Source organism: Pseudothioclava arenosa, assembly GCF_002358085.1.
In the GTDB taxonomy this organism is placed as follows: Bacteria; Pseudomonadota; Alphaproteobacteria; order Rhodobacterales; family Rhodobacteraceae; genus Pseudothioclava; species Pseudothioclava arenosa.
This window is the reverse complement of the sequence record NZ_NTJD01000002.1, coordinates 166350-222364: the sequence shown is the minus strand read 5'-3', so window position 1 is coordinate 222364 and position 56015 is coordinate 166350. Positions and strand designations below refer to the sequence as shown.

At 65.7% G+C, this 56015-nt stretch carries 55 protein-coding genes (2 of these 55 cut by a window edge); 27 read left to right on the top strand and 28 right to left on the bottom strand.

Features of this window, described 5'->3' with window-relative positions; all coding sequences use genetic code 11:
• The 5 genes from CLN94_RS03390 to CLN94_RS03370 all read right to left on the bottom strand — a co-directional run.
• Window positions 1–162 carry the start of a peptidoglycan D,D-transpeptidase FtsI family protein gene (locus CLN94_RS03390; RefSeq protein ID WP_096431130.1) on the bottom strand. 1620 nt of this gene lie to the left of the window's left edge, so only the first 162 of its 1782 coding nucleotides appear in the window; it begins with the start codon at window positions 160–162; its stop codon lies beyond the left edge, outside the window.
• Entirely contained in the window at window positions 159–512 is a 354-nt protein-coding gene (gene ftsL / locus CLN94_RS03385) for a cell division protein FtsL (protein WP_096431128.1), read from the bottom strand. The genes CLN94_RS03390 and ftsL overlap by 4 nt, the downstream gene beginning before the upstream one ends.
• Entirely contained in the window at window positions 509–1513 is a 1005-nt protein-coding gene (gene rsmH / locus CLN94_RS03380) for a 16S rRNA (cytosine(1402)-N(4))-methyltransferase RsmH (RefSeq protein ID WP_096431126.1), read from the bottom strand. Before rsmH ends, ftsL begins: the two co-directional genes overlap by 4 nt.
• Complete coding sequence (mraZ, locus tag CLN94_RS03375; protein ID WP_096431124.1) at window positions 1510–2016, bottom strand: division/cell wall cluster transcriptional repressor MraZ; 507 nt, start codon at window positions 2014–2016, stop codon at window positions 1510–1512. The genes rsmH and mraZ overlap by 4 nt, the downstream gene beginning before the upstream one ends.
• A gap of 671 nt (window positions 2017–2687) precedes the next feature.
• Complete coding sequence (locus tag CLN94_RS03370; RefSeq protein ID WP_096431122.1) at window positions 2688–3752, bottom strand: Mrp/NBP35 family ATP-binding protein; 1065 nt, start codon at window positions 3750–3752, stop codon at window positions 2688–2690.
• A gap of 337 nt (window positions 3753–4089) precedes the next feature.
• Here CLN94_RS03370 and CLN94_RS03365 point away from each other — a divergent pair, with 337 nt between their 5' ends.
• The 3 genes from CLN94_RS03365 (at window position 4090) to CLN94_RS03355 (ending at window position 6040) form a co-directional block, all read left to right on the top strand.
• Entirely contained in the window at window positions 4090–4293 is a 204-nt protein-coding gene (locus CLN94_RS03365) for a DUF1127 domain-containing protein (RefSeq protein WP_096431120.1), read from the top strand.
• A gap of 467 nt (window positions 4294–4760) precedes the next feature.
• Entirely contained in the window at window positions 4761–5558 is a 798-nt protein-coding gene (locus tag CLN94_RS03360) for a 23S rRNA (adenine(2030)-N(6))-methyltransferase RlmJ (protein WP_096431118.1), read from the top strand.
• 86 nt (window positions 5559–5644) lie between these two features.
• Window positions 5645–6040 carry a hypothetical protein gene (locus tag CLN94_RS03355; RefSeq protein WP_096431116.1) on the top strand — a complete coding sequence of 132 codons (396 nt, stop codon included), beginning with the start codon at window positions 5645–5647 and terminating at the stop codon, window positions 6038–6040.
• Between the two features lie 48 nt (window positions 6041–6088).
• Here CLN94_RS03355 and CLN94_RS03350 read toward each other — a convergent pair whose 3' ends face one another.
• The 12 genes from CLN94_RS03350 to CLN94_RS03295 all read right to left on the bottom strand — a co-directional run bounded on the left by CLN94_RS03350 (window position 6089) and on the right by CLN94_RS03295 (window position 18408).
• The gene (locus CLN94_RS03350) at window positions 6089–8536 is read right to left on the bottom strand and encodes an ATP-dependent helicase (RefSeq protein ID WP_096431115.1); all 2448 of its coding nucleotides are present in this window, start codon (window positions 8534–8536) and stop codon (window positions 6089–6091) included.
• 91 nt (window positions 8537–8627) lie between these two features.
• Window positions 8628–9434: a cell envelope integrity TolA family protein gene (locus CLN94_RS03345; protein WP_096431113.1), complete on the bottom strand. Its 807-nt coding sequence runs from the start codon at window positions 9432–9434 to the stop codon at window positions 8628–8630.
• Window positions 9431–9874: an ExbD/TolR family protein gene (locus CLN94_RS03340; RefSeq protein WP_096431111.1), complete on the bottom strand. Its 444-nt coding sequence runs from the start codon at window positions 9872–9874 to the stop codon at window positions 9431–9433. Before CLN94_RS03340 ends, CLN94_RS03345 begins: the two co-directional genes overlap by 4 nt.
• A gap of 3 nt (window positions 9875–9877) precedes the next feature.
• Window positions 9878–10261, bottom strand: a complete 384-nt coding sequence (locus CLN94_RS03335) for an ExbD/TolR family protein (RefSeq protein WP_096431109.1) — start codon at window positions 10259–10261, stop codon at window positions 9878–9880.
• A complete protein-coding gene (locus CLN94_RS03330) occupies window positions 10261–10935 on the bottom strand; it encodes a MotA/TolQ/ExbB proton channel family protein (protein ID WP_245845060.1) in 675 nt (224 codons plus the stop codon). Before CLN94_RS03330 ends, CLN94_RS03335 begins: the two co-directional genes overlap by 1 nt.
• 55 nt (window positions 10936–10990) lie before the next feature.
• Window positions 10991–13069, bottom strand: a complete 2079-nt coding sequence (locus CLN94_RS03325; protein WP_179300217.1) for a TonB-dependent receptor domain-containing protein — start codon at window positions 13067–13069, stop codon at window positions 10991–10993.
• A gap of 115 nt (window positions 13070–13184) precedes the next feature.
• Window positions 13185–13580 (bottom strand): hypothetical protein, encoded by a 396-nt coding sequence (locus CLN94_RS03320; protein WP_096431104.1) that lies wholly within the window; start codon window positions 13578–13580, stop codon window positions 13185–13187.
• 95 nt (window positions 13581–13675) lie between these two features.
• Window positions 13676–14770, bottom strand: a complete 1095-nt coding sequence (gene folE2 / locus CLN94_RS03315; protein WP_096431466.1) for a GTP cyclohydrolase FolE2 — start codon at window positions 14768–14770, stop codon at window positions 13676–13678.
• Between the two features lie 73 nt (window positions 14771–14843).
• A complete protein-coding gene (locus tag CLN94_RS03310; protein WP_096431102.1) occupies window positions 14844–16022 on the bottom strand; it encodes an aminotransferase class V-fold PLP-dependent enzyme in 1179 nt (392 codons plus the stop codon).
• An 89-nt stretch (window positions 16023–16111) separates the two neighbouring features.
• Window positions 16112–16879 (bottom strand): alpha/beta fold hydrolase, encoded by a 768-nt coding sequence (locus CLN94_RS03305; protein WP_179300216.1) that lies wholly within the window; start codon window positions 16877–16879, stop codon window positions 16112–16114.
• Entirely contained in the window at window positions 16863–17504 is a 642-nt protein-coding gene (locus CLN94_RS03300) for an inner membrane-spanning protein YciB (RefSeq protein WP_096431098.1), read from the bottom strand. The genes CLN94_RS03305 and CLN94_RS03300 overlap by 17 nt, the downstream gene beginning before the upstream one ends.
• A 4-nt stretch (window positions 17505–17508) precedes the next feature.
• Window positions 17509–18408, bottom strand: a complete 900-nt coding sequence (locus CLN94_RS03295; RefSeq protein ID WP_096431096.1) for an EamA family transporter — start codon at window positions 18406–18408, stop codon at window positions 17509–17511.
• Window positions 18409–18432: 24 nt separating this feature from the next.
• On the opposite strand from CLN94_RS03295, the gene CLN94_RS03290 reads away from it, so the two are divergent.
• Window positions 18433–19014, top strand: coding sequence for an MgtC/SapB family protein (locus tag CLN94_RS03290; protein ID WP_342744520.1), 582 nt, complete (start codon window positions 18433–18435; stop codon window positions 19012–19014).
• Window positions 19015–19027: 13 nt separating this feature from the next.
• Here CLN94_RS03290 and CLN94_RS03285 read toward each other — a convergent pair whose 3' ends face one another.
• The gene (locus CLN94_RS03285; RefSeq protein ID WP_096431094.1) at window positions 19028–19600 is read right to left on the bottom strand and encodes a hypothetical protein; all 573 of its coding nucleotides are present in this window, start codon (window positions 19598–19600) and stop codon (window positions 19028–19030) included.
• Window positions 19597–20664: a signal recognition particle-docking protein FtsY gene (gene ftsY, locus CLN94_RS03280; protein ID WP_096431092.1), complete on the bottom strand. Its 1068-nt coding sequence runs from the start codon at window positions 20662–20664 to the stop codon at window positions 19597–19599. The genes CLN94_RS03285 and ftsY overlap by 4 nt, the downstream gene beginning before the upstream one ends.
• Window positions 20665–20873: 209 nt before the next feature.
• On the opposite strand from ftsY, the gene CLN94_RS03275 reads away from it, so the two are divergent.
• Together CLN94_RS03275 and CLN94_RS03270 are read left to right on the top strand one after the other, a co-directional pair.
• A complete protein-coding gene (locus tag CLN94_RS03275) occupies window positions 20874–22067 on the top strand; it encodes an alkane 1-monooxygenase (RefSeq protein WP_096431091.1) in 1194 nt (397 codons plus the stop codon).
• 64 nt (window positions 22068–22131) lie between these two features.
• A complete protein-coding gene (locus tag CLN94_RS03270; RefSeq protein ID WP_096431089.1) occupies window positions 22132–22536 on the top strand; it encodes a hypothetical protein in 405 nt (134 codons plus the stop codon).
• Between the two features lie 122 nt (window positions 22537–22658).
• On the opposite strand, the gene xseA is transcribed toward CLN94_RS03270, so the two are convergent.
• Window positions 22659–24200, bottom strand: coding sequence for an exodeoxyribonuclease VII large subunit (gene xseA, locus CLN94_RS03265; RefSeq protein ID WP_096431087.1), 1542 nt, complete (start codon window positions 24198–24200; stop codon window positions 22659–22661).
• Window positions 24201–24267: 67 nt separating this feature from the next.
• Here xseA and purD point away from each other — a divergent pair, with 67 nt between their 5' ends.
• A complete protein-coding gene (purD, locus tag CLN94_RS03260) occupies window positions 24268–25530 on the top strand; it encodes a phosphoribosylamine--glycine ligase (RefSeq protein WP_096431462.1) in 1263 nt (420 codons plus the stop codon).
• A gap of 79 nt (window positions 25531–25609) precedes the next feature.
• Here the strand turns inward: purD and CLN94_RS03255 are convergent, their stop codons facing one another.
• The gene (locus tag CLN94_RS03255) at window positions 25610–26989 is read right to left on the bottom strand and encodes an L-serine ammonia-lyase (protein WP_096431085.1); all 1380 of its coding nucleotides are present in this window, start codon (window positions 26987–26989) and stop codon (window positions 25610–25612) included.
• A gap of 261 nt (window positions 26990–27250) precedes the next feature.
• Here CLN94_RS03255 and rpiA point away from each other — a divergent pair, with 261 nt between their 5' ends.
• From rpiA to CLN94_RS03225, 6 genes are all read left to right on the top strand, one after another.
• The gene (gene rpiA, locus CLN94_RS03250) at window positions 27251–28036 is read left to right on the top strand and encodes a ribose-5-phosphate isomerase RpiA (RefSeq protein ID WP_096431083.1); all 786 of its coding nucleotides are present in this window, start codon (window positions 27251–27253) and stop codon (window positions 28034–28036) included.
• 166 nt (window positions 28037–28202) lie between these two features.
• Entirely contained in the window at window positions 28203–29558 is a 1356-nt protein-coding gene (gene gor, locus CLN94_RS03245) for a glutathione-disulfide reductase (protein WP_096431460.1), read from the top strand.
• A gap of 93 nt (window positions 29559–29651) precedes the next feature.
• Window positions 29652–30794 (top strand): FtsH protease activity modulator HflK, encoded by a 1143-nt coding sequence (hflK, locus tag CLN94_RS03240; protein WP_096431080.1) that lies wholly within the window; start codon window positions 29652–29654, stop codon window positions 30792–30794.
• On the top strand, window positions 30794–31678 hold the full coding sequence (gene hflC / locus CLN94_RS03235; protein WP_096431078.1) for a protease modulator HflC: 885 nt from the start codon (window positions 30794–30796) through the stop codon (window positions 31676–31678). Before hflK ends, hflC begins: the two co-directional genes overlap by 1 nt.
• Window positions 31675–31866 carry a DUF2065 domain-containing protein gene (locus CLN94_RS03230; RefSeq protein ID WP_096431076.1) on the top strand — a complete coding sequence of 64 codons (192 nt, stop codon included), beginning with the start codon at window positions 31675–31677 and terminating at the stop codon, window positions 31864–31866. Before hflC ends, CLN94_RS03230 begins: the two co-directional genes overlap by 4 nt.
• Window positions 31867–32004: 138 nt before the next feature.
• Window positions 32005–33477 (top strand): DegQ family serine endoprotease, encoded by a 1473-nt coding sequence (locus CLN94_RS03225; RefSeq protein WP_096431074.1) that lies wholly within the window; start codon window positions 32005–32007, stop codon window positions 33475–33477.
• Between the two features lie 55 nt (window positions 33478–33532).
• On the opposite strand, the gene CLN94_RS03220 is transcribed toward CLN94_RS03225, so the two are convergent.
• Window positions 33533–34057 carry a peptidoglycan-binding domain-containing protein gene (locus CLN94_RS03220; protein ID WP_179300215.1) on the bottom strand — a complete coding sequence of 175 codons (525 nt, stop codon included), beginning with the start codon at window positions 34055–34057 and terminating at the stop codon, window positions 33533–33535.
• A gap of 150 nt (window positions 34058–34207) precedes the next feature.
• Between CLN94_RS03220 and CLN94_RS03215 the strand changes: the two genes are divergently transcribed.
• The 3 genes from CLN94_RS03215 to CLN94_RS03205 all read left to right on the top strand — a co-directional run bounded on the left by CLN94_RS03215 (window position 34208) and on the right by CLN94_RS03205 (window position 36767).
• Window positions 34208–34531 (top strand): 2Fe-2S iron-sulfur cluster-binding protein, encoded by a 324-nt coding sequence (locus tag CLN94_RS03215; protein ID WP_096431070.1) that lies wholly within the window; start codon window positions 34208–34210, stop codon window positions 34529–34531.
• A gap of 191 nt (window positions 34532–34722) precedes the next feature.
• On the top strand, window positions 34723–35607 hold the full coding sequence (gene purU, locus CLN94_RS03210) for a formyltetrahydrofolate deformylase (protein ID WP_096431068.1): 885 nt from the start codon (window positions 34723–34725) through the stop codon (window positions 35605–35607).
• A gap of 191 nt (window positions 35608–35798) precedes the next feature.
• Entirely contained in the window at window positions 35799–36767 is a 969-nt protein-coding gene (locus CLN94_RS03205) for a DMT family transporter (RefSeq protein WP_096431066.1), read from the top strand.
• On the opposite strand, the gene CLN94_RS03200 is transcribed toward CLN94_RS03205, so the two are convergent.
• Window positions 36685–37329, bottom strand: coding sequence for a thiamine diphosphokinase (locus tag CLN94_RS03200; RefSeq protein ID WP_342744519.1), 645 nt, complete (start codon window positions 37327–37329; stop codon window positions 36685–36687). The genes CLN94_RS03205 and CLN94_RS03200 overlap by 83 nt on opposite strands.
• A 152-nt stretch (window positions 37330–37481) precedes the next feature.
• Between CLN94_RS03200 and CLN94_RS03195 the strand changes: the two genes are divergently transcribed.
• Entirely contained in the window at window positions 37482–39881 is a 2400-nt protein-coding gene (locus CLN94_RS03195; protein ID WP_143598871.1) for a hypothetical protein, read from the top strand.
• A 20-nt stretch (window positions 39882–39901) separates the two neighbouring features.
• On the opposite strand, the gene CLN94_RS03190 is transcribed toward CLN94_RS03195, so the two are convergent.
• Genes CLN94_RS03190 through CLN94_RS03180 form a run of 3 tightly spaced genes read right to left on the bottom strand, consistent with a single transcriptional unit; the run spans window position 39902 to window position 42070 of the window.
• The gene (locus CLN94_RS03190; RefSeq protein ID WP_096431060.1) at window positions 39902–40165 is read right to left on the bottom strand and encodes a DUF2842 domain-containing protein; all 264 of its coding nucleotides are present in this window, start codon (window positions 40163–40165) and stop codon (window positions 39902–39904) included.
• Window positions 40162–40770, bottom strand: coding sequence for an NAD(P)H-dependent oxidoreductase (locus CLN94_RS03185; RefSeq protein WP_096431058.1), 609 nt, complete (start codon window positions 40768–40770; stop codon window positions 40162–40164). The genes CLN94_RS03190 and CLN94_RS03185 overlap by 4 nt, the downstream gene beginning before the upstream one ends.
• Window positions 40771–40774: 4 nt before the next feature.
• Window positions 40775–42070: an adenylosuccinate synthase gene (locus CLN94_RS03180; protein ID WP_096431056.1), complete on the bottom strand. Its 1296-nt coding sequence runs from the start codon at window positions 42068–42070 to the stop codon at window positions 40775–40777.
• Window positions 42071–42260: 190 nt separating this feature from the next.
• Here CLN94_RS03180 and secG point away from each other — a divergent pair, with 190 nt between their 5' ends.
• Window positions 42261–42626 (top strand): preprotein translocase subunit SecG, encoded by a 366-nt coding sequence (gene secG / locus CLN94_RS03175; RefSeq protein WP_096431054.1) that lies wholly within the window; start codon window positions 42261–42263, stop codon window positions 42624–42626.
• A 162-nt stretch (window positions 42627–42788) separates the two neighbouring features.
• Entirely contained in the window at window positions 42789–44432 is a 1644-nt protein-coding gene (locus tag CLN94_RS03170; RefSeq protein WP_096431052.1) for a CTP synthase, read from the top strand.
• 147 nt (window positions 44433–44579) lie between these two features.
• Here the strand turns inward: CLN94_RS03170 and CLN94_RS03165 are convergent, their stop codons facing one another.
• Entirely contained in the window at window positions 44580–45386 is an 807-nt protein-coding gene (locus tag CLN94_RS03165) for an Lpg1974 family pore-forming outer membrane protein (RefSeq protein ID WP_096431050.1), read from the bottom strand.
• 243 nt (window positions 45387–45629) lie between these two features.
• On the opposite strand from CLN94_RS03165, the gene CLN94_RS03160 reads away from it, so the two are divergent.
• The 3 genes from CLN94_RS03160 (at window position 45630) to CLN94_RS03150 (ending at window position 48743) form a co-directional block, all read left to right on the top strand.
• Window positions 45630–46997, top strand: coding sequence for an aminotransferase (locus CLN94_RS03160; protein ID WP_096431048.1), 1368 nt, complete (start codon window positions 45630–45632; stop codon window positions 46995–46997).
• Between the two features lie 193 nt (window positions 46998–47190).
• Complete coding sequence (locus tag CLN94_RS03155; RefSeq protein ID WP_096431046.1) at window positions 47191–47940, top strand: alpha/beta hydrolase; 750 nt, start codon at window positions 47191–47193, stop codon at window positions 47938–47940.
• Window positions 47941–48038: 98 nt separating this feature from the next.
• The gene (locus CLN94_RS03150; RefSeq protein WP_096431044.1) at window positions 48039–48743 is read left to right on the top strand and encodes an alpha/beta fold hydrolase; all 705 of its coding nucleotides are present in this window, start codon (window positions 48039–48041) and stop codon (window positions 48741–48743) included.
• Between the two features lie 51 nt (window positions 48744–48794).
• Here CLN94_RS03150 and phaZ read toward each other — a convergent pair whose 3' ends face one another.
• On the bottom strand, window positions 48795–50117 hold the full coding sequence (phaZ, locus tag CLN94_RS03145; protein ID WP_096431042.1) for a polyhydroxyalkanoate depolymerase: 1323 nt from the start codon (window positions 50115–50117) through the stop codon (window positions 48795–48797).
• A gap of 122 nt (window positions 50118–50239) precedes the next feature.
• Between phaZ and phaC the strand changes: the two genes are divergently transcribed.
• The 5 genes from phaC to CLN94_RS03120 all read left to right on the top strand — a co-directional run.
• Window positions 50240–52036 carry a class I poly(R)-hydroxyalkanoic acid synthase gene (gene phaC, locus CLN94_RS03140; RefSeq protein ID WP_096431040.1) on the top strand — a complete coding sequence of 599 codons (1797 nt, stop codon included), beginning with the start codon at window positions 50240–50242 and terminating at the stop codon, window positions 52034–52036.
• A gap of 252 nt (window positions 52037–52288) precedes the next feature.
• Complete coding sequence (locus tag CLN94_RS03135; protein ID WP_096431038.1) at window positions 52289–52738, top strand: Phasin; 450 nt, start codon at window positions 52289–52291, stop codon at window positions 52736–52738.
• A 212-nt stretch (window positions 52739–52950) separates the two neighbouring features.
• Window positions 52951–53508 (top strand): polyhydroxyalkanoate synthesis repressor PhaR, encoded by a 558-nt coding sequence (phaR, locus tag CLN94_RS03130; RefSeq protein WP_096431036.1) that lies wholly within the window; start codon window positions 52951–52953, stop codon window positions 53506–53508.
• Between the two features lie 149 nt (window positions 53509–53657).
• A complete protein-coding gene (gene thrS / locus CLN94_RS03125; RefSeq protein ID WP_096431034.1) occupies window positions 53658–55604 on the top strand; it encodes a threonine--tRNA ligase in 1947 nt (648 codons plus the stop codon).
• 256 nt (window positions 55605–55860) lie between these two features.
• Window positions 55861–56015: the 5' portion of a cold-shock protein gene (locus CLN94_RS03120; RefSeq protein ID WP_096431032.1), read on the top strand. Its footprint extends 52 nt past the window's final position; only the first 155 of its 207 coding nucleotides appear in the window; the start codon lies at window positions 55861–55863; the stop codon falls past the right edge of the window.

Genomic DNA, 56015 nt, shown 5'->3' with positions numbered 1-56015 from the left:
CAGCGCCATCACCACCAGCCGCGTCGCGGCCTGCACCCGCGCACTGTCACGGGTGGCCTCGCCACGCAGGCGGATGTTTTCGCGCTCGATCTCGTCGGGGTTCGCACCCGTCGCGCGGGCATGGAGGATGCGGGCCAGCGGGCGCAGCGGCGTGCGGATCATTCGGCACCCTCCTCTTCAACGCCGGTCGCGACCACGTCGATCGGCGCATTCAGCTCCAGCACGGGCTGCGGATAGGCGACCTGCGTGGCCGAGCCGAACTGCTCGGGCGCCATCGGCAGGAGTTGCAGCGCCATGAAGTTCAGGTTGACCAGTTCGCGCAGCCGGTCGGGGCGGTTCTGATAGGCCCATTCCGCGCGCAGCACGCCCAGCCCCTCGCGCAGGCTGGCGATCTCGCGCTGCAGCTCGCGCAGCTCGGCCTGACGGTCCTGCGTGTCGTAGTTCACGTGATAGGCCCAGAACGCGAGGCCCATCACCGTCAATCCGATCGTGAGATAAACAAAGATCTTCATCTGCGTTTCCGTTTGCGGTCCTGCGGGTCGAGGGCCAGCATCGGCAGCCCAAGTTGCGTGCGATCGGCGTGGCCGGCGGGTGTGTCGGTGCGGCGCGCGACGCGCAGCTTGGCCGAGCGCGCGCGCGGGTTGTCGGCCAGTTCCTCGTCATCGGGGCCCACGGCCTTGCGGGTCATCAGATCGAAGGCAGGCGCCGTCGTCGCCTCGATCGGCGCATAGCGCGAGCCCCCGCCCGCACGCCCCGAGCGCGCCTGCATGAAGCGTTTCACCACGCGGTCTTCGAGCGAATGGAAGGTCACCACCGCCAGCAGCCCACCCGGCTTCAGCGCGCGTTCGGCGGCCTCCAGCCCCTCGATCAGCTGGCCAAATTCATCGTTCACCGCGATCCGCAGCGCCTGGAACGAGCGCGTGGCCGGATGACTCTGGCCCGGTTTCGGGCGCGGCAGGCAACGCTCGACCACCGCGACCAGATCGTGCGTCGTCTCGAACGGCTTCAGCTTGCGCGCCTCGACAATCGCCCGCGCGATCCGGCGTGAGGCGTGTTCTTCGCCGTAATGATAAAGGATGTCGGCGATCTCGGCCTCGTCGGCCTCATTGACGATATCGGCGGCACTCGGGCCGGTTTGCGACATGCGCATGTCGAGCGGCCCCTCGCGCAGGAAGGAAAAGCCGCGCTCGGCCTGATCGAGTTGCATCGACGACACGCCCAGATCCAGCACCACCCCGTCAAGCAACACGTCGGAATAGCTGTCGAGTTCGGAGAACGTGCCCTCGACCAGTTCGAGCCGGTCGCCATAGGCGCCGCGCCAGGCCTCGGCCATGGCAAACACCGCCGGATCGCGGTCAACCCCGATCACCTTTTCGGCGCCAGCCTCCAGCAATCCACGGCTGTAACCGCCGGCGCCAAAGGTGCCATCAAGCCAGATCCCCGAGACAGGCGCGACCGCCCCGAGGAGCGGTCGCAGCAATACCGGAATATGGGGGCGATCAGCGTCGCTCATCCTGACCTCGCGGGGTTGGGCAAATTGACCAGCGGGTCGTAATTCTTCGGCCGCGCCGCCGAACGTTCAGCAAACAGCTCGGCCTGATCGGCTGCATAGGCCTCAGGCGTCCAGATCTTGAAGCTCGTGCCCGCCGAGACAAAGAAGGCCTCGTTCGCCAGCCCGATCTTCTCGCGCAGCTTCTGCGGCAGCACCAGCCGCCCGTCGCCATCGATATCGGTCTGGTGCGACTGGCCATACATCAGTTCTTCGATTTCGGCGCGCTCCGGCGATCCGTGCTGCATCATGTCGATGCGCTCGTCGATCTCGTAGATCGCTTCCATCGTGTAAACCTGCAGGAAATTCCGCTCGGGGCCGCCATAGACGATGACGATCTGGGGGCGCTCGCCGGGGGCCCAGTCGGGGTCGCCCGCCTCGATCACGCGGCGAAACGAGGCCGGGATGGAAACGCGACCCTTCGCGTCCACCTTAAACGTCTCCGACCCTCTGAACCGACGTGCCACTTGCGTCGCTCCCTGTCCCGTTTGCTCCGCCCGGGGGCGGAATGGAAAACGGCGGATCGGGCTGCTGCCACTGCCCGATCCGCCGCCCTCGTCCCATTTCTGGGTATGCCCGACTACACGCGCCATCTGGGGGGATGTCTGCTCGCTCGCGCGTCGGATCTTTGGTCTTCGTGAAGCGGGTGCCTGTATGAAACCCGGTCTTTTCGCCGTGAGGTCTTGCTGCCTCTTCGCCTCGCCTCCGATGATTCAGGGATACTCTGGGAATTCATGGTAATCAACAGGATTTTTCACCAGCAGACGGAATATCATGAGTCCGATAGGCCGCAAAAACCAGATATTGTAGCGCCAAGATGCATACAAATTGGGCCACAGACACAAATTAACGCCACATATAGATGATGCAAGGTGAGAAACTGCATTCCCAGAAAATCCCAGAAAGATGCGCCGCCCTCACCAGAAGCGTCAGAAAAATCCACGATCACCCGGAAACACACGCCCTCACAGCGCAGTGATTCGCCGTGATACGGGCAATTTTTCGGCTCGATCCCGTGATTTCCCATGACACATCGGCAAGTTCAAAGGGCGCCCCTTTCGGAACGCCCTTTCATCGAGCCCTAAATACTCTGGGGGAGGCGGCCCTGGCCGCTGGAGGCAAAGCCCCCTGCCCGGCCTCAGACCACGCGCACCGCGATCAGTTCCTGAGCGATCTTGCGATACGGCTCGGCCGCGGGCGAGTCGGTGGTCGCGATGGGATTGCCCGCATCGCCCGCCACGCGCACATCCAGCGCCAGCGGCAGCGCGCCCAGATAGGGCAGCCCCAGCCGCGCGGCCTCGGCCTCGACCCCGCCGTGGCCGAAGAGATGCTCTTCATGGCCGCAATTCGGGCAGACATAGGTCGACATGTTCTCGATCAGCCCCATGATCGGCGTGCCGAGACGGCGGAACATATCGAGCGCCTTCTTCGCGTCCAAGAGCGCCACATCCTGCGGCGTCGAGACGATGATCGCGCCGTCAAGCTGCGTCTTCTGGCACAGCGAAAGCTGGATATCGCCCGTGCCCGGCGGCAGGTCGATGATCAGAACGTCGAGCGGGCCGTATTCGTCCCAGCGCACCTGCCCCAGCATCTGCTGCAGCGCGCCCATCAGCATCGGGCCGCGCCAGATCACCGCCTCGTCTTCCTTCAGCATCAGCCCGATCGACATCAGCGTGACGCCATGCGCGCGCAGCGGCAGGATCGTATGCCCGTCCGGCGAGGCCGGGCGCTGGTAGGTGCCCATCATGCGCGGCTGAGAGGGGCCATAGATATCGGCATCCAGCAAACCCACGCGCTTTCCCTCGCGCGCGAGCGCAACGGCAAGGTTCGACGAGACGGTGGATTTGCCGACGCCGCCCTTGCCCGAGCCCACAGCGATGATGTGGCGCACGCCCGGCACCGGCTGCGGACCGGCGGGCTGCGGCTTCGGGTGGCCGCCGATCTGCGGCCCCGAGCCCATGCCCTTGGGCGGACCGGCGGGGATCATCACGGTCACCGTTTCGACACCCGGCAGCGCCCTCACCGCCGCCTCGAGCGCGGGGCGCATCGCGGTCAGCTCGGATTCGGGCGCGCCTTCAAGAATGAATCGCACCACGCCAGATTCGGCCGCCAACGCCCGCACCAGATCACGCGTGACCGGGTCTCCACCGGGCAGAGAAACCGCTTTCAAGGCCTCAAGAACCTGTTCTTTGGTAACACTCATGTGAGATTTCCCCCGTTCGATCGCGTTCGCCCGAAGATGCCGCTTTTCGCGCCAAGGGCAAGGGGCAGCGGCAACGGGCCGCGCCCCCCGAATAAAACATGTTTCTTTTTCAGATGATTAACTGACCTCCCCCAAGGGCAACCTTTGGCCCAGGGTTACGTGGGGGAAAATAGGTCAGCACGGGATATGCATTTTCCGCATGGCAGAATTGACGCGAAGGGCAATTGTGCACCTGCAGCATTTTCTCCATTTTGACCTCAACAGCGCCGAACAGCGCACAGGCAAACTCACCGCGATGGGCATCGCCCGGGTCGGAAACTCTTGAAGGCAGAACGACATGGCTCTGGTCCACGACGCTCGCACGGCTGAAACCGGTTTTGGTGCGCTGTTCTCGGCGCTGACCGAAGCATGGGCGCGGCGCAAGGTCTATCGTCAGACGCTCCGCGAGCTGAAGTCTCTGTCGAACCGCGAACTGGAGGACATGGGCCTCCATCGCTCGATGATTACCCGCGTGGCCCAGGAGGCCGCCTACGGGAAGTAAATAAAGGTTCCTGAGACCCCTCCTCCTCCCTGGGTCTCGGAAATCGGTGGCACCCTCCTCCTCCTCCCTGAGGGTGCCACCTTTCAGATACCGGCCCTGCGGATCGCGACGATCCGATGCCGGAAGCCCGATACGCAGGCCTCACTCCTCCTCCCAGAGGCCGCGTTGTGAAGGCGGCGGCCCCCTCCTCCTCCCTGGGGTCGCCGCATTTCACGAAACGGGCAGGAATTGTCGGTGGGTCTTCCTCCTCCCTTAAACCCTCCGACAGGGTGCAACCCCCTCCTCCTCCCGGGGTGCACCAAACCAAGGCCGCGGCTCTCTCCTCCTCCCTGAGCCAGCGGTAGAAGAAGCGGCGGCGCCCCTCCTCCTCCCGGGCGCCGCCGTTTTCATTTCCGGGCCTTCGCCCTTGCGCCCGCGACCGGGCGCGGGCATCAGGGGGAAACAGGCCAGGAACGGGGTGGAACGAAATGCTTTCCTACCAGCACAGCTATCACGCGGGAAATCTGGCCGATGTGCACAAGCACGCGCTGATGGCGGCGATGCTTGACTACCTCACGCGCAAGGACAAACCGCTGAGCTACCTCGAAACGCATGCCGGGCGCGGGCTTTATGCGCTTGATGCGGCCGAGGCGCAAAAGACCGGCGAGGCGGCGCAGGGGGTCGAACGGATCGAGCGGATGAACTGGTTCGCGCCCGATCATCCCTATGCGCGCGCGCTCAAGGCGGTGCGGGCGGCGCATGGCAAGCGCGCCTATCCCGGCTCGCCGCTGCTGGCGGCGACGCTGCTGCGCCCGATCGACGCCATTCAGCTCTGCGAACTGCACCCGCAGGAATTCGCCGCCCTGCGCGAGACGATGAAGCCCCATGGCGGCGTCTTCCACCAGAAAGACGGCCTGCAGATGGCGCTGGCGCTGACCCCGCCCACGCCCCGGCGCGGCGTGCTGCTGATCGACCCCTCCTTCGAGGTGAAATCCGATTACGACGCGATCCCGAAGCTGATCGGCCAGGTCGCACGCAAATGGAACGTTGGAGTGATCGCGCTCTGGTATCCGATTCTCGCGCCGCAAGTGCCCGTCGCCCCCGCTCAGGCCGCAATGGCGCGCGGGTTGCGCGCGGCCTTCCCCGAGGCTCTTTCCTCCGAGGTGCGATTCCCGCCCGCGCGCGAGGGCCATGGCATGATCGGGTCGGGGATGTTCATCGTGAACCCGCCCTGGGGCCTCGAAGGCGAGGCGCAACGGATCGAGCGGCTGTTCCGCGCGCTCTGAGCGCGACATTTTTCCGGATTTCCTCTTTGATCCACGTGGTTACGTGATAGCTTGCGGGCGTTGAATTGGATCAAAAGGACAGAACCATGACGTTTGCCCCCCTCAAACTTTCGGGCCTTGCCCTTATTCTCGGGCTGGCCGCCCCGGCCTATGCCGATCCGGCGCTCGGCGTTGGCGTCAGCTTTGCCTTCGGCAAGGGCGCGGGCGTTGACGTCGGCGTCGGTGCGCGCGTCTTCTCGGATGACGAAGAGGATTCGACCGTCGGCTCCATCGGCCTCGACTACATGTTCGGCTCGAAGCGGGTGCGCCCGACGATCGGCATCGCGCGTCTCGGCAATGACAGCTACATCGGCCTCGACATGGGCTTCGGGCCCGGCGGAAGCGTCGATTTCGGCCTGAGCGGCGGCTACACCGACACCGAATCCTCTGCGCCCGCGATGGAGCCGCCGCCTCAAGAGCCCTACGACCTGGGCCCGGTCTAAGCCTGCTGCTCTGACCACACTCTCTGGCGTGCCGTTCAGAACGGCACGTCAATCCGCCTTGTCGGCCGGGCGCACAAAGGCCGATTTGACGTGTTTCGTGCCCGCCTTGTCGAACTCGATCACCATCGTGTCGGCCTCGGCGTCAATCACCTCGCCATAGCCGAATTTCTGGTGGAACACGCGCTCGCCAATGGCGAATTCCGGGACCTCCGACGCCGAAGGCCGGATCGCGCGCGGGCGTGACGCCCCGGCAGCACCCGGCTGCACACCCGAGGCCTGAAGGCGCTTCCAGCCCGGAGAGGCATAGGCATCGGCCTGCGCCGCACGCGCCTCAAGCCGCGATCCGCCGCCACCGCCGAAACCGCCCTCATATCCACGCGACTGCCGCCCCGCATAAAGCCCCGGCGCGCTTTGCACTTCGACATGGGCCGCGGGCAATTCGTCGATGAAGCGCGACGGCAATTGCGATTGCCATTGGCCGTAAACGCGGCGGTTCCCCGCAAAGGAAATCGTGCACAGTTCCTCGGCGCGGGTGATGCCCACATATCCCAGCCGGCGCTCCTCCTCGAGGCCCTTCTGCCCGGTCTCGTCCATCGCGCGCTGGCTCGGGAACAGGCCCTCCTCCCAGCCGGGCAGGAAGACCGCCGGAAACTCCAGCCCCTTCGCCGCGTGCAGCGTCATGATCGTGACCTTCTCGCCGCTCTCGCTGCTTTCGTTCTCCATGATCAGCGCGACATGCTCAAGGAAGCCCTGCAGGTTGTCGAACTGCTCAAGCGCCTTGACCAGTTCCTTGAGGTTCTCAAGCCGGCCCGGTGCCTCGGCCGTCTTGTCGGCGAGCCACATCGCCGTGTAGCCGCTTTCCTCAAGGATCTGCTCGGCCAGCCGGATATGGTCGTATCCGGGCGTCTCGGGCGCGCCGGTATCGGCCTCGATCAGCACACCGTCGTCATCCTCGGTGAAGACGGGCATCGGCACCGCGATCACTGCTTCATGCCAACGCTCGATCATCTCGCAGAACTGCCGCAGCTGCCCCAAGCCCTTGCCGGATATCAGCTTTTCGGCAACCACCGCGCGCGCCGCCATGAACATCGTCAGATCACCATCGCGCGCACGCTGATGGATCACCTGCACCGCCTTGTCGCCCAAGCCCCGGCGCGGCGTGTTCACCACCCGCTCAAAGGCCAGCCCGTCATCGGGGCTGACGGCGAGGCGGAAATAGGCCATCGCATCGCGGATTTCGAGTCGCTCGTAGAAGCGCGGGCCACCGACCACGCGATAGGGCAACCCGATCGAGAGAAACCGGTCCTCGAAGGCGCGCATCTGGTGGCTGGCGCGCACGAGGATCGCGATGTCATCAAGGCCGCGCGGCGGCTGGCCACGGGTGCCGCGCTGGAGCGCCTCGATCTCTTCGCCGATCGCGCGGGCCTCTTCCTCGCCGTCCCAATAGCTGAACAGCCGCACCTTTTCGCCGCCTTCGGTCTCGGTCCAGAGCGTCTTGCCGAGGCGGCTTTCATTGCGTGCGATCAGCCCCGAGGCGGCGGCCAGAATATGCGGCGTCGAGCGGTAATTCTGTTCGAGCCGGACCACCTTGGCGCCGGGAAAATCCTTTTCGAACCGCAGGATATTGCCCACTTCGGCACCGCGCCAGCCATAGATCGACTGGTCATCATCGCCCACGCAACAGATGTTGCGATGCCCCTGTGCCAAGAGCCGCAGCCAGAGATATTGCGCGACGTTGGTGTCCTGATACTCGTCGACGAGGATGTATTTGAAGCGGCGCTGATAAAGCGCGAGCACATCGGGATGGGCCTGAAAGATCGTGACCATATGCAGGAGCAGGTCGCCGAAATCGACCGCGTTCAGCGTGCGCAGCCGCGCCTGATAGGCGGCGTAAAGCTCGGAGCCACGGTTGTTGAAGGCGGCGGTCTCGGCGCCGGTCACCCGCTCGGGCGTGAGCGCGCGGTTTTTCCAGCCGTCGATGATCCCCGCCAGTTGCCGCGCGGGCCAGCGTTTCTCGTCCATATCCGCCGCCGCGATCACCTGCTTCAGCAGGCGGATCTGATCGTCAGTGTCGAGAATGGTGAAATTCGATTTCAGCCCGGCAAGCTCGGCATGGCGGCGCAGGAGCTTGACGCAGATCGCGTGGAAGGTGCCGAGCCAGGGCATGCCCTCGGCATCGCCGCCCAGAAACGCGCCGATGCGTTGCTTCATTTCGCGCGCGGCCTTGTTGGTGAACGTCACTGCCAAGATCTGCCAAGGCTCGGCGCGATGGGTCAGGATCAGATGCGCGATGCGCGAGATCAGCGCCTTGGTCTTGCCCGTGCCCGCGCCCGCCAGCATCAGGACCGGCCCGTCAAACGTCTCGACGGCCTCGCGCTGCGCGGGGTTCAGGTCGCCCAGATAGCCAAAGTCGGGCTCCGGCGCGGGGCGCGCGGCCATCATCGCGCGCTGCGACAGGCTCAGGCTTTCATAGGGATCGTCGTCGAAATCGCTCATGGCGCCAATCTAGCGGGGCGGCGGCGCAAGGAAAAGCCATGTTCTGCGATTGTTCACGCAAATTAACCCCGCACGACGGCGGGCTTGCGGCTCAGTTCCCGACGGTGATGCGCAGGTTGAAGCGATAGCTCGCGTCGGTCAGCAGGCTGGGCGCTGCGGGAAAGGCGCCAGCGCGGCGCACGGCGGCAAGGGCTGCGCGGTCGACGCGGGAATTGCCCGAGGATTTCGCCACCGAGACGCCCTGCAACGCACCGCCCCGCGAGACCTGCAGGCGCAGGGTGACCGAGCCGCCCTGCCCCGGCGCAAACTCGGGCGCGCGCTTGTTGCGCTCGATCCGGCTGCGAATCGAGGCGCCCCATTCTGCGATGGCGCTGCGGATCTGGCCGCTTGAGGCGGTGGCCGATTGCCCCGCCTGACGGTTGCCGCGCGCGCTGCCGCCGCCTGCGCCCTGGGCGCGTTGCGCGGGGGTAGCGGCCGCGGCTTTGCTGGGTTTCTTGGCCTGCTTCTTCGGGGGGTCGGGCTTGGGCTCCGGTTTCGGCTCGGGTTCCGGCGGAGGCGGCGGGGTTTCGGGCGCGGCCTCCTCTTCGGGGATGGGCAGCGCCAGCATCGGGCGCGACAGCTCGGCCAGCGGCGCCAGTTCAGGCAACTCCGAGGGCGGCGGCGGAGGCGGCGGGGCCAGATCGGGCGGCGCGATCTCCTCGGGGGTCTCGGCGATCTCCCATTCCTCGACCAGCGCCTCAAGCGCCGCGTCCGAGGCCACGAGGCTCAGCACCGCATCACCCCCCTCACCCGCAGCCTCAAGCGAGCCCGACTGCGCGAACAGCCCGAAGGCCGCCGCATGCAGGCCCAGCGAGACGAGGCCGAAGACCAGAAGGCCGAGGGTGCCCGGGCGGGTCATGGCGCCCCCCCGACCGAGGCCGCGATCAAGTCGACCCGGCCAAAGCCCAACGCGCCCAGATGCGGCATCAACCCGGCCAGACGGCTCGCGGGTAGGCTGCGATCGGCGCGCAAAAGCAGGTTCGGCGGCTGCGCGGCACAGTCGTTTTTTGCGCAATAACCCGCCTGCGCCTCGGCCAGCGCGGCCATCAAGGCGCTGTCGTCACTGCCCTCCGGCGCCTGCAGATCACGGAAGACCAGCGTACCATCGGCCCCCAGCCAGAGCGTGAATTCGCCCTCCGCCTCGGCTTCGGCGCGCACCTCGGGAGGCTCGATCGGGAACGGCTCGGCGGGGCGCATCTCGCCAGCGAGCAAGAAGAAGATCAGCAGCAGGAAGACCACGTTGATCATCGGAAGCAGCGTGACATTGGTGCGGCGGATGGGGGGCGGCGAGAAACGCATGGCTCACTCCATCACGATCACGCGGGTGATGCCCTGCGCCGCGAGCGCCTCGACCACCTCCGCCAGCGCCTGCAGATCGGCGTCGCGCGTGCGCAGCACCACGGGCGCGTCGGGCGTCGGCATCATCGGCAGAAGCGCCGCGGCCAGATCTTCGGTCGCGGCCTCGATCCCGTTCAACAGCACCCGCCCGTCGGCCCAGATCTCGACCACGCGCGGCGGGCCCTGCCACTCGCCCGCGCCAGAGCCGCCCGCAGGCGTCAGCGCAAGGCTCGTCTCGCCGGAAAACCGCGAGACCAGCATGAAAAAGACCAGCAACAGGAACACCACGTCGATCATCGGCGTGAGGTCCGGTCGGCGCCGGGGCGCGGGCTGGTCGAAACGGAACATCAGCCGATCGTCTCGTTGGTGACAAAGAGGCGGGTGGCGATGTCTTCCATGTCATGGCGCAGGCTGTCGATGACGCTGTCGAACCAGGTCAGCGCGATCTGCGCGGGGATCGCCACGGCCATGCCGGCGGCGGTGGTCAGAAGCGCCTCCCAGATGCCGCCCGCAAGCATCGCGGGATCGGCGCGGCTGCCAGCCTCTTGCAGGGCCTGAAAAGCCGCGATCATACCGGTCACCGTACCCAGAAGCCCCAGCAGCGGCCCGATCGTCGCCGCCAGTTCAAGCCCGCGCAGCCCCGCCCGCGCCTGCGTCAGGAGCGAGCGCGCCAGCCGCTCGGTCTCTTCGCGTGCCAGAGCATCGGGCATCGCCGGATCGCAGAGCACCTCCATCGCGCGATGCGCGAGCTGCGCCCGCAGGCTGCGCCGCCCGTCAAGCCGCGCCCGCGCCTGCGACCGCTCGCCCTTTTGCCACAACGCAACCGCCGCCTCGGCATGGCGCCCGCCCGACCACGCGCCGCCCAGCGCCAGCCGCCAGACCTTCCACAGGATCAGCGCGACCGTCGCCACCGACAGGATGCCGATCGCCCAGAGCGCCATCCCCCCGGTATCGAGGAAGGCCACGATCTGCTGCGGGTCAAAGCCGAGGCCCAAGCCTTCCGCCGCAAGTCCGGTTTCCATCATTCGCTCCACTTCAGAGAAACGGGGGCGCACCCATAGCACGCCCCCGATGATTTTAGAACTTGGCTTCGAGCTTCACATAGACGCTGCGGCCCGGCTCCATCACCCGCTCCACCTCGGTGTCGAAGACGTTGGTGCGGCTCAGGTGCTTCGCATAGGCCTTGTCGAGCACGTTGTCGACGCCAGCGATCAGCTGCGCCTTGTCGTTCAGCGCGTAGCTGCCGAACAGGTCGAGCGTCGCATAGCCCGGCGTCGGCCCGCCATCACGCGAAGCATCATAGCGGTGCTGCGCGGCGGCAAAGTTCACCCGCCCGCCAAAGCGCCAGTCATCCATGTTGTAGATCGCGCTGAGCGAGCCTTCGAGCGGCGGGATCTGCGCCAGCGCCCGGTCGTCATCGCGGTTCTCGCCATAGGTATAGGTCGCGTCGCCCGCGAACTCCCAGTTGCCCGAACGCCAGTAACCGCTCAGTTCGACGCCGGCCAGATCGGCGTCGATATTGCGGTAAAGCGTCATGCCCGGCATCGAAAACTGATCGCGCAGGATATAGTCGTTGACGCGATCGACATAGACCGTGGCGGTATAGCCCCAGGTCTCGGTCGAGGTCTCGATACCGACATCGAACTGGAGGTGTTTTTCCGGGTCGATACCGGGGTCACCAACCCAGGCATTGGCCGAAACCACACCATCGATAACGGTCCCGCGGGCGATCGAGCGTTCGTTCGCATCCCCCGTGCGCACCGAGCGCGACAGCCCGGCAAAGACCTTGGTGGTCGCGCTCAGCTCATGCTCTAGCCGCAGGAGCGCGCCGAAGTTGTCCTCGGTATAGGCGCCATCATAGATGTTGCCATAGACCGCATCATAGAGGTCGTTCGGAACGATCGAGGGCGGATAACCCTCCAGCCCGTCGGCCCAGCCTGCCGTCGCGCGCACATGGTCATAGCGCAGCCCGCCCTTGAGCGTGGTTTTCGCCGACAGCGCGGTCTCGGTTTCGAGGTAAAGCCCGGTCTGCGAGATCGTGGTGTCGGGCCACATCAGGTAGCGCGCGGCGCCGGGGGTCTCGGCCTCGACCACGGCGGCCGGGCCCATGTAGTTGATCGCGCGGCGATTGTTCGAGCGGTAATCGACACCGAGCTTCGCGGTGGTCGCGCCGAAGTCGAACTGGCCTTCGATCTTGCCGCCGTCGGTCACCGAATCCGAAGGCACATAGCCGCCCATCGGCAGGCCACGCAGCGAGAAGTTATCCATGATGTGATAGATGTCGCTGCGGTAGATGCTGGCCTCGATCCGCTTGAGCGAGCCCATGTCGACATCGAGGCCGCCGCGCAGGCGGTAGACCTTGGCATCCGACAGCGGGCTGTCCATGCTGGCGCCCGAGAACAGCACGTCCTCGGCCTTGTTGCGCTCGATATCCAGCGCGATCTCGCCGCTCTCGCCCTTGTAGCCGAAGGTCAGGCCGGTGGCGCGGCTGGTGAAGGCGGTGCGCTCTTCGCGGCCACCGCCGGCGTCGTAATTGTCGGCATCCTTGTATTCGCCGCTCGCCTCCATGTAGAAGCCGCCACCCAGATCGACCGAGATGTTGCCGCCGATCTCGAACCGGTTGCCATTGTCGGTGTAGCCAGTGCTCAGCGTGCCCGAGATCCGCTTGCCCTCTTCGAATTCGGGCGCGTCGCGCTCGAGCTTGACGGTGCCGCCGGTGCCGCCCGGCCCGTTGGTCACCGAGGAATAGCCGCGCTCGACGATGATCCGGTCGGCGCGCGCCAGAGCCGCCGAGGAGGTCGGCGGGTCCATCCGGTTCGGGCAGCCGCCGAAGCTCACCGAGCCGGCGTCGATCACGTTGATTTGGTCGGCCTGCTGGCCGCGGATCACGATATCGGCGGCATGGCCACCCATGCGGTTGATCGAGACGCCCGGCACGCGGTCGAGCAATTCGCCCGCATCGGCCACGGGCGCGCCCTCGACCTGCTTGGGCGAAAATTCATAGCTCGCCGCCTTGGTCTTGGCGCGTTCGAGGATCAGGTAGATCGGGTCGAGCGTGAAAGCGGTTTCGTCCGCGTCCTGCGCGAAAGCCGCCGGAGCCAGCGAGCACAGCAGCGCCGCCGTCACGCTCAGGCGCGTCAGAGTGGAATAGTTCATGAGTTCAGTCCCTTGATGTCTCGTAACCCGGGCCCAGCGCATTCGGCGCGGCCGCATATTCGCCCTTCGGCCCAAACGGGCGAAGACGGGTGCAAATGTCAGTTGTCGAGGCGAATCAAAGGGATGCGGGTGGTGCCCGGATCGCGCGCAGGCCCTCGGGGCGCGTGGGCTCTGCGGTCAGGTCAGCCGGCAGATCAAGCGCGGCAAGATGAAATTCGGTGATCCGCTCGGGCGCGACAAAGCCCGGCGCCACCAGGGCCGCGCCCACCACGCAGAAGGGGCAGCGATCCTGCACCGTCTCGGAATGGGTAACATCGACCTCGCCGGTCACCAGATCAATGGTGACGGTCAGGAAGCCCTCGGGGCCGCAGATGATCGAGCGAATCTCGCCATCCTTGAGCGGCGCCTCATAGCTGACGAAGCTCAGCGCCACCTGCGCCGACAAAAGCAGGCTCAGCACCGCCATCAAGGCGCTGCGCATCAGCCCGGAAATGTCGAAAGCCCGTTTCATGGGCACAGGAGTCGCGAATTGCGACGGATTGCGCAACCGCACAGGTCAAGTCGGTCTGTGACAAACCGACACATGTTGCGAAAAAACCCTGTGGTTCAGCCCGGATGCACGAGCGAGGCGAAGAGCCGCGGATCGAGGCTTTCGGCGGCGAAGGTCGGCCCCTCGGTCAGGAGCGCCACCGCATCATGGCTGTGCAGGCTTTCCTGATGGCTGGCCACGACGCGGAAATCGCCCACGCGCGGATCGGCCAGAAGCCCGGCGGCAAAGGCGCGCACCGCATCCTCGACAAAGATCGGGTTGGCGGCGTTCAGCTCGGCAAAGGCCTGCTCGTCCTCGCGCTTGACCATCACCTGCGTTTCGGTCGGCACGGCGGCGCGGGCGATGGCGATCAAGTCTTCGAACCAGAGGCAGTCGCCCTCTTCGGCCACCACCGAGATCCGCGCCACCGAGCGCTGCGAATGCGGCGTCGCCAGCTGCCCGCGCGCGCGCCGTGCATGTTCGGACAGTTCGAGCGAACAGGGGCAGGTCGAGGAATAGACGTAATCGAGATGGATGATCTGGCGCCGCGTGCCCGCCTGATCGAGCTGCTCCAGCGCGATGTCGTAATATTGCCAGCCCGCCAGCCCCGAGCGCAGGCTTTCAATCTTCACCGGGAAGGAAAAGCGCATCTGCAGCCGCGCGTCGAAGCTTTCGAGATGGTCTTTGTAATCATCGACCGCGTGCGCCATCACCTCGGCCGAGAAATCGCGCTCGGCATGGGCATAGAACGACCGCATGATGCGGCTCATGTTGATGCCCTTCTTTTCCGCCTCAAGGCTGACCGTGCCGGTGACCGAGGTCTCCAGCGTGACCTCGCCGCCGTCTTTCAGGCGGTAACGGATCGGCAGGCGGAAATTGGAAATGCCGACATGTTCGATCCGGGTCTTGGCGCCGACGATCAGCGAGGCGGGGCCGTTCTGCAGGTCGGGCAGCGACGCCTTGTAGGCCGCGTCCACGGTGAAGTCCGCGTCATAGTCGCGTTTCAGGTCGGGGTAATTCGACAAAGGCGTGCCGGGCAGAAGCCGCGCGATCGCCGGGTCGAGCGCGGCAACCTCTTCGGGGCTGGCCGAGGCCGCCCAGTCGCGCAGCACGTCCAGTGCGGATTTCGCCTGCGCCATATCTGGCGGGCTGATCTTGTCGAGATGGTTCATCCTTCCCTCCGGCATCCCCGGGCCATGCACCATATGGGGTGCAGGGCGGGAATGTCCAAGGGAAAGCGGCGCGTCAAACCGCTTCCAGTGCGGCCTTGATGTCGGCGATCAGATCGGCGCCATCCTCGATGCCAAGCGAGATCCGCACCAGCCCTTCGGTCACGCCCACTTCGAGGCGCTTTTCCGGCGTCATCGAGGAATGGGTGGTCGTCGCCGGGTGCGTCGCGATCGAACGCGCATCGCCCAGATTGTTGGAAATCTTGATGATTTCCAGAGCATTGAGGAAACGGAACGCAGCCTCGCGCCCGCCGTTGAACTCGAAGGCCACCATCGTGCCGCCCGCGCCCATCTGCTCGATCGCGAGCGCGTGCTGCGGATGCGTGGTCAGCCCCGGATAGATCGTGCGCGCGAGCTTGTTATGCCCCGCGACCGAGCTGGCCACCGCCGCCGCGTTCACCGCCTGCGCCCGCACGCGCAGATCCAGCGTCTGCAACCCGTTCAGGAGAACCCAGGCGTGGAACGGGCTCATCGCGCCGCCGGTGTGTTTGACATAGGTTTCCAGAGGCCCGCGAATGAAGGCGCGCGTGCCGCAGACGACGCCGCCCAGCACCCGGCCGCCGCCGTCGATATGCTTGGTCGCGGAATAGGCGATGACATCGGCGCCAAGCTCGGCCGCGCGCGAGAACACCGGCGATGCAAAGGCGTTATCGACCAGCACCACTGCGCCGCCCTCATGGGCGATTTTGGCCACGCCCGCGATGTCGATCACCTCGAGCCCGGGGTTCGAGACGCTCTCAAAGAAGCAGACCTTGGTATTGGGGCGCATCGCGGCGCGCCACTCTTCAAGCTTCACGCCATCGACCAGCGTCACCGCCACGCCGAAAGTCTGCAGGAATTCCAGCACCTTGAGGCAGGAGCCAAACATCTGCCGCGCGGCGACGATATGGTCCCCGCCCTTTACCAGCGCGGCCAGCGCGCCGTGAATCGCGGCCATCCCCGAGGCGCAGGCAAAGGCATCCTCGGTGCCTTCGATCGCGGCCATCCGGTCCTCGAACATGCGCGTGGTCGGGTTGCCGTAGCGGGCATAGATGAATTCATCCTCGCCCAGCGTTTCAAAGCGCGCGGCGGCGGCCTCGGCCGACGGGTAGACGAAGCCCTGCGTCAGGAACATCGCCTCGGCCATCTCGCCATATTGCGAGCGGCGGGTGCCCTCGTGGACGAGTTTCGTGCGGGTGTTCCAATCCTTGGACATGCGGGCCTCCATAGCTGGACCTGCCCTAACGCGCGCGCCCGGGTGCGTCAACCTGTCCCACCACCCGAACCCGCGTTTCGCCCTTCAATTCAAGGCGCTGAATGTGTCTGCGCACCCTCCGCCCCGGCGAGAATGCGGGCCCGGAAATCGCCCCCCGCACGGCGCACGGCGCGGACCACGGCGCGCCGGTCGCCTTCGATCGCGGCGTCGATCAGCGGCGCGAGCTGGCCGGTGGATTTCAGGTGGCGGCCAAGATCGGAATGGGTGCGCTCGGGGAAGAGGAAGTGATCGACGCCCCGACTGGGCGCGAAGGCCAGCGCATGGGCCGCATCATCCACCATCCCGTGCAACAGAAAGACCCGCGTCGCCGCGCGCCGCCCGGGCAAGGGCGCGACCGGAAAGGCCAGGGGCCGCGCGATCCGCTTGCGCCAGTGCAGCCAGCGCGTTTCCGGGCCGACATGGCGCTTCAGGATCGAATATTGCGGGGAAATCGCGACGATTGCATCCAGCGGCAGAATGGCTTGCGCCGACAGGGCACTGAAGCCACCCATGGACAGGCCCAGCGTGGTTATCCGGGTAATCTCATGGCGTGCCCGAACCCGTTCGACCGCCGCCTGCAACGCCGCTCCGAACTCGGGCGCATTCGCCCAGCTGCGCGAGAAATCGGTCACGAACAGCGCGTGCCGCTTGTGCTTGCCGATCGCTGCACCGACGAACTCATGTGGCGGCGGTTCATTACGTTTTCGCCCGATCGACGAGAACGAGATCACCAGATCCGTGCCCTGCCCCTCGGCATAGACGGCACGGATCGGGCCCTCTTCGACCAGAAGCTCCATGCCTTCAGTTCGGTCCAACATCCTCGTCCTTGTCGATGCCATGGCGCGAGATCACGCCGCTTTGGGTCATGATGAAAATGAACATGATCGCGGTCAGGCCGAAGGTCTTGAAATTCACCCAGACCTCATCGGACATGGTGCGCCAGACGATCTCGTTGGCGAGCGCGAGCCCGAGGAACAGCGCGGTGAAGCGGCGCGTCAGGATCATCCAGCCTTCATGGGTCATCGGCAGCACCTCGCCCATCACCGCCTGCAGCCAGGGCTTGCCGCGCATCAGCCCGACGCCCAGCGCGCCGGCGAACAGGAGGTAAATCAGCGTCGGCTTCATCTTGAAGAAGGTCGGATCATTCAGCCAGACCGTCAGCCCGCCAAAGGCCAGCACCAGCACCAGCGTCACGATCTGCATCACCGAAAGATGCCGCGTGATCGCGTATTGCACCGCCATCGCCGCCACCAGCACCGGCACGAAGATCGCGGTCGCCACGATGAAGCCGCTGTATTCCGTGCCCGCGACCGTGATCGCGCGCTCCTTGAACAGATAGAAGGCGGCGAAAAACACCAGGAGCGGCCCGTATTCCAGCGCCGCCTTGAGCTTGCCCGGGATCGCCCGTCCCGAAACCTGCCCCGATGAATTCTGTTCCGTCATTGCCTCATCCTGCCATTTCCACGACCACGGCACCCACCGCGATCAATCCCATCAATGCGGTGCGCCGCGGCCCCACCTTTTCGCCCAGCACCAGCCATCCGATCAGCGCGGCAAACACGGTCGAGGTTTCACGCAGCACCGCCGCCTCGCCCACCTTGTCGAGCCGCGTCGCCATCATGATCGCACCAAAGCTGAAATAGGCGACAAACGCGCCAATGACACCCCTGCTCAGCAAAGGCATCAGCTCGGAGCTGGGCAGGTGGCGCCAGCGGCGATAGGTGATGACGGGCATAAACCAGCCGTCGATAAAGAAAAACCACGCGAGGAAGGTGAACGGGTCGGCAGTGGCGCGGATGCCATAGGCGTCATAGGTCGTATAGAGCGCGACAAAAGCCCCGGTCAGCGCGGCAAACGCCAGCGCGGGCACCATCGTTTCGCGCCCGACCTTGATCGTGCGCAGGTTATAGATCGCGAGCCCGTATATCCCGGCCAGCAACAGCCCCACCCCCGCCCATTGGCCGAGCGTGAAATGCTCGCCGAAGAGGAAACCCGCGCCGATCACGGTGAAGAACGGCCCCGTGCCGCGCACCACCGGATAGACGACCGTATAGGCGCCGCGCGTGTAGGTCATCGCCTGCGCCAGCTTGTAGCCCGCGTGAATCACGAACACGCCGGCGAAGATCGGCCACATATGCGGCTCGGGCCAAGGCACGACAAACAGCGCGAAGGGGGCTGCGATCGCGCCATAGCTCGCGTCGATCGCCGCGCGCGAAAGCCAGGGATCATGGCGCCCCTTCTGCAGCGCACCGAACAGCGCATGCAGCAGCGCCGCCAGAAGCGCCAGCGCCAGCGCGGCGTCATGGCCCGCTGGCGTGCCTTCGAGGGAGCGGATAAACTCGCTCATGATCTCACCTTGCGGAGTTGCACCTTGGATATCCTGTCGAACCTCTGGAACGATCTTGCAACCTCTTTCACCGCGACACCGCCCTCGGTGGCGGCGATGCGGCTGATCGCGGCGCTGGTTCTGGGCGGCGCGATCGGGTTTGAGCGCGAATGGCACCACAAATCGGCCGGGCTGCGCACGCATATGCTGATCTCGATCGCGGCGGCGCTGTTCGCGCTGATCGCCTTCGAGCTGGTCGCCCTGACCGAGGCGACGGATGGCGCGGACGGCGGCGCGCGCCACGACATCCTGCGCCTGATCGGCGCGGTGACCTCGGGGGTGGCTTTCCTCGCGGCGGGCTCGATCATCGTGACGGGGCGGCTGGTCAAGGGGCTGACCACCGGCGCGGGGATGTGGCTCGCGGGCGCGGTGGGGCTGGCTTGCGGCTCGGGCAGCATCGGGCTGGCGGCGCTGGCCTCGGCGCTGACGGTGATCGTGCAATGGCTGTTCCGGGTGCTCGAGGACCGGATCGAACACAAGAGCGAACGCGAGGCCGCCGAAGAGGCCCTGATGGCCGGCACCTCTGTCGAGCGCCGCCGCTCGGCCCCGCACGAGCCCACCGACTGAGCCCCGCGCGCCATCACACCGGCCAGATCATGTTGTTCTCGAATCCGTCGATCGTGGTGATCGTGGGATAGTCGCGCACCAGGAAGAAGATGCGCTTCTTCTGCCCCGGCCGCGGCGAGAGCGAGATGTCATACACGTTTTCATGCGCCCCGAGATAGGCGATCACCGGCTCGGGGTCGCCCATCACATCGACGAAGAACTTGAACTGCGTCCCCAGCCGCTTGTGCAGCTTGATCCGTAACGTGACCCGCCGCCCGCCGTCTTCGCACTCAGACACCGTCACCGGCAGGATCCGGTTGCGCAGCCGCCCGTGATAGCGTTCGAGGTCGCTCGCCATCTCGTGCAGGTAGGCATCATTGCCATAGCGCACCATCAGGCAGCGCAGCGCGCGCAGCTCGTCGGGCACATCGGGGCGCGCGCGAAAGGTGACCTCGATCTCCTTGGTGCGCAGCGCGATGCGAAACAGCGCGATCTCGGTCAGGCGCCGGATCAGCGACCAGACGAAGCTCGCCAGTGCCGTCAGGATCGTCGCGTCGAACCAGAACTTGCCGGACCCGAAATAGTCAGCGGCGGTGTCGAGGGTCATTCCTCCGCCCCGACCAGCGCGCGGGCGAAGTCTTCGGGGTCGAAGGGCGCGAGGTCGTCGATCTGCTCGCCCACGCCGATCGCGTGGATCGGCAGGCCGAATTTATCGGCCAGCGCCACCAGCACGCCGCCCTTGGCGGTGCCGTCGAGCTTGGTCATCACCAGCCCCGAGACATCGGCGATCTTCGAGAAAATCTCGACCTGCGAGAGCGCGTTCTGCCCGGTCGTCGCATCCAGAACCAAGAGCGTGTTATGCGGCGCGCTCTCGTCGCGCTTGCGGATCACGCGCACGATTTTCGCCAGCTCTTCCATCAGGTCGGCGCGGTTCTGCAGCCGCCCGGCGGTGTCGATCATCAGAAGGTCGGCGCCATCGGCCTCGGCCTTGGCCATCGCGTCGAACGCAAGGCTCGCCGGGTCCGAGCCCTCGGGCGCGGTCAGTACCGGCACGCCCGCGCGATCGCCCCAGACCTTGAGCTGTTCGACCGCCGCCGCGCGGAACGTGTCACCCGCCGCGATCACCACCGACTTGCCCGCCGCCTTGAACTGCGAGGCGAGCTTGCCGATCGTCGTGGTTTTCCCCGACCCGTTCACCCCCACGACCAGCACGACCTGCGGCTTTTTCGGATAGATCGGCAGCGGTTTCGCGACCGGCTCCATGATCCGCGCGACCTCCCCCGCCAGCGCGGCCTTCAGCTCGGGCACGGAGATCTTGCGCCCCATCCGCCCCTCGGCCAGGTTCGCCGAGACCCGCAGCGCCGTATCCACGCCCATATCGGACGCGATCAGCAGCTCTTCGAGGCTTTCGAGCATCTCGTCATCGAGCACCCGGCGCGGCGCGTCCGGCGCACCCCGCCCGATCAGCCGCCCCAGGAGCCCCGGCTTCTTCGCCTCGGGTTCGGGCGTGGGTTCGGGCGTGGGCGCAGCGGCGGGCGTCTCGGCCGACGCCGCAGGGGCCGCCGCTACAGCCTCCTCGGCCCCGCCCTCGGCCACGATCGCATCCAGCCCCTCTTCGAGCTTCGAGGAGGACCGCGTCAGGCGGGATTTGAGCTTGTTGAAAAACGACATGCCGGAGGGCCTTTCACGGGGCCCGATCATCAAGGGCCAAACGGGTTTTCCCGTTTCTTGCCCATTCGCGGCGCAGGTTCAAGCCAAAGGCGGAACGCGGCGCCCCCGCCACAGCATGGAAAAAAGGCCGCAGGCGCGCCGCGACGGGATGACTTCGCCGCGCGCGCCGCGTTAAAATCGCGCCGACCGAGCCAAAGGCCCTTTTGCCCATGACCTCTGACCAAGACCCTCAGGATCCCGCCGCACCGCAAGGCCTGCGCGCACGGCTTGGCGCGCTGCTGTCGCCCGAAACCGGGGCACCGACGGTGCAGGCCTTCGCGCTGGTGACGCTGGCGCCGGTGCCGCTTCTGGTGCTGGCGGCGTTTTTCGGAGGCGGCTTCGCGCTGGCGGCGCTTTTGTGGATCGGCGGGCTGACCTTTGCGCTCGATCGGCTGCTGCGCCGCCCTGTCCCAGACGCGCCCGAGGGCAGCGATTTTCCCGGTGCCGACCGGCTCTCGCAGGGGCTGGCGGGGCTGCATTTCGTGCTGCTGTTCCTCGCGATCTGGTCGCTGTCGGGTGACGCGGGCTATGGCCCGGTCAGCTGGGTTCTGGTGTTCTGGGCCTTCGGGCTGTTCTTCGGGCAGGTCTCGAATTCGAACGCCCACGAAATGATCCACCGCAGCGACAAGCTGACCTTCAACCTCGGGAAATGGGTCTATATCTCGCTTCTGTTCGGGCATCACACCTCGGCGCATCGCCATGTGCATCACCGCTTTGCCGCAACGCCCGACGACCCGAACACCGCCGCCCTGGGCGAGTCGTTCTGGGCCTTTGCCCCGCGCGCCTGGATCGGGTCTTTCGTCGCGGGCTTCGAGATGGAGCGCAACCTGCGCGCCGCGCGTCTGGCGCAGAACGCCCCCGCGCAAACTGGCGCTCTGGGCGATCTGATGACCCACGTCACGCTGGCCCGGCCCTATCTGGAATATGTCCTCGGCGGGCTCGCCTTCCTCGTGCTGATGGGGCAGCTCTTTGGCCTCGACGGGCTCCTGGCCTATATCCTTCTGTGCCTCTACGCGCAGATCCAGCTTCTGCTGTCGGATTACGTGCAGCATTACGGGCTGGAGCGCGCCGCACTCGGCAATGGCCGCTATGCGCCCACCGATGAGCGCCATTCCTGGGACGCGCCCGATCCGGTCTCGTCGCTCTGGATGTTGAACGCGCCGCGCCATTCGGACCATCACGCCCATCCCGCCCGCGTCTATCCGGCGCTGCGACTGGGCCAGACCGACGCGCCCGGCCGCCCGATCCTGCCACGCTCGCTGCCGGCAATGGCGACGCTGGCGCTCATCCCGACGCTGTGGCGGCGGGTGATGGACAAGCGCGTGCTCGCGCTGCGCGCCCAGCAAAAAGCCGCCACCCGGTGACTCTGACCCGGGTTTCACCAAAACTTGGCTTTCGCGCCCGCGCGCCCCGTGGCAGGCTGAGGCCATGAAACGCGCGCTTCTTTCCACTTTCCTGTTCCTCGCAGCACCGCTGGCCGCGCAAGAGCTTGGCCCGCCGATGGATGCGGCCGCCTTTGACGCGCGCACGGTCGGGCGCACGATCACCTATTCGGTCGGCGGCCAGCCCTACGGGATCGAGCAATACATGCCCGGCCAAAAGGTGCTCTGGGCCTTCGCCGAGGGTCAGTGCAAGGAGGGCACATGGTTTCAGGCGGGCGCGTTCATCTGCTTCGACTATCAGGACGAGAACGGCCTGCAATGCTGGACCTTCCACGAACGCGGGCCCGATCTGGTCGCGCGCTTCCGGGGTCAGTCGCAGAACGAGCCGCTGGTCGGCCTGTCGGAAAGCCCCGAACCGCTGGTGTGCCAGGGTCCGGACGTCGGCGTCTGATGGGGCTCCGCCCCCGGCCTTCGGCCTCCCCCGGGATATTTACGGCAAAATGAAAGCCCGCCCTTTCATCGAGCGCTAAATACTCCCGCCGGAGGCTTCCGTCCGCGACGCAGGCGCAAGCGTCAGAACAGGCTGCCCTGTTCGGGCGGGGCGGGCTTTTTCGCGGGCTTGCGCGCGGGCTTGGCGGCGGCCTGAGGCGTGGGCGGCGCGGGATCGGTCGCGGTTTGCGGTTGCGCCACGATACGGCCATCCTGAAACTGGATCTCGAGCATCGACTCTCCGGCAGCAGCCATGGCCGAAGTCACCAGCCCCTCGGCCCCATGCACCACGGCATAGCCGCGTTTCAGCGTCTCGGTATAGCCCAGCGTCTGGCGCATCCGGTCGATCCGGTCGAGGCGTTCGGCCAGCGCTTCGAGCCGCGCGCGCGGGGCCAGCGCAAGGCGTTCGGAGAGCCCGTTCAGCCGCTCGCGGTCGCGGGCGTTGGCGCGGGCGGCCTCGGCGCGGGTGCGCGCAAGCGCCGGGGCGAGGCGTTCGGCCAGCCCCTGCAAGCGACGGCGTTCTTCGGCCATGAAGCGGGTCAGCGCCAGCGGCGAGAGCCGCGCCTCAAGCGGCGCGAAGGCGGCGCGCTTGCGGGTCGTGGCCATGCGCAGCGCGGGGGCGAGCCGGTCGGCCCAGAGGTCAAAGCGCTGGCGGGCGGGTTGCAGCAGCGCCTCGGGGCGGCCCAGCGCGCGCGACAGGTCGGCATGGCGCTGGCGGCGCTGATCGAGGCGGGCGCGGGTGGCGCGGGCCATGCGCGCCTCGGCCTCGGACAGCCACGCGGCTAGCTCGGCCCGCACCGGCACCGCCATTTCGGCGGCCGCCGTGGGCGTGGGCGCGCGCCGGTCGGACGCATAGTCAATCAGCGTGGTATCGGTTTCATGCCCCACCGCCGAGATCAGCGGGATCGCGCTTTCGGCGGCGGCGCGCACAACCGATTCCTCGTTGAAGCCCCAGAGATCTTCGAGCGAGCCACCGCCGCGCGCGACGATGATCAGGTCGGGGCGCGGGATCGGCCCGCCGGGCGCGAGCGCGTTGAAACCACGGATCGCGCGGGTGACCTCGGGGGCGCAGGCCTGCCCCTGCACCGCCACCGGCCAGATCAGCACGCGGCGCGGAAAGCGGTCGCGCAGCCGGTGCAGGATGTCGCGGATCACCGCCCCCGAGGGCGAGGTGACGACGCCGATCACCTCCGGCAACCACGGGATCGGGCGTTTGCGGGCTGCGTCGAACAGACCTTCGTCGGCCAGCGCCTTCTTGCGCGCTTCGAGCATCGCCATCAGCGCGCCAGCGCCCGCGGGCTCGACGCTGTCGACGATCAGTTGGTATTTCGACTGGCCCGGAAAGGTCGTGAGCCGCCCCGTCGCGATCACTTCCATCCCCTCTTCGGGGCGGATTTGCATGCGCGCGACCTGCCCCTTCCAGCTGACCGCGGCGAGCACCGCATTGTCATCCTTGAGGTCGAAATAGAGATGCCCCGAGCGCGGCATCGAGACGCGACCCACCTCGCCGCGCACGCGCACGCGGCCGAACTGGTCTTCGAGCGTGCGCTTCACCGCCCCCGAGATCTCGGAAACGGTGTAGTCATGGGCGTTGCCGCCCGTCTCGGGAGTGTCGATCAGATCCATCCGCGCGCCTTGCCTGTAACGGGACAAGACCTTAGAAGGCTCGGGACGAATGGCCAAGGGGGAAGCGATGAACATTCTGGTGCTGGGCAGCGGCGGGCGCGAACATGCGCTGGCCTGGGCGATCAAGCAAAACCCGAAATGCGACCGGCTTCTGGTGGCGCCGGGGAATGCGGGCATGGCCGCGATCGCCGATTGCGTGGCGATCGACCCGAGCAATGCTTCCGCCGTTCTGGCCTGCGTCGAGGAAAACGCCATCGACTTCGTGGTGATCGGCCCCGAGGCGCCTCTGGCGGCGGGCGTGGCTGACCGGCTGCGCGAGGCGGGTGTGCTGTGCTTCGGCCCTTCGGCGGCGGCGGCTCGGCTGGAAGCCTCGAAGTCCTTCACCAAGGAAATCTGCGACGCCTGCGCGGCGCCGACGGCGGGCTATGCGCGGTTTACCGATCTGGACGCCGCCAAGGCCTATGTCACCGAGCAGGGCGCGCCCATCGTGGTCAAGGCCGACGGTCTGGCCGCGGGCAAAGGCGTGATCGTCGCGATGAGCCTGCAAGAGGCGCTTGACGGGCTTGAGGAAATTTTCGGCGGCGCTTTCGGCGCGGCGGGCACCGAGGTGGTGATCGAGGAATTCATGGCGGGCGAGGAAGCCTCGCTGTTCGTGCTGTCTGACGGCAAGTCGATCCTCGCCGTGGGCGGCGCGCAGGACCACAAGCGCGTGGGCGATGGCGACACCGGCCCGAATACCGGCGGCATGGGCGCCTACTCGCCCGCCCCGGTGCTGACCCCCGAGATCGAGGCGCAGGCGCTGCGCGAGATCGTGCAGCCCACGATCGACGAGATGGCGCGGCGCGGAACGCCGTTCCAGGGCGTGCTTTATGCCGGGCTGATGATTGAAAACGGTCGCGCGCGGCTGGTGGAATATAACGTGCGCTTCGGCGACCCCGAGTGCCAGGTGCTGATGCTGCGGATGGGCGCGCAGGCGCTTGACCTGATGCTGGCCTGCGCCGAGGGGCGGCTGGATCAGATCAGGGTGACCTGGGCCGACGATCACGCAATGACCGTGGTGATGGCGGCCAAGGGCTATCCGGGCAGCTATGAAAAAGGCACCGAGATCCGCGGCCTTGATGCGCTGCCCGAGACCGCCTCGCAGATGGTGTTCCATGCGGGCACTGCCGAGAAGGACGGCAAGATCGTCGCGACCGGGGGCCGTGTGCTGAACGTCACCGCGCGCGGCGCGACGCTGCAGGAGGCGCGCGAGCGGGCCTATGCGATGGTCGATCAGATCGACTGGCCCGAGGGTTTCTGCCGCAAGGATATCGGCTGGCGCGCGCTCTGATCGCGCGGGGTTTGGGGGCGCTGCCCCCGGCCTTGCGGCCTCCCCCGGGATATTTCCGGCAAAATGAAGGGTGCGGGCGCTAGCAGTTCGGCACGTTGACGGCGAGCCCGCCGAGGCTCGTTTCCTTGTAATGCGCGTGCATGTCGCGCCCGGTCTGGCGCATCGTCTCGATCGCGGCGTCGAGGGGGACGAAGTGCTGGCCGTCGCCGCGCAAGGCGAGCGAGGCGGCGGAAATCGCCTTGATTGCGCCCAGCCCGTTGCGTTCGATGCAGGGCACCTGAACGAGACCTTTGACCGGATCGCAGGTCATGCCGAGGTGATGTTCGAGCGCGATCTCGGCGGCGTTTTCCACCTGTTCGGGCGTGCCGCCCAGCATCGCCGCGAAGCCCGCCGCCGCCATCGCCGCAGCCGAGCCGACCTCGGCCTGACAGCCGCATTCCGCGCCCGAGATCGAGGCATTCGCCTTGATCAGCCCGCCGATCGCCGCCGCCGTCAGCAGGAAGTCTCCGACTTTCGCGCGGCTCGCGCCCGGAACGTGATCGAGCCAGTAGCGGATCACCGCAGGCACCACCCCCGCCGCGCCATTGGTCGGCGCCGTGACCACCTGCCCGCCGGCGGCGTTTTCCTCGTTCACCGCCATCGCATAGGTCGAGATCCAGTCGTTCACCACATGCGGCGCGGTCAGGTTCAGCCCGCGCTCGGCCTGCAGCGCCTGATGGATCGCATGGGCGCGGCGGCGGATATTGAGCCCGCCGGGCAGGAGGCCCTCGTTGGCGAGGCCGCGATCGAGGCAGTCGGACATCACCTGCCAGATCCGCGCGAGGCCCGCGTCGATCTCGGCGGCGCTGCGGAACTCGGCCTCGTTGCGGCGCTTCATCTGCGCGATCGTGAGCCCCGAGGCGCGCGCCATCGACAGCATCTCGGCGGCCGAGCGGAACGGGTAAGGCACCGGCGAGGGCGCGGTTTTCGCCGCCTCGTCCACCGCGGCCAGCTCGGCCTCGCTCAGCACAAAGCCGCCACCGATCGAGTAGTAGATCTCCTGCAAAAGCACGTCGCCCTGCGCGTCGCGCGCCTCGATCACCATGCCATTGGCGTGGCCGGGCAGCGGCGGGCCGTAGTCAAAGATCAGATCGGCCTCGGGGTCGAAGGCCAGCGCGCCAAGCCCGGGCGGCACCAGTTGGTGGGTGCGGCGGTTCTCGGCCAGCACCGCTTCGGCGGCGTCATGGGCGTAGGTCTCGGGCAGGAAGCCCGCGAGCCCGAGGATCGCGGCGCGGTCGGTCGCGTGGCCCTTGCCGGTGAAGGCGAGCGAGCCGCGCAGCCGCACCCTGAGCCCCGCCGCGTGGAAGGGCGAGCCGCGCAGCCGGTCCAGAAAGCGCGCACCGGCCACCATCGGCCCCATCGTATGCGAAGACGACGGGCCGACGCCGATCTTGAAGATGTCGAAGACGCTGAGGAACATGGGCTCTCCGTTTTCGCCATCTTGCCACGGACGGCACCGGAGCCGCGCGTGAAAACGACGCTTTGGCGCGCGAAAGCGGGGGCGCGGGGCGCCGGGAACGGCCCGCCCCTGCCCGCACGCGCCGCGCAGCAGCTTGGTTTCGCCCGCAAAACAGGCAGCGCATCGCGCGGTCGCCTGATGCGCGCTTCTGGACGTTTTTTGCCCTCGCCTGCGTTCCCGGGATTTCCTATAACCGACCCGACCCAGCTTAGGAGACCGCCGATGCCCGCCGAACTTTCCCCCATCGACAAGGCGAAATTCGCCGCCGCGCGCCGTGCCGTCGACTTTATCCAGGACGGGATGAAGGTGGGCCTTGGCACCGGCTCGACCGCGGCCTGGATGGTGCGCTGCCTGGCCGAGCGGGTGCGCGAGGAACGGCTCAAAATCGCCGGCGTGCCTACCTCCACGCGCACTGCGGAACTCGCACGTGAGCTGGGTATAGAGGTGGTCACGCTCGACGAGGCGAAATGGCTCGATGTCACGATCGACGGCGCCGATGAATTCGACCCCGAGCTGAACCTGATCAAGGGCGGCGGCGGCGCGCTGTTGCAGGAAAAGATCGTGGCCACGGCCTCGGACCAGATGATCGTGATTACCGACGCGGCCAAGGAAGTGGCGCATCTGGGCGCCTTCCCGCTGCCGGTCGAGGTCGTGCCCTTCGGCTGGCAGACCACGCGCGCGTTGATCGAAGAGATGCTGGTCTCGATGGATGTGATGGGGCGCGAAACCACGCTGCGCCAGAACGGCGGCAAGCCTTTCGTGACCGACGAGGGCAATTACATCGTCGATTGCCACCTCAAGCGGATCGGCAATCCGCGCCAGCTGAGCCTCGTGCTGAACCAGATCCCGGGCGTGGTCGAGAACGGGCTGTTCATCGACCTGTGCGACATCGTGATCATCGGCGGTGCCGAGGGCGAGGTCGAGGTGCGCGATATCAATGAAGGCACCGTGACGCAGGGCCGCGTCGATTTCGCCGAAGAATCCAATATCTTCTCCGATCTCGACTGATGACGCCTAAAGGGCAGGACTTGACGCGGCGCCTTCGGGGGCCGCGTTTGTTTTTATGCCCCCTGCCCTGACGCCTTTTGCCGCAGCACGCCTTGCCCCGAGGGGGGAGCAAAGCTAAGTCCTGTGCAACGCCCGCGACGGGCAGGCCGAAATGACAGGACAGATGATGAGCTTTGACTACGACCTCTTCGTGATCGGCGGTGGTTCGGGTGGCGTGCGCGCGGCACGTATCGCGGCCTCGGAACATGGCGCGCGCGTCGCGCTGGCCGAGGAATACCGCATGGGCGGCACCTGCGTGATCCGGGGCTGCGTGCCGAAGAAGCTGATGGTCTATGCCTCGGGCGTGCCCGCCGCGATCGAGGAAGCGAAGGGTTATGGCTGGCAGGCGAGCCTCGGGGCTTTCGACTGGGGCACCTTCCGCGCCAAGATGGATGCCGAGCTGGACCGGCTCGAGGCGATCTATCGGCGCGGCCAGCAGAACGCGGGCGTCGAGGTCTTTGACCAGCGCGCCACCGTTCAGGGGCCGCATGAGGTGCGTCTGGCCGATGGCCGGGTGATCTCGGCCAAGCATATTCTGGTGGCGGTCGGCGGGCGGCCCTTCGTGCCCGATTTCGACGGCGCCGAGCATGTCATCACCTCGAACGAGATCTTCAAGCTCCCCGCCCTGCCCGGCCGCGTGCTGATCGTCGGCGGCGGCTATATCGCCTGCGAGTTCGCCTGCATCCTGAACGGGCTCGGCGTGAAGGTCGTGCAATACAACCGCTCGGCGCTGCTGCGCGGCTTCGACAGCGAGGCACGCGACGTGATCGTTGATCGCATGGCCGCGCGCGGCATCGAGATCCACACCGGCGTCGTGGTCAACAAGATCGAGCGCCGGGGCGACACCCGCGTGGTCAGTTGCTCGCGCGGCTGCGTGGAGGAGTTCGACGCGGTGATCTACGCCACCGGCCGCGTGCCCAATACCGAGGGGCTCGGGCTTGAGGGCGCGGGCGTGCAGCTGGCTGCGAATGGCGCAGTGGTGGTCGATGGCTGGTCGCAGACCAACATCCCCTCGATCTACGCGGTAGGCGATGTGACCGACCGCATTCAGCTGACGCCGGTCGCGATCCGCGAGGGCCATGCCTTCGCCGATACCGTCTTTGGCGCGAAGCCCCGGCAGGTCGATCACGAGCTGGTCGCTTCAGCGGTGTTCACCCAACCCGAATTCGGCACCTGCGGCATGACCGAGGACGAGGCGCGCGCGCGCGGCCCGGTCGAGGTCTACGTGACCAGCTTCAAGCCGATGAAATCAGGCTTTGCCGGCGGCGAGGACCGGGTTTTCATGAAACTCGTGGTGGACAAGGCCAGCCAGCGTGTGCTCGGCTGCCACATCGTCGCCCCCGACGCGGGCGAGATGATCCAGATGGTGGCGATCGCGATGAAGATGGGGGCAACCAAGGCGCAGTTCGATGCGACCGTGGCCGTGCACCCGACCGCCGCCGAGGAACTGGTGACGATGCGCGCGCCCGTGCGCCACGAATAACGCAAACGCCGGGCTTCTGGCGGCGCGCGGCTCTTGAAACCGCGCGCGCGAGGCCACAACTGGCAAGAAAGACCAACGAAAGGTGAGGACGACATGAGTAACAACGGCCCCTGGGGCAGCGGTGGCGGCGGCGGAGACGACGACCGCGACTCCCGGCCCCCGCGCCAGAACCGCCCCGACGATGGACCCCAGATTCCCGAGATTGAGGAATTCATGCGCAAGGGCTCCGAGCAGCTGCGCGTGCTGATGGGCGGGCGTGGCGGCTCGGGCGGGCGCAAGCCGTCGGGCGGCGCACGCGGCACTGGCGGGCCGGGCCTTGGCCAGACGCTGGGCGTGGCGGCGCTGATCGCGGCGGGGCTCTGGGCCTACGGGTCGTTCTACACCGTCAAGCCCGAGGAACGCTCGGTCGAGCTGATGTTCGGGCGCTACAACTCCACCGGCAATCCGGGCCTGAACTTCGCGCCCTGGCCGGTCGTCACCTTCGAGAAAGTGCCGGTGACGCGCGAACAGACCGTTGATGTCGGCTCTGGCAAGGGCACGAGCGATGGCTCGGATTCGGGCCTGATGCTGACCGGCGACCAGAACATCGTCGATGTCGAATTCCAGGTCGTCTGGAACATCAACGATCCGGCGAAATACCTGTTCAACCTTGCCGATCCGGTCGACACGATCCGCGCGGTCTCGGAATCGGCGATGCGCGACATCATCGCGCGCTCGGAACTGGCGCCGATCCTCAACCGCGACCGGGGCGTGATCGCCTCCGATCTGCGTTCGGCGGTGCAGGCCACGCTCGACAGCTATGATGCCGGCATCAACATCGTGCGCGTCAACTTCAACCGCGCCGACCCGCCGCGCGAAGTGATCGACAGCTTCCGCGACGTGCAGGCCGCCCAACAGGAACGCGACAAGCTGGAAAAAGAGGCCGATGCCTATGCCAACCGCGTCACCGCCGGTGCGCGTGGTGAGGCTGCCCAGCTCAAGGAGGAGGCCGAAGCCTATCGGGCGCGGATCGTCAACACCGCCGAAGGGGACGCCGCGCGCTTCAACTCGATCTACGCCGAATACATCAAGGCCCCCGAGGTGACCCAACGCCGGATCTATCTCGAGACCATGGGCTCGGTGCTGCAAGGCCTCGACAAGGTGATCGTCGACCAGAGCGCTGCGGGCTCGGGCGTGGTGCCCTACCTGCCGCTGGATCAGCTGCGTAAATCGACCGGCCAGGAGGGAGCGAAATAATGTTGAAAACGGCTATGTTGCTTCCGATCGCCGTGATCGCCGGTGCGATCGCGCTGTCTTCGGTCTTTGTGGTGGACGAGCGCGAGCGCGCGCTGGTGCTGCAATTCGGTCAGGTCAAGCAGGTGAAATCCGACCCAGGCCTGGGCTTCAAACTGCCCTTCATCCAGGACGTGGTGACCTATGACGACCGTATCCTGTCGCTGCCGACGCGCCCGCTTGAGGTGACGCCGCTCGACGACCGCCGCCTGGTGGTGGATGCCTTCGCGCGCTGGCGCATCGTCGATCTGGTCGATTTCCGCGAGGCTGTCGGCCCGGGCGGCGAGAATGTCGCCAAGTCGCGCCTCGATTCCATCGTCAACGCCGCGATCCGCGAAGTTCTGGGCTCGGTGCCCTCGACGGCGGTGCTCTCGGCCGACCGGACGCCGCTGATGAACCGCATCCGCGACCTCGCCCGGCGCGAGGCGCGCTCGCTCGGCATCGACGTGATCGACGTACGTCTGACCCGCACCGACCTGCCCGAGCAGAACCTTGCGGCGACCTTCGCGCGGATGCGCGCCGAGCGCGAACGCGAGGCGGCGGATGAACGTGCGCGCGGCGGCGAAGCGGCCCAGCGCGTGCGCGCACAGGCCGACCGTTCGGTGGTGGAACTGACCTCGGAAGCCCGCAAGGAGGCCGAGATCATCCGCGGTGAGGCCGATGCCGAAGCCAACCGCATCTATGCCGATGCCTATGGCCGCGACCCGGACTTCTTCGCCTTCACCCGCGCGCTGCAATTCTACGCGCAGAGCATGAAGCCGAATTCCTCGTCGCTGGTGACCCAGCCGGACAGCGTCTATTTCGATTACGAGCGGTTCCTCGAAAGCCTCGGAACGGCGCAGAAATGATCTGGGTTCTGACTGGCCTCGGGCTGGTTCTTGCCTTCGAGGGGCTGGCGCTTGCGCTGGCCCCTTCGCGTATCGAGGAGGCGCTGGATTTCCTCGCGCGGATCGGCCCCGAGCAGCGGCGGATGCTGGGGCTGGTATCGCTGGCGATCGGCGTTGCGCTGTTGTGGGGCGTGAAGCTTTGGGGTTAGGATCGCCTGCGCACCCTCACGCCTTAGTGACGGAATGCGATCCTCTTTCATTTGCCTCTGACGGGCCCTAGCTATTTATCGGATACACAACACCCGGGCCCTTCCCCGAGCCCGGAGACAACCGATCGGGAGCCGAGTATGACGAAACTTTCCATGACCCTGTTCAAGCCCAAGCTGCTGCGCGCCTCGGTGGGCGCGTCAATGCTGGCGGTGATGCTGGCGCTTGCGCCTGTCGCGATCGAGCCTGCCGAAGCGCGCGGCGCGCCCGACAGCTTCGCCGATCTGGCCGAGCAAGTCAGCCCCTCGGTGGTCAATATCACCACCTCGACGACCGTCGCGACCCCGGCCGATCGCGGCCCGATGTTCCCCGAGGGCTCGCCCTTCGAGGATTTCTTCCGCGATTTCGGTTTCCCGAACGGGCCGAACGGCGGCCCCTCGCGGCCGCGCCGCTCGAACGCGCTGGGGTCCGGCTTCGTGATCTCGGAAGACGGCTATATCGTCACCAACAACCACGTCATCGAGGGCGCCGACGAGATCGAGATCGAGTTCTTCTCGGGCGACAAGCTCGACGCCAAGCTGATCGGCACCGACCCGAAAACCGATATCGCGCTGCTCAAGGTGGAAAGCGACAAGCCCCTGCCCTTCGTCAAATTCGGCAATTCCGACCAGATGCGCGTGGGCGACTGGGTGATGGCCGTGGGCAACCCGCTGGGCCAAGGGTTCTCGGTGTCCGCCGGGATCGTCTCGGCGCGCAACCGCGAGCTGTCGGGCACCTATGACGACTACATCCAGACCGACGCCGCGATCAACCGCGGCAACTCGGGCGGGCCGCTGTTCAACATGGACGGCAATGTGGTCGGCGTGAACACCGCGATCCTGTCGCCCAATGGCGGCTCGATCGGGATCGGCTTCTCGATGGCCTCGAATGTGGTGTCGAAAGTGGTCGGCCAGCTCAAGGAATACGGCGAGACGCGGCGCGGCTGGCTTGGCGTGAAGATTCAGGACGTGACCCCCGAGATGGCCGAAGCGCTGGCGCTGGCCTCGGCTGAGGGCGCGCTGGTCTCGGACGTGCCCGAAGGTCCCGCGCGTGATGCCGGGATCGTGGCGGGCGACATCATCACCAGCTTCGACGGCGGCGAGGTCAAGACCACCAAGGATCTGGTGCGCCGTGTGGCCGACGCCCCGGTGGGCGAGGCGGTGCGGGTGACCGTGCTGCGGGACGGCAAGGTGCAGACGCTGATGGTCACGCTGGGCCGGCGCGAACTGGCCGAGGGCGAGGCGGTTCCGGCCGCCGTGCAGGCGCCGCAGGAAACCGAGAAGGATATTCTCGGGCTGACGGTCACGCCGCTCACCGCCGAGATTTCGACCGAGATGGGCCTGCCCTCGGGCACCACCGGGCTGGTCATCAAGTCCCTCGACGAAACCGCCCCCGCCTTTGAAAAAGGCCTGCGCGCGGGCGACCTGATCACCGAGGCGGGGCAAAAGCCCGTCGCCTCGATCGAGGAGCTGGAGGCGCGGATCGCCGAAACCAAGGATGCGGGGCGCAAATCGCTCCTCCTGCTGATCCGTCGCGGTGGCGAGCCGCGCTTCGTGGCGCTGCCGATCGAGTGATCGCCCCTCCCCCGAAACCGAAAGGGCGCCCCTCGGGCGCCCTTTTCATTTGGCCTCAGTCTTCCCAGACCAAGAGCCCCATCTCCATCAGCGCCCGGCGCGAGATCTCATCGCTCGGCAATCCGCGCGGCGCCTGATAGGCGCGGATCGCTGCGCGCGTGCCCGCATCAAGGCGACGCGTGATCGCCCCGCGATACAGCCCGCGCGCCTTCAACGCGCGTTGCAGGTTGGCGACCAACTCGGGGGTTGCCTGTTCGCGGCAGAGGGTTTCGAAATATTTCACCTCGCCGGGGTCCACGACCGCCGAGAACGGGCGTTCCTCGTAAACCGCGGGCTCCAGTTCCTTGCCGGTCTTCGGGTCGATCCGTGCCGGGCGCAGTTCGACCGCGCGCATCACGGTGCCAAAGCTCGCAGGGCGGATCTGCACTTCGGCAGGGCAGCCCGGCCCGCCCTCGGGCGCGCGCTCCATCAGGGCGCGCGACAGCGTCAATGCGGTACCCGGCGCCGGATCGGGCGCAACCGCGCCCCCGCATCCGCCCAAGATCAGCGCCCCGCCCAGGGCCAGTATCGCACCGCGCATCCCGCAGCCTCCTGCCGTTCCGCCCTTTCCTAGCCGCAAAGCCCGCGCGACGAAAGGCCCCGGCACGGGCGGTCCTTGGCTCTGGCCTTCCCCCGCCGATTGCCCTACATCCCTTGCGCAAGGCAGTATTTCCGCAAACGGACACGAGACATGGCGAAGATCACCTATATCGAATTCAACGGCACCGAGCATGTGGTGGATGTGAAACCGGGCAAGACGGTCATGGAAGGCGCGCGCGACAATGGCGTGCCCGGGATCGACGCCGATTGCGGCGGCGCCTGCGCCTGCTCGACCTGCCATGTCTATCTGGACGAGGCCTGGGTTGGCCGCGTGCCGGCGAAAGAGGCGATGGAAGCCGACATGCTCGATTTCGCCTGGAAGCCCGACCCCGAGAAATCCCGCCTGACCTGCCAGATCAAGGTCACCGAGGATCTCGACGGGCTCGTCGTTCATATCCCCGAAAAACAGATCTGATCGCGCCCCGGCGGAGCAAAGGCAATCAAGGCGCGCGTGTCCTGCTTGGGGCGCGCGCGTTTTTCGTCGCCTTTACGTGCCGCGCCGTCGCAATCCTGCACGCAGCAGACGCGGGCTCGAAGGATTGTGCAAGTCTGCGCGCCGCGCTAGAGACCCACAACGCCTTGGCAGACAGCGAAAAGGATGGATGAATGACGGCCTATGTTCTGACCGTGAAATGCGCCTCGACCCGCGGCATCGTCGCGGCAATCGCCAATTGCTTGGCCGATCAGGGCTGCAACATCACCGACTCGCATCAGTATGACGACCCGCTGACCGGCAATTTCTTCATGCGCGTCTCCTTCACTTCGGAGAAGGGCGTGGGCGTCGAGGCCCTGCGCGGCGCCTTCGAACCGGTCGCCGCCACGTTCGGCATGGACTGGGCGATCCATGACGCCTCGCACAAGACCAAGGTCCTGCTGATGGTGTCGAATTTCGGCCATTGCCTGAACGACCTGCTCTATCGCTGGCGCATCGGCGCGCTGCCCATCGAGATCGTGGGCGTGATCTCGAACCACATGACCTACCAGAAGGTCGTGGTGAACCACGACATCCCCTTCCACCAGATCCGCGTGACCAAGGACAACAAGCCCCAGGCCGAGGCGCAGCTGATGGCCGTGGTCGAGGAAACCGGGGCCGAGCTGGTGGTGCTGGCGCGCTACATGCAGATCCTCTCGGATCAGCTTTGCCAGAAGATGTCGGGGCGGATCATCAATATCCACCACTCCTTCCTGCCGTCCTTCAAGGGCGCGAACCCCTACAAGCAGGCCTATGAACGCGGCGTGAAACTGATCGGAGCGACGGCGCATTACGTGACCGCCGATCTCGATGAAGGCCCAATCATCGAACAGGACACGGTGCGCATCACCCACGCCCAGTCGCCCGAGGATTACGTCTCGCTCGGCCGCGATGTCGAGGCGCAGGTGCTCGCCCGCGCGATCCACGCGCATATCCATCAGCGCGTGTTCCTGAACGGGAACAAGACCGTGGTCTTCCCCGCCTCCCCCGGCTCCTACGCGTCGGAACGGATGGGCTAAGGCGCAAAGGGGGGCTCTGCCCCCTCTTCGGTCCTCCCGGCCCGAATTCACCCCCCGGAGTATTTCGGGCTCGATGAAAGCCCTTTCATTTTGCCACAAATATCCCAAGGGAGACTGCGCCTGCGCAGTCGGGGGCAGAGCCCCCAACTTCCCGATGGACGCGGGCGCCGGCGCCCGCTAGCGATTGAGACATGAACGACCAGGACCGCATCCTTCCCGGCATCGCATTGATGCTGTTCTTCTGCGCCTCCGCGCCCTTGATCGACGTGGCCTCGAAGCTCGCGGCACAAGAGGTCGCGGTAGGCACGGTCACGCTTGGACGCTATCTGATGCAGGGGCTGCTGATGGCGCCGGTGGCACTGCTGCTGGGGCATTCTCTGGCGGTGCCCCTTTCGGGGCGGTTGCTCTGGCTGGGGCTGGCGCGCGCGGGCTTCTCGGTGCTGGCGACTTTTTCCTTCGTCGCCGCCGTGCGGCTGATGCCGATCGCCGACGCGCTGGCGATCGCCTTTGTCGAGCCCTTCATCATCTTGCTGATCGGGCGGTTCTTCATGGGCGAAGAGGTCGGGCCACGGCGCCTGGGCGCGGCGGTCGTGGGCTTTATCGGCGCGCTGTTCGTGATCCAGCCGTCGTTTTCGGAGTTCGGCACGGTGGCGCTGTTTCCGCTGGGCACGGCACTGTTCTTCGCGCTTTACATGATGATCACCCGGCGCCTCTCGCGCGAGGTGCACCCGATCCCGATGCAGTTCCAGACCGCCGTTTACGGTGTGCTGATCTGCCTGCCATTCCTGGCCCTCGGCGGCAGCCTTGGCGCCGAGCAGGTGCGGTTCGACCTGCCGCAGGGGATCTTCTGGATCTGGTGCGCGGGCGTGGGGCTGGCCTCGACGATAAGCCATATCTCGATGAGCTACGCGCTGAAATTCGCGCCCTCTTCGACGCTGGCGCCGCTGCATTACTTCGAGATGATCACCGCGACGCTGTTCGGCTATCTGGTGTTTCGCGACTTCCCGAACCTCTCGTCATGGATCGGCATCGCGATCATCACCGGTTCGGGGCTTTACCTGATCCACCGCGAGCGCGTCACAGCCCGAGACCGGAAAGTGCGGCGCGCAGATGCGCTTTCTCAAGCAGGACAAGCGCCGATCCTTCCCCCCGAAGCGTGACTGACCCGGTCGCCTCGTTCGAGGTGCCGATCCGTCCGTCGGGCGCGAACCCGATCCCCGAGATCGGCCAGCGCAGCCCCTCGGACTCGCCGCGAAACGCGCCGAAGGGCATCAGCGAGACGCGCGCACCTGCGGGCAGGTCAAGCGCAAGCCGGGGCGGCATCCGAAAGATCACGTCTTCCTCGGCCAGCATCACGATCCGCTGCCCGGGCCGCGCGGCCACGACCGACAGCGCCGAGAGCGTGTGATCCAGACGCCGCCCGTCGAAGCCCAGCGCCAGATAGAACGGCGCCTCGACGGAATAGAGGCATTTCGCGAAATCGGTGCTGTCTTGCTCGGCAATGTGATGGACGCGCCCCGCCAGACGCGCCCGCGCCACCTGCGAAAGACTGTCGAGATCGCCAATCACCGCCTCGGGCTCCAGCCCCAGCTCCAGCGCCCGGTCCCCGCCGCCATCGGCCGCCACCAGAACGGGCGCGATTGTCAATGCATGGGCAACATCGGCCGCAGATGCAGCTCCGCCGCCCAAAAGCGTGACCCCGGTCCGAACCTGTAAAATCATGTGCGTCATTGAGGTTAGATGCCGATTGCGGCAGCGAAACGCAATCTCATCCCGCAAAATTCCTCTGAAATGCCTTTTTTCGTTCACGCTTAAGAACCAGTTTACCCGAATATGTTGGATGTAAGAGCGGACCAGAAGAAAGTGAGTTTGTCATGGTAGGTGCGAATAACCGAATTCTCACCGTATCTTACGGGACCTTCTCCTGCACGCTCGAGGGTTTTGACCAACCCTTCCAGACGATGCAGAAGATCGCCGAGTATTTCCGCGATCTCGCGGCCGAGGACCGCTATTTCGGGGCCGAGCCGCCGACGCCCGACGCCGAGATGCTGCACCAGATCGCCGAACGCGAAATCAACCGCCGGGTCGAAGCGCGCCTCGACAAACAAGGCCTTGTGCTGCGCGCCGCCGAAGAGCCCGCCGCGCAACCTGCGCCGATCTCCGCCCCCGCGCCGCAAACCGCGACGCCTGCGCCGAGCCCCGTTGCCGAAGCGCCCCCCGCGCCGCAGCCTGCTCCGGAGGCCGCGCCCGAGGTCGCAGAAGCCGATTCCGTTGCGATGAAGCTGCAGCGTATCCGCGCCGCCGTCGCCAATGCCCGTGCCGCCAGCGCGCGTCAGGCCAGCTATGACGACGAGTTCGCCGAGACGATCGACGAGCCCGTCTCGGGCGCCGCCCCCGCCTTCGATTACGCGATCGACATGGGTGGCCCGCTGCACGAGGACGAGACCGAGGTCGAGGTCGAGGTCGAAGAGAACGCGTCCGACGAGGCGCCCGCCGAGGTTACCGAAGAGGCTGCCGAAACCGAAGAGGTCGCGGCAGAGCCTGCTCCGGCGGAGGTCATGCCCGAGGTCGAAGCCCCGGTCGCAGAAGAGCCCGCCGAAACCGAGGCGCCCCAGCCCAACCTGAGCGCCGGTCGTCTCGCCCGTGCGCAGCGCCGTCAGGCATTGCGCCGCGCCGCGATCGCGGAGGCAGCCCGCGAGGCGCTGATTCTGGCGACGGAGCCGACGCCTGAGCCGGTCGAAGCCTCAGCCGAAGCCGCCCCGGCTGAGGCGGTGATCGAAGAGCCCGAGACCGAGGCGGAAATGACCGCCGTCGAGCCTGAAGCCGAAGTCGTCGAGGATGAGGCTTTCGAGGACGAGCTTGAAGCCGAAGACGAGGTTGAGGCGCCGGAAGCCGCCTCGGAAAACGACGCCGAAGAGATTCAGGCCGAAGCCGATTGGGCGGAGTTCGAGGACGATCTCGAAGCCGAAGCGTTGGACGCCGAGGACGAGCCCGCGGACACGGAGTTCGCCGACGCGGTCTATGCCGAGGACATCGACCTCGACACGATTACGGCGGCGCTCGCCGGGCCGGTCGAAACGCTGGACGCCGAGCCTGAAGCTGCGCAGGCCGAAGCGCCGGAACAGGAGCCCGAGCAAGAGCCGGTGCGCGCCCGTGTGATCAAGGTGCGCCGGGTCGAGCCGCTGATCCTCGACGCCGGGGAGGCGCAGGCGCCGGGAACCATCGATGCCGACGAGATGGGCGCGTTCGAAGCGCCGGAGCCGGTGCTTTCGCCCGAGGACGAAGCCGAACTGATGCGTGAGCTGGCCGAGGTCGAGGAAGACGCGGGTGATGCACCTGTGGCCGTTGACTTCGAGGAAGCCGAGCTTGCAGAGGATGTGAACCTCGAGGCCGAAGCGTTCGAGGACGAGGCATTCGATGTCGAAGAGGCCGATGAAGAGGCCCCCGCCGCCGCGCTGGACGAGGACGAAGGCGAAGACGCGATCTACGCGACGCTGCCGCTGCCCGAGAAAGAGCCGCGCACGCGTACCGAGCCGGAAGGCACCGATCACGAAAATGAACTCACGCGCCTGATGGAAGAGGCCGAATCGCGCGGGGCCACCGAAGAGACGCGCCGCCGGTTCTCGGCCATCGCCCATCTCAAGGCCGCCGTGGCCGCGACCGTGGCCGACCGCCGCTCGCGCGGGGACGACAAGGGTGCGGCCCCCACGGACGAAACCCGCGACTATCGCGCCGACCTGAACAAGGCCGTGCGTCCGCGCCGCCCCGTCGTGACGGGTGGCGCCCGCACCGAACGCCCCTCGGTCGAGCCGAAGCGCCCCGCGCCGCTGGTTCTGGTGTCGGCGCAGCGCATCGACCATCCCGAGGCCGAGGCCGCACCCGCTGAACCCGCGCCGGTCCGCCCGCGCCGGATCGCGGCCGTTGAACTGCAGGCCGCGACCCCGCGCGATGAAATCGAGGCGACGCCCCCGCTGAGCGCGGAAGAGGCGACCAGCTTTGCCGAATTCGCCGAAAGCCGCGACACGCAAGGCCTGGCCGAGCTGCTGGAAGCCGCCGCCGCCTATACCTCGCAAATTGAAGGGCGGCCGCATTTCTCGCCGCCGCAGATCATGCGCAAGGTCTCGAGCCTCGACGAAGGCGCGGATTTCTCGCGCGAGGATCGGCTGCGGGTTTTTGGCACGCTGCTGCGTCAGGGCAAGATCACCAAGGTGAAGCGCGGCCAATATGCGATCGCGGAGGCGTCGCGCTTCTATGCCGAGGCCAAGCAGGCCTGAGGCGAAACACCCGGATCAGATCAGGCGGAGGGGCCCTGCCGCTCCGTTTTATTTTGTTCAGCCTCGGGGTCTTCGCGCCCGACACCGGTGAAGATCGGCTTGAGCGGCAGGGCCCAGAGGAAGCCGAGCCCGATATAGACCAGCAACTCGCCCCAGATCGGCAGGCGGCCAAACTGCGCGTCGAACCAGTTCACCAGCGTGACAGCCGCCACGATATAGGCGGGCAGCCCCACGACAAGCGCCAGGATCGAGAGACGACGGCGGGCTTTGTATGACAGGCTCATGGCGTATTCCCCTTGGGCGGTCGTTTCAGTTTGGAGGCGGTGGCAGCGGCACGCGCGAGCCGCAGGCGCCAGCGCGGCAGGCCACGTTCCGCCCCACCCCGGCGCACTGGGCCGAAGCAATGCACGCGCACCGGTCGGATGCCGACAAAGCCGAGGATCTGCCGCTTCCAACGCCGCCCGATCGGGAAGCCCCAGAGCCAGCGCAACACCAGCGGCGGCGTGTCCATCGTCACCAGCAGATCAGCCGAGCGGCCCTTGAGCAGCTTGTCCCAGAACGGGTCCTTGGCGTGATAGGCAAAGGACTGGCCGGGCAGGAACAGCCGCTCGATCGTGCCCTGCACCAGCGCGGGCGCGCCGCCCCACCACATCGGGAAGGCCAGAACGATGTGATCGGCGGCGCGGATCGCCTCGAACAGGCGCGCAAGGTCAGGCTCCATCGCGGGCATGCCCTCGTAAGAGCGCGTGGCCAGCACGTCGAAATCCAGGTCGCGCAGCGCCAGCCGCTCGGGCGCGCACCCTTCGGGCAGCGCCAGAGCGTAGAGGTCAAGCAGGCGCGCGCTCAGCCGATCGGCATCGGGATGCCCGTCGATCAACAGAACGCGCATCCGATCAATCCGCGAAGGGATCGGTCACGAGGATCGTGTCGTCGCGCTCGGGGCTGGTGGACAGGAGCGCCACCGGGCAGTCGATCAACTCTTCGACACGCTTCACGTATTTGATCGCATTCGCCGGCAGGTCCGCCCAGGAACGCGCGCCTTCGGTCGATTCCGACCAGCCGGGCATTTCCTCGTAGATCGGGGTGCAGCGCGCTTGCTGATCGGCGGCGGTCGGCAGGTAGTCGAGCCGCGTGCCGTCGAGGTCGTAGCCGACGCAGATCTTCAGCGTCTCGAACCCGTCGAGCACGTCGAGCTTGGTCAGCGAGATGCCGTTGATCCCCGAAATCGCGCAGGTCTGGCGCACCAGTGCCGCATCGAACCAGCCACAGCGGCGCTTGCGCCCGGTGGTGGTGCCGAATTCATGGCCGCGCGTGCCCAGACGCTCGCCATCGGCGTCATGCAGCTCGGTCGGGAACGGGCCTTCGCCGACGCGGGTGGTGTAGGCCTTGACGATGCCCAGCACGTAGTCGATCGCGCCCGGACCGATGCCGACGCCGGTCGCCGCCTGCCCCGCGATCACGTTCGACGAGGTGACGAACGGGTAGGTGCCGAAGTCGATGTCCAGAAGCGAGCCCTGCGCGCCTTCGAACAGGATGCGGTTGCCCGCCTTGCGCTTCTCGTTCAGCACTTTCCAGACCGGAGCGGCGAAGGGGAGGATGTCTTTCGCGATGTCCTTGAGCTGCGCGAGCAGCGCTTCGCGATCGACCGGCTCGATGCCAAGGCCCTTGCGCAGCGGGTCGTGGTGCTGCAGCGCCCGGTCGACGCGCGCCTCGAGGGTCTCGTCATCGGCCAGATCCGCCACGCGGATCACGCGGCGCCCGACCTTGTCTTCATAGCACGGGCCGATGCCGCGCCCGGTTGTGCCGATCTTGGTGCCTTTCGAGGCCGCCTCTTCGCGGGCGCGATCGAGTTCGCCGTGGAACGGCAGGATCAGCGGCGTGTTTTCCGCGATCATCAGCGTTTCGGGCGTGATCTCGACGCCCTGGGCGCGGATCGTCTCGATCTCTTTCAGAAGGTGCCACGGGTCGAGCACGACACCGTTGCCGATCACGCTCAGCTTGCCGCCGCGCACCACGCCCGAGGGCAGCGCGTGCAGCTTGTAGACCTTGCCGTCGATCACGAGCGTATGGCCCGCGTTATGGCCGCCCTGAAAGCGCGCGATCACATCGGCGCGTTCCGACAGCCAGTCAACGATTTTGCCTTTCCCCTCGTCACCCCACTGGGCGCCGACGACGACGACATTGGCCATGAGACTCTCCTTGGCTCTTTTGGAAAAACCGCACTTCCTATAGCGAGTGTGGCGGCTGCGCGAAAGCGGGTTTTCGCGGATCGGCGCGGTGGCGCCACGCGAAGCGGCACAAAGGCGGGAAAGTCCCTTGCGCCACGCGCCCCGCTCGCCTAAGTAGGCGCGTCGATAGAAAGAAGGCTCGTTCACGCAAATGGAAACCGTCGTCCTCTCGATCCACCTGATTCTGGCACTGCTGCTGATCGGCGTGGTGCTGTTGCAACGCTCCGAAGGGGGCGGCCTTGGCATGGGCGGTGGCGGCGGCGGCGTGATGACGGGTCGTCAGGCAGCCAACGCGCTGTCAAAAATGACCTGGATCCTTGCGGCGGGCTTTCTCGTCACCTCGGTGACGCTGACGATCCTTGCGGCGAACAAGGCCGAAGAGGGTTCGGTCGTCGATCGCGTGACCGAAACCGCGCCGGTCGAAGCCCCGGTCGCGACGCCGGCCCCGGTGGCCAATGATGCGCCGGTCACGCCGCCTGCGGCGGATGCTCCGGTGACGCCGCCGGCTGCCAACTGAGGCACTCGTCTACAACTTATTGAGGGCGGTGCGACAGCCTGCCCTACAGCTTGCGGTCTGGTTGCGGGCGGATCGCGAATCGTGTAAGCATTAAATCCCGTGATGCCGGTCTGCACAGACCTGCGGAATTCTGACTATTTCGGACGATCACGGGGGATCTTCATGGCGCGTTATGTCTTTATCACCGGCGGGGTCGTGTCCTCGCTCGGCAAGGGTCTGGCGTCTGCCGCTCTGGGGGCCCTGCTGCAGGCACGCGGCTATACGGTGCGGCTGCGCAAGCTCGATCCCTATCTGAACGTCGACCCCGGCACGATGTCGCCTTTCGAGCATGGCGAGGTTTTCGTCACCGATGACGGCGCCGAGACCGACCTCGACCTCGGCCATTACGAACGCTTCACCGGCGTAAGCGCGCGCAAGACCGACTCGGTCTCGTCGGGCCGGATCTATTCCAACGTGCTGGAGAAAGAGCGCCGTGGCGAATACCTCGGCAAGACCATTCAGGTCATTCCGCACGTCACCAATGAAATCAAGGACTTCATCAATATCGGCGACAATGAGGTCGATTTCATGCTCTGCGAGATCGGCGGCACGGTCGGCGATATCGAGGGCCTGCCCTTCTTCGAGGCAATCCGCCAGTTCGCGCAGGACAAGCCGCGCGGCCAGTGCATCTTCATGCACCTGACGCTGCTGCCCTATCTCGCGGCCTCGGGCGAGTTGAAAACCAAACCCACGCAGCACTCGGTCAAGGAGCTGCGCTCGATCGGCCTCCAGCCCGACGTGCTGGTCTGCCGTTCCGAACACCCGATCCCGGACAAGGAACGCGCCAAGATCGCGCTGTTCTGTAACGTGCGCCCCGAGGCGGTGATCCCGGCCTATGACCTCAAGTCGATCTACGAGGCGCCGCTGGCCTATCACCGCGTCGGCCTCGATCAGGCGGTGCTGGACGCGTTCGGCATCGCCCCGGCGCCCAAGCCCGACATGACGCGCTGGGAAGACGTGATGGACCGGCTCGACAATGCCGAGGGCGAGGTGCGTGTCGCGATCGTCGGCAAATATGTGCAGCTTGAGGATGCCTACAAATCCATCGCCGAGGCGCTGACCCATGGCGGCATGGCCAACCGCGTGCGCGTCAAGGCCGAGTGGATCGACGCCGAGATTTTCGAGCGCGAAGACCCGGCCCCGCATCTGGAGCGGTTCAACGCGATCCTCGTGCCCGGCGGCTTTGGCGAACGCGGCACCGAGGGCAAGATCCGCGCCGCGCAATATGCGCGCGAAAAGGGCATCCCCTATCTGGGCATCTGCCTCGGCATGCAGATGGCGGTGATCGAGGCCGCGCGCAATCTGGCCGGCGTGACCGACGCGGGCTCGGAGGAATTCGACCACGAGGCCGGGCAGAAACGCTTTACCCCGGTCGTCTACCACCTCAAAGAATGGGTGCAGGGCAACCACCGCGTCGAGCGCAAGGTCAGCGACGACAAGGGCGGCACGATGCGCCTGGGCGCCTATTCGGCAAGCCTCAAGGACGGCTCGAAAGTGGCCGAGGTCTACGGCGCGACCGAGATCGAGGAACGCCACCGCCACCGCTACGAGGTCGACGTGAAATACCGCGAGCCGCTGGAAAGCTGTGGGCTGGTGTTCTCGGGCATGTCCCCCGACGGCCGCCTGCCCGAGATCGTCGAGCACAAGGGCCACCCGTGGTTCATCGGCGTGCAGTTCCACCCCGAACTGAAATCCAAGCCCTTCGCACCGCATCCGCTGTTTGCGGGCTTCGTCAAAGCCGCCCTGGAGCAAAGCCGGCTGGTCTGAGCCATCCGCTCACATCGTTTCGAGAAACCGGGGCCGCGAGGCTCCGGTTTTTTCATGCGGCCCGGCCCCATCGCGCCTTTTCCCCCGGCCGAAACAAAAAGGCCCGCCCCGAGGGGCAGGCCTGATAATCGCGATCGTCGGATCGGATTACATGGTCAGGTTCATGCCGATGAACGGGCCATGCAGGAGGATGTCCGACTTGCCGACGTTCAGGCCATAGCCGCTGTCGTCCGAGATACCGACATTGACGTTCGACCAGTATTTCGCCTGGTAGCCAGCAACCCAGCTGACCTTGTCACTCTGCTTGAATTCGACGCCGAGCTTCAGGTCAACACCGACTGCGGTGGTCGAGATGTTGGTCGCATCGCCAAAGGACCAGCCACCACGACCGCCCGAGCGGATCGAACCGTCAAGCACCGAGAGGCCGCCATCGGCCAGAACGCTCCAACCCGGCTGCGAGAGCTCGAAATCGGTTTCGAGACCGACGCGCAGGCCGAGGCCGGTGAAGCTGTGCTCCGGGCCGCTGCTGGCCGAGAAGTTGTCGGTGGTGAAGTTCATGTCGGCATAGCGCAGACCGGCGGTCCAGACCGCGTCGTGGCCAGCGAGGTTGAAGCCACGGCCGTATTCGAGGTCGAACACGCGAGTCATGATGCCCATCTCGGGCGACACGTCGGTATCGAAGGGCGCGCCACGATCGACATCAGCGTAGTCGTATTTCACACCGATGAAATAGGTCGGCATGCTGTAGCGGATGCCGACAGCGCCATAAACGCCATCCTGATGATCCGATTCCTGCTGCTGACCAGCGTAGGCGCCTTCACCGAAGTGCACGTGGTTGGTGCTGCCTTCGAGCAGGTAGCCGCCTTCGAGCGAGAAGGACATGGTCCCGTCTTCGGCATAGGCGGTGGTCGCGGCAAGGGCAGCGACGAGCGAAAGGGCGAAGGTGGCCTTCATGTTTCTGTCTCCATGAGTTCATTAAATTGCTTTAACACTTTCTTACCCTAGGGAAGCCGCGCCACCAACAGTCGCAGGCCGACTTTGGGCAGGCTCCATCCGATCTGTGGCATCAAAGAGACTCCCAACCCGCATGGTGCCTGTTTTTTCAACCTTTGATCTCGCCGCCTTCCCCCACGCAGCCCATTGACGCCGCCAATAGGCCGGATAGCCTGTGGCCTGATCTGAACTCAGGAGCTCATCATGCGTGAAACTGCCGCCAACAGCTGGGAAGCAAAAGCCGAGGAATTCTCGCTCTACGGCTTTACCGACCTGCCGTCGGTTCATGAACGCGGGACCGTCGTGCTGACGCATGGCGAGGGGCCCTATATCTTCGACACCCATGGCCGGCGCTATCTTGATGCGAACTCGGGGCTGTGGAACATGGTCGCGGGGTTCGACCACCCTGGCCTGATCGAGGCCGCGCAAAAGCAATACGCGCGCTTTCCGGGCTATCACGCCTTTTTCGGGCGGATGTCGGACCAGACGGTGCTTCTGAGCGAAAAGCTCGTCGAGGTCTCGCCCTTCGAGCGTGGCCGGGTGTTCTATACCAACTCGGGGTCCGAGGCGAATGACACGATGGTCAAGATTCTGTGGTTCCTGCACGGCGCCGAAGGCAAGCCGCAGCGCCGCAAAATCCTGACGCGCTGGAACGGCTATCACGGGGTGACGGCGGTCTCGGCCTCGATGACGGGCAAGCCCTATAACTCGGTGTTCGGGCTGCCGCTGCCGGGCTTCATCCATCTGGGCTGCCCGCATTACTGGCGCTTCGGGCAGGCCGGCGAAACCGAAGAACAGTTCACGGCCCGCCTTGCCGCCGAGCTGGAGGCAACGATCATCAAGGAAGGCCCCGACACGATCGCGGGCTTCTTCGCCGAGCCGGTGATGGGCGCAGGCGGGGTCATTCCGCCCTCCAAGGGCTATTTCCAGGCGGTGGCCCCGATCCTGAAGAAATACGGCATCCCCCTGATCGCCGACGAGGTGATCTGCGGTTTCGGGCGCACCGGCAACACCTGGGGCAGCCAGACCTATGACTTCATGCCCGACGCCATCATCTCGTCGAAAAACATGACTGCGGGCTTCTTCCCGATGGGCGCGGTGATCCTCGGCCCCGAGCTCGCGGACCGCGTGCAGGCCGCCTCCGAGGCGATCGAGGAATTCCCGCACGGCTTCACCGCCTCGGGCCACCCGGTCGGCTGTGCGATCGCGCTGAAGGCGATCGACGTGGTGATGAACGAAGGCCTCGCCGACAATGTGAACCGCCTCAGCCCGCGGCTGGAAGCGGGCCTTGCCGAGATCGCCAAGAACCCGAATATCGGCGAGCTGCGCGGCGTGGGCTTCATGTGGGCGCTGGAAGCGGTGAAGGACAAGGCGACGAAAACGCCCTTCGACGGCTCGCTCTCGGTCTCGGAACGCATCGCCAATACCTGTACCGATCTGGGGCTGATCTGCCGCCCGCTCGGCCAGTCGATCGTGCTCTGCCCGCCCTTCATCCTGACTGAGCCGCAGATGGACGAGATGTTCGAAAAACTCGAAGCCGCGCTGAAGAAGGTCTTTGCCGAGGTCGCCTGAGAAAGGGGGCGCTGCCCCCTCTTTGCCTGACGGCAAATTCACCCCCGGAGTATTTCGGGCTCGATGAAAGCCCTTTCATTTTGCCTCAAATATCCCGGGGGAGACTGCGCCCGCGCAGTCCGGGGGCAGCGCCCCCGCTCCGTCGGTTGAGCCTGACCCGCCGCCCGGATAGTCTGGTGCAAAGGAGGCCCGCATGACCGAATTTCTCACCACTCCCGAGGGGCGCCGCATCGCCTATAACCGCACCCCCGGCACGGGGCCGGGCATCGTGTTCTGCGGCGGCTACAAATCCGACATGGAGGGCGCCAAGGCGCTGGCGCTTGAGGCTTGGGCACGCGCGCAAGGCCGCGCGTTCCTGCGCTTCGACTATTCGGGGCATGGCGCCTCCGACGGGGCCTTCGAAGAGGGTGCGATCGGCGACTGGTTCGAGGATGCGCGCGATGCGATCGCCGCGCTGACGACCGGGCCGCAGGTGATCGTGGGCTCGTCGATGGGAGGCTGGATCGCGCTTTTGCTCGCGCGCCACCTCCCCGAGCGTTTCGCGGGGCTTGTCACCATCGCCGCCGCGCCCGATTTCACCGAGGACAGTTTCTGGGCCGGGTTCAGCCCCGAGCAGAAGCGCTTGCTGGAAGAACAGGGCCAGATCGCGCTGCCCTCCGGCTATGGCGAGCCCTATCTGGTCACGCGCCGGCTGATCAACGAGGGACGCAACCGGCTGGTGTTGCGCAGCCCGCTCGCCCTGCCCTTCCCGGCCCGCTTCCTGCAGGGCACAGCCGACGAGGCGGTGAGCCTCGAGACCGCGACGCGGCTTCTGGGCCATGCCGAGGGCGACGACATGCGGCTGACGCTGGTGAAAGGCGCGGATCATTCGTTTTCCACGCCCGATTGCCTTGCGCTGATCGAGGCGGCGATTGACGAGGTGACCGCGCGGGCCTCCGCCTGAACGAGCGGGCGGGCGCGAAAAGGGGTTGAACGCGGGTCGAACTCGGGCAGACTGGAACCAACACGAAGCACCCCAAGGTGCCCCAAGAGGTACGAGCCATGTCCCCCGATCCGCTGGTCTTTCTGCCCGGCTTCATGTGCGATGCCCGCCTGTTCTGGCATCAGATGCTTGAGTTTTCGGCCGAGCGGTCGGTCATCGTCGCGCGGCTGCGCGGTGCCACGATCGAGGAGATGGCGGCGCAGGTTCTGACCGAGGCGCCGCCGAGATTTGCCCTTGTCGGGCATTGGCTGGGCGGGCTGGTGGCGATGGATATCCTGCGCCGCGCGCCCGAGCGGGTCGCGCAGATCGCTCTGATCGACGTGTCGCCCAGTTCCGAGACACCGCAGATGGCGGGTTTGCGCGAGCAGCGGATCGCGCGGGCACGCGCGGGGCGGCTGGACGAGGTGATGCTCGACGAGATCCCGCCCGAAAACTTTCCGCCGGATTCGACCGAGGCGCAGGCGATGATGTTGCAAATGGCGCAGGATCTGGGTGTCGACACGTTCGCGATGCAGTCGCGCGCGCTGATGCGTCGGCCCGACCAGCAACGCGCGCTGCGCTCGACCAAGGTGCGCGCGATGCTGATCGCAGGCGAATTCGACAAGATCTGCCCGCCGCGTCGCCATGAATTTTTGGCCGAGCTGATGCCGCATGCGGATTTCCGGCTGATCCTGAGCGCGGGGCATCTGAGCCCGCTCGAGCAGCCGGAAAAGGTGACGATGGCGCTGCGCGACTGGCTGGCCGCGCCCTTCCTGCTGAAATGAAACGGCGCGCCACGAGGGCGCGCCGATCATTTTCTTCGATGCTGCAAGGCCTTAGCTGACCGATTTCAGCGGGGTGACCTTGGCGTCCGCCTTCGGGGCTTCGGCGGGGGCTTCGGCCTTGGGCTCGGCTTTCAGCGGCTTGTCATTCGCATGCTCGTCGATGAAATCGAGCACGAGCGGGCGGATGTTGTTGCGCCAGCTCGAGCCCGCGAAGATGCCGTAATGGCCCGCGCCCGGTTCGAGGTGCTGGGCTTTTTTCGACTCCGGCAGGCCGGTGCACAGACGCAGCGCGGCAACGCATTGACCCGGCGCCGAGATGTCGTCGTTCGAGCCTTCGACGGTCTTGACGGCGACATTGGTGATCTTGCCGATATCGACCGCCTTGCCGTTGATGCTAAACTTGTTCTGGGCAATTTCGAGGCCCTTGAACACGCGCTCGACGGTCGAGAGGTAGAACTCGGCGGTCATGTCCATCACCGCGAGGTATTCGTCGTAGAAGCGGTTGTGGTGGTCATGTTCCGAGCCAGTGCCCTTCGACTCGTTCACGATTTTTTCCTGGAAGGCGGCCGAGTGCTTGTCCATGTTCATCGAGATGAACGAAGCAAGCTGCATCAGGCCCGGATAGACCATGCGGCCCGCGCCCTTGTATTTGAAGCCCACGCGCTGGATCACCATGTGTTCAAGCTGGCCCATCGTCACGCGACGGCCGAAGTCGGTCACTTCGGTGGCGGCGGCGTCGGGGTCGATCGGGCCACCGATGAGCGTCAGCGTACGCGGCTGCGCGGCGGGCTCTTCCTCGGCAAGATAGGCGGTCGCGGCCAGCGTCAGCGGCGCCGGCTGGCAGACCGCGATCACGTTGATGTCCGGCCCGAGGTGTTTCATGAATTCGACAAGATAGAGCGTGTAGTCTTCGATATCGAACTTGCCTTCGGAGACGGGGATATCACGCGCGTTATGCCAGTCGGTCACGTAGACATCGGCGTCGGGCAGCAGCGAGGCCACGGTCGAGCGCAAAAGCGTCGCGTAATGGCCCGACATCGGCGCCACCAAGAGGATGCGGCGCTTCATCGGCTCGCGGCCCGAGACGTTGAAATGGATCAGCGAGCCAAACGGCTTGTCGATCACGGTCTCGATGTTGACAAGGTGATCGCGGCCGTCTTCGCAGGGGATGGAGCGGATCCCCCAGTCGGGCTTGATGACCATGCGCGCAAAGCTGCGCTCGGTCACGCGGCCCCAGGCCGACATCAGCTTGAACATCGGATGCGGAACGAGACCCCATACCGGGTAGGAAGCCATCGCACGGGCGCTGGCGCCCATCCATTCGTTCGTGTTCCTGATGGTCTCCATCAGGTCATAGCGCATCATACCCTTCATGGCGTGGGCAACTCCTACATTCGGCCAAATTCCCTGCAAACGCCGCTTTACGCTCCCCAAAAAACGGCATTAAGTTCCTTGCAGGATAGGGAGGAATTGTCACGATGACAACTGGGGAGAACATGACTGAAGAAGAAACCGGCACCGAGCTCTCAGGACAGATGCAGGAAAACCTCAAGAAGATCGAGGCCCTTACCCAGAGACTCGTGCAGGCCGTTTCGCAAAAACGCCCCCACGCGCCAACGCTCGACGGGCCCGGACTGGACCTTTACCTGAGCGCCTCGGCGGCTTTTATAAAGGAATTTTCCGAACGGCCCTCGAAGATTCTCGAGGCGCAGGTGAACTACTGGGCGGATGCGGTCAAGCATTACATCGAGGCCAGCGAGGCGCTCGCCAAGGGCGGGATGCCCAAGCCTTCGGCAGAGCCCGGCGCGCGCAAGGATCCGCGCTTCAAAAACCCGCTGTGGGACACCCACCCCTATTTCCACTTCATCAAGCAGCAATACCTCAGCTCGGCCAAGGCGCTTGAGGATTCGCTCGACAACCTCGAGGGGCTTGACGACAAGAACCGTCGCCGCGTCGAGTATTTCACCCGCCAGATCATCGACCTGATGGCGCCCACGAATTTCCTGCCCACCAACCCCGATGCGCTCGAACGCGCCGTCGAGACCGAGGGCGCGAGCCTCGTGAAGGGGTTGGAAAACCTCGTGCGCGACCTCGAGGACAACAAGGGTAACCTGCTGGTCACGCTGGCCGACAAGAACGCTTTCACCGTGGGCGAGAATATCGGCGCCACCGAGGGCTCGGTGGTCTATCGCAACCGCATGTTCGAACTGATCCAGTACAAGCCGACGACCGAGCAGGTCTACCGCACGCCGCTGCTGATCTTCCCGCCCTGGATCAACCGCTTCTACATCCTCGACCTGAAACCCGCCAACTCGCTGATCAAATGGATCGTCGATCAGGGTTTCACGCTGTTCGTACTGTCGTGGAAAAACCCGGACCCGAGCTATGCGGACGTCGGCATGGATACCTTCGTCGAGGAAGGCTATCTGGAGGCGGTCGAAGAGGTGAAGAAGATCACCGGCGAAAAGCAGGTCAACGCGGTGGGCTATTGCATCGCGGGCACCACGCTGAGTCTGACGCTGGCGCTGATGAACAAGCGTAAGGACAAGTCGATCAAATCGGCCACCTTCTTCACCACGCTCACCGATTTCTCGGATCAGGGCGAGTTCACCACCTTCCTGCAGGACGATTTCGTCGACGGGATCGAGGCGCAGATCAAGTCGGATGGCATTCTCAGTTCGTATTTCATGTCGCGCACCTTCTCGTTCCTGCGCTCGAACGACCTGATCTATCAGCCGGCGATCCGCTCTTACATGATGGGCGAGGCGCCGCCGGCCTTCGATCTGCTCTACTGGAACGGCGACTCGACCAACCTGCCCGGCCGCATGGCTGTCGAATACCTGCGCGGGCTGTGCCAGTCCGACCGCTTTGCCAGCGACACTTACGAGCTGATGGGCGAGAAGCTGAGCGTCGCCGACGTCAAAGTGCCGCTGATGGCGATCGCCTGCGAGACCGATCACATCGCGCCCTGGGTCGCCTCGTTCAACGGCGTGGCCAAGATGGGATCGACTGACAAGACCTTCGTGCTCTCCGAGTCGGGCCATATCGCGGGAATCGTCAACCCGCCCAGCAAGAAGAAATATGGCCACTACACTTCGGAAGCCCCGATCAAGAGCCCCAACGAATGGAAGGCCGAGGCGGAGTATCATGAGGGCAGCTGGTGGCCGCGCTGGGGCGAATGGCTGGCGAAGCGCTCGGGCCGCAAGGTCCCGGCACGTGAACCGGGCGATGCCGATCACCCTGTGCTTGCACCCGCCCCCGGTACCTATGTTATTGAGAACGTTAAGATCTGACGTGAGCGCATAGGTCGCCCCAAATTGCTGCACCGCAGCATTTCGCAAATTGAAGGGCGCAGGACACGTTCTGCGCCTTTATTTATTAGCATTCCAGAAATCTCTTACGTTAGGGAAGTCTTTTGTGAAAATTCTGCGACGCAGCAAAAAGCCCCTTGATTTGCTGCATTGCAGCGCGTATATCTGATTCATCCAGAGCGCGACTGGGCCCCGCGCAAACCTCCCTCGGGCCCCCCTGTTCGGAGAAAAACCATGACCAAGACCCAAGACTACACCAAGATCTTCCAAGACATGATGTCGGCTTTCCCGGTTGACACCGCGAAATTCCAGGACGGCTTCAAGTCGCAAGCCGCCGTCGCCGAGAAACTGTCGAAAGTGGCCCTCGACGCCGCCGAGAAATCGACCGACCTGTCGTCGAAATGGGCGAAATCGACCCTCTCGAAAATGGGCACCCTGGCGAAAACCAAAGAAGAGCCGGCCGACTACGCCAAAGCTCTGAGCGATTTCGCTTCGGCCTCGGCTGAAATGGCTGCTGAAAACCTCGCCGCTTTCGCCGAAATCGCGAAAAAAGTGCAGATGGAAACCGTCGAGCTGATGCTGGCTGCTGGCAAAGAAGCTTCGGAAGAAGCCGCTGAAGCCGTGAAAAAAGCGACCGCCGAGGCGACCGCTGCGGCAAAAAAGGCGACCACCGCCGCGAAATAATCCAGGCTGGCGCGGAATACCTCCCCTCCGCGCCCCTGAGATTTTCCTCCCGTCGTGGCCAGTTTCCTCCCGGCCATGACTGATCTGAAGGCGGGCTTCGGCCCGCCTTTCTTTATTTCGCGCGCCGGGCCCACTGCATAAAGAATGTTGCTTTTGCCGCCGCGCCGCATCAAACTCTTTGCAAACACAGAAAAACCCTTTGGGAGGATGGAATGGCCGCAGATGAAAAGCCCTTGCTGATCAAGCGATACGCTTCGCGCCGTCTCTACAACACCGAAACCAGTGATTACGTGACGCTGGAGGACATCGCGAAATTCGTCCGCGAAGACCGCGAGGTGCAGATCATCGACCTGAAGACCGGCGATGACCTGACGCGTCAATACCTGCTGCAGATCGTCGCGGAGCATGAAAGCCGGGGCGAGAATGTGCTGCCGGTCGATGTGCTGACCGATCTCGTGCGCTCCTATACGACGTCGGCGCAATCGGTGGTGCCGCAATTCCTCGCGGCCTCGTTCCAGATGCTGCGCGAAGGTCAGTCGCAGCTGATGGAGAACCTGTCACACATGCCGAACCCAATGGCTTCGATGCCCGGCTTCGACGCGCTGCAACGCCAGCAACAGGCGTTTCTGGCGCAGATGATGAAGGGCTGGGGCGCCGCCGGTTCGAGCGGCCCCGAGATGGAGACCGAGGAGAGCGACACCAGCAAGGAAGACCTCGCCTCGATCAAGAAACAGCTCGCCGAGCTGCAATCCAAGCTCTCCAAGCTCTGATCCCGTCTGCATAATGTCGCAGCGCGCGCCCAAGTGGCGCGCGTTGTCGTTTGGGCCGTTGACAGAGCGGGCCACGGGGCGCAAAAGCATCCCCGACATAACCCGCAACCGGGCGTTCCGTGGGCGCCAAACCGACGAGGAGGACTGCCATGTCCCAGATCTCACTCACCTTCCCCGATGGCAATTCGCGCGACTATCCGGCCGGCACCACGCCCGCCGAAGTGGCCGAGAGCATCTCGAAATCGCTGGCGAAAAAGGCCATCTCGGCGCAGGTGAACGGCGCGCATTGGGACCTGCAATGGCCGATCCCGGGGGATGCGCAGATCGCCATCAACACCATGGCCGATGACGAACCCGCGCTAGAGCTGATCCGCCACGACCTCGCTCATATCATGGCGCGCGCCGTGCAAGAGCTCTGGCCCGACGTCAAGGTCACCATCGGGCCGGTCCGCGACAAGGGCTGGTTCTACGATTTCGACCGCGCCGAGCCCTTCACCCCTGAAGATCTGGGCGTGATCGAAAAGCGCATGCGCGAGATCATCAACGCCCGCGAGCCGGTGAAGACCGAGGTCTGGGATCGTGCCCGCGCGCTGGCCCATTACGAAGCCACGAACGAGCCCTACAAGGTCGAGCTGGTGAACCGCATTCCGGCGGGCGAGGACATCCGCATGTACTGGCACGGCGGCTGGCAGGATCTGTGCCGCGGCCCGCACCTGCTGCACACCGGCCAGGTGCCCGCCGATGCCTTCAAGCTGACCCATGTCGCGGGCGCCTATTTCCTTGGCGACAACACCCGCCCGATGCTGCAACGCATCTACGGCGTGGCCTTCAAGTCGCGTCAGGACCTGCAGGCGCATCTGACCATGCTCGAAGAGGCCGCCAAGCGCGACCACCGCCGCCTCGGCCGCGAGATGGACCTGTTCCACATGCAGGAAGAAGCGCCGGGCCAGGTGTTCTGGCACCCGAACGGCTGGAAGATCTACACCACGCTGCAAGATTACATGCGCCGCCAGCAGGACCGCGGCGGCTATGTCGAGGTGAACACGCCGCAGGTGGTGAACCGCAAGCTCTGGGAAGCCTCGGGGCACTGGGAGAAATACCAGGAGAACATGTTCATCGTCGAAGTCGAGGAAGAACATGCCAAGGAAAAGACCCTCAACGCGCTCAAGCCGATGAACTGCCCCTGCCACGTGCAGGTGTTCAATCAGGGCCTGAAATCCTACCGCGACCTGCCCCTGCGCATGGCCGAGTTCGGCTCGTGCAACCGCTACGAGCCCTCGGGCGCGCTGCACGGGATCATGCGCGTGCGCGGCTTCACGCAGGATGACGCGCATATCTTCTGCACCGAAGAGCAGATCGAGGCCGAGACCAAGCGCTTCATCGAGTTCCTCAGCGCGATCTACACCGATCTGGGCTTTGAGAGCTTCAAGGTCAAATTCTCGGACCGCCCCGACAAGCGCGCGGGCTCGGACGAGGTCTGGGACAAGGCCGAAGCGGCGCTGGCCAATGCCACCAAGGCGGCGGGCTACGATTACGCGATCAACCCCGGCGAAGGCGCCTTCTACGGGCCGAAGCTGGAATTCGTGCTGACCGACGCGATCGGGCGCGACTGGCAATGCGGCACGCTGCAGGTCGATTTCGTGCTGCCCGAGCGGCTCGACGCCGATTACATCGGCTCCGACGGCGAGCGTCACCGCCCGGTGATGCTGCACCGCGCGGTGCTGGGTTCGTTCGAACGCTTCATCGGCATCCTGATCGAAAGCCACGCCGGGAAACTCCCGTTCTGGCTCGCGCCGCGCCAGATCGTGGTCGCCTCGATCGTCTCGGATGCCGACGATTACGTGCTCGAAGTAACCGAGTTGCTGCGCAAGGCGGGGCTCCGCGCCGAGGCCGATACGCGCAACGAAAAGATCAACTACAAGGTCCGCGAGCACAGCCTCGGCAAGGTGCCGGTGATTCTGGCTGTCGGCATGCGCGAGGTCGAGGAACGCACGGTTTCGGTTCGCCGGCTGGGCGAAAACCGCACCGAGACCGCCCCGATCGAGGCGCTGGTTGCCCAGCTTGCCGCCGAGGCGACCCCGCCCGACCAGCGCTGATCCACACGTCACTTCGCATGAAAATAAGCCGCGCGGGCCGTTCCGCGCGGCTTTTTCGCTGTGTTTTGCGGCCATCGAACGGTTGTCACCGTAATTTCAATTGATTTTCGCAAGGGCTGTGGCAGGCTTGCCCTTGCGTGACCGCAGACTTTCCTACCGCCTTCCTTCGTCAAGACTGGCAGCCGGAAGACCCGAAAGATTTGGCTGCACGGCCCAACGGCAATTTCGCCGAGGGATGCTTGAGAGGAGACACGGTATGGCCACTGGCACCGTCAAATGGTTCAACACCACCAAAGGCTACGGCTTCATCGCCCCCGATGATGGTGGCAAGGACATCTTCGTCCATATTTCCGCCGTCGAACGCGCGGGGCTGAAAGGCCTGCAGGACAATCAGAAGATCAGCTACGAGCT

Coding starts and splice junctions, on each gene's coding strand:
- ftsL (WP_096431128.1), bottom strand. CDS start 512: ATGAAGATCTTTGTTTATCTCACGATCGGATTGACGGTGATGGGCCTC.
- rsmH (WP_096431126.1), bottom strand. CDS start 1,513: ATGAGCGACGCTGATCGCCCCCATATTCCGGTATTGCTGCGACCGCTC.
- CLN94_RS03370 (WP_096431122.1), bottom strand. CDS start 3,752: ATGAGTGTTACCAAAGAACAGGTTCTTGAGGCCTTGAAAGCGGTTTCT.
- CLN94_RS03365 (WP_096431120.1), top strand. CDS start 4,090: ATGGCTCTGGTCCACGACGCTCGCACGGCTGAAACCGGTTTTGGTGCG.
- CLN94_RS03360 (WP_096431118.1), top strand. CDS start 4,761: ATGCTTTCCTACCAGCACAGCTATCACGCGGGAAATCTGGCCGATGTG.
- CLN94_RS03355 (WP_096431116.1), top strand. CDS start 5,645: ATGACGTTTGCCCCCCTCAAACTTTCGGGCCTTGCCCTTATTCTCGGG.
- CLN94_RS03350 (WP_096431115.1), bottom strand. CDS start 8,536: ATGAGCGATTTCGACGACGATCCCTATGAAAGCCTGAGCCTGTCGCAG.
- CLN94_RS03345 (WP_096431113.1), bottom strand. CDS start 9,434: ATGACCCGCCCGGGCACCCTCGGCCTTCTGGTCTTCGGCCTCGTCTCG.
- CLN94_RS03340 (WP_096431111.1), bottom strand. CDS start 9,874: ATGCGTTTCTCGCCGCCCCCCATCCGCCGCACCAATGTCACGCTGCTT.
- CLN94_RS03335 (WP_096431109.1), bottom strand. CDS start 10,261: ATGTTCCGTTTCGACCAGCCCGCGCCCCGGCGCCGACCGGACCTCACG.
- CLN94_RS03330 (WP_245845060.1), bottom strand. CDS start 10,935: ATGGAAACCGGACTTGCGGCGGAAGGCTTGGGCCTCGGCTTTGACCCG.
- CLN94_RS03325 (WP_179300217.1), bottom strand. CDS start 13,069: ATGAACTATTCCACTCTGACGCGCCTGAGCGTGACGGCGGCGCTGCTG.
- CLN94_RS03320 (WP_096431104.1), bottom strand. CDS start 13,580: ATGAAACGGGCTTTCGACATTTCCGGGCTGATGCGCAGCGCCTTGATG.
- folE2 (WP_096431466.1), bottom strand. CDS start 14,770: ATGAACCATCTCGACAAGATCAGCCCGCCAGATATGGCGCAGGCGAAA.
- CLN94_RS03310 (WP_096431102.1), bottom strand. CDS start 16,022: ATGTCCAAGGATTGGAACACCCGCACGAAACTCGTCCACGAGGGCACC.
- CLN94_RS03305 (WP_179300216.1), bottom strand. CDS start 16,879: ATGTTGGACCGAACTGAAGGCATGGAGCTTCTGGTCGAAGAGGGCCCG.
- CLN94_RS03300 (WP_096431098.1), bottom strand. CDS start 17,504: ATGACGGAACAGAATTCATCGGGGCAGGTTTCGGGACGGGCGATCCCG.
- CLN94_RS03295 (WP_096431096.1), bottom strand. CDS start 18,408: ATGAGCGAGTTTATCCGCTCCCTCGAAGGCACGCCAGCGGGCCATGAC.
- CLN94_RS03285 (WP_096431094.1), bottom strand. CDS start 19,600: ATGACCCTCGACACCGCCGCTGACTATTTCGGGTCCGGCAAGTTCTGG.
- ftsY (WP_096431092.1), bottom strand. CDS start 20,664: ATGTCGTTTTTCAACAAGCTCAAATCCCGCCTGACGCGGTCCTCCTCG.
- CLN94_RS03275 (WP_096431091.1), top strand. CDS start 20,874: ATGACCTCTGACCAAGACCCTCAGGATCCCGCCGCACCGCAAGGCCTG.
- CLN94_RS03270 (WP_096431089.1), top strand. CDS start 22,132: ATGAAACGCGCGCTTCTTTCCACTTTCCTGTTCCTCGCAGCACCGCTG.
- xseA (WP_096431087.1), bottom strand. CDS start 24,200: ATGGATCTGATCGACACTCCCGAGACGGGCGGCAACGCCCATGACTAC.
- purD (WP_096431462.1), top strand. CDS start 24,268: ATGAACATTCTGGTGCTGGGCAGCGGCGGGCGCGAACATGCGCTGGCC.
- CLN94_RS03255 (WP_096431085.1), bottom strand. CDS start 26,989: ATGTTCCTCAGCGTCTTCGACATCTTCAAGATCGGCGTCGGCCCGTCG.
- rpiA (WP_096431083.1), top strand. CDS start 27,251: ATGCCCGCCGAACTTTCCCCCATCGACAAGGCGAAATTCGCCGCCGCG.
- gor (WP_096431460.1), top strand. CDS start 28,203: ATGAGCTTTGACTACGACCTCTTCGTGATCGGCGGTGGTTCGGGTGGC.
- hflK (WP_096431080.1), top strand. CDS start 29,652: ATGAGTAACAACGGCCCCTGGGGCAGCGGTGGCGGCGGCGGAGACGAC.
- hflC (WP_096431078.1), top strand. CDS start 30,794: ATGTTGAAAACGGCTATGTTGCTTCCGATCGCCGTGATCGCCGGTGCG.
- CLN94_RS03230 (WP_096431076.1), top strand. CDS start 31,675: ATGATCTGGGTTCTGACTGGCCTCGGGCTGGTTCTTGCCTTCGAGGGG.
- CLN94_RS03225 (WP_096431074.1), top strand. CDS start 32,005: ATGACGAAACTTTCCATGACCCTGTTCAAGCCCAAGCTGCTGCGCGCC.
- CLN94_RS03220 (WP_179300215.1), bottom strand. CDS start 34,057: ATGCGCGGTGCGATACTGGCCCTGGGCGGGGCGCTGATCTTGGGCGGA.
- CLN94_RS03215 (WP_096431070.1), top strand. CDS start 34,208: ATGGCGAAGATCACCTATATCGAATTCAACGGCACCGAGCATGTGGTG.
- purU (WP_096431068.1), top strand. CDS start 34,723: ATGACGGCCTATGTTCTGACCGTGAAATGCGCCTCGACCCGCGGCATC.
- CLN94_RS03205 (WP_096431066.1), top strand. CDS start 35,799: ATGAACGACCAGGACCGCATCCTTCCCGGCATCGCATTGATGCTGTTC.
- CLN94_RS03200 (WP_342744519.1), bottom strand. CDS start 37,329: ATGATTTTACAGGTTCGGACCGGGGTCACGCTTTTGGGCGGCGGAGCT.
- CLN94_RS03195 (WP_143598871.1), top strand. CDS start 37,482: ATGGTAGGTGCGAATAACCGAATTCTCACCGTATCTTACGGGACCTTC.
- CLN94_RS03190 (WP_096431060.1), bottom strand. CDS start 40,165: ATGAGCCTGTCATACAAAGCCCGCCGTCGTCTCTCGATCCTGGCGCTT.
- CLN94_RS03185 (WP_096431058.1), bottom strand. CDS start 40,770: ATGCGCGTTCTGTTGATCGACGGGCATCCCGATGCCGATCGGCTGAGC.
- CLN94_RS03180 (WP_096431056.1), bottom strand. CDS start 42,070: ATGGCCAATGTCGTCGTCGTCGGCGCCCAGTGGGGTGACGAGGGGAAA.
- secG (WP_096431054.1), top strand. CDS start 42,261: ATGGAAACCGTCGTCCTCTCGATCCACCTGATTCTGGCACTGCTGCTG.
- CLN94_RS03170 (WP_096431052.1), top strand. CDS start 42,789: ATGGCGCGTTATGTCTTTATCACCGGCGGGGTCGTGTCCTCGCTCGGC.
- CLN94_RS03165 (WP_096431050.1), bottom strand. CDS start 45,386: ATGAAGGCCACCTTCGCCCTTTCGCTCGTCGCTGCCCTTGCCGCGACC.
- CLN94_RS03160 (WP_096431048.1), top strand. CDS start 45,630: ATGCGTGAAACTGCCGCCAACAGCTGGGAAGCAAAAGCCGAGGAATTC.
- CLN94_RS03155 (WP_096431046.1), top strand. CDS start 47,191: ATGACCGAATTTCTCACCACTCCCGAGGGGCGCCGCATCGCCTATAAC.
- CLN94_RS03150 (WP_096431044.1), top strand. CDS start 48,039: ATGTCCCCCGATCCGCTGGTCTTTCTGCCCGGCTTCATGTGCGATGCC.
- phaZ (WP_096431042.1), bottom strand. CDS start 50,117: ATGAAGGGTATGATGCGCTATGACCTGATGGAGACCATCAGGAACACG.
- phaC (WP_096431040.1), top strand. CDS start 50,240: ATGACTGAAGAAGAAACCGGCACCGAGCTCTCAGGACAGATGCAGGAA.
- CLN94_RS03135 (WP_096431038.1), top strand. CDS start 52,289: ATGACCAAGACCCAAGACTACACCAAGATCTTCCAAGACATGATGTCG.
- phaR (WP_096431036.1), top strand. CDS start 52,951: ATGGCCGCAGATGAAAAGCCCTTGCTGATCAAGCGATACGCTTCGCGC.
- thrS (WP_096431034.1), top strand. CDS start 53,658: ATGTCCCAGATCTCACTCACCTTCCCCGATGGCAATTCGCGCGACTAT.